The organism is Ruegeria sp. CH8 (genome assembly GCF_056536985.1).
In genome coordinates, this window is the sequence record NZ_JBQFQR010000026.1 from 1 (window position 1) to 57,671 (window position 57,671).

Annotated in this window: 47 protein-coding genes and 5 pseudogenes (1 of these 52 running past the window's edge); 31 read left to right on the forward strand and 21 right to left on the reverse strand. The window is 54.9% G+C overall.

Annotated elements, in window-relative coordinates:
- Positions 1-271 precede the first annotated feature (271 nt).
- The 5 genes from ACR0ER_RS21440 to ACR0ER_RS21460 are packed head-to-tail and all read right to left on the reverse strand — an operon-like array spanning position 272 to position 3,878.
- Positions 272-646 carry a nuclear transport factor 2 family protein gene (locus ACR0ER_RS21440; protein WP_480770675.1) on the reverse strand — a complete coding sequence of 125 codons (375 nt, stop codon included), beginning with the start codon at positions 644-646 and terminating at the stop codon, positions 272-274.
- Positions 643-1,539: an alpha/beta hydrolase gene (locus ACR0ER_RS21445; RefSeq protein ID WP_480770676.1), complete on the reverse strand. Its 897-nt coding sequence runs from the start codon at positions 1,537-1,539 to the stop codon at positions 643-645. The genes ACR0ER_RS21440 and ACR0ER_RS21445 overlap by 4 nt, the downstream gene beginning before the upstream one ends.
- Positions 1,536-2,018 (reverse strand): flavin reductase family protein, encoded by a 483-nt coding sequence (locus ACR0ER_RS21450; protein WP_480770677.1) that lies wholly within the window; start codon positions 2,016-2,018, stop codon positions 1,536-1,538. The genes ACR0ER_RS21445 and ACR0ER_RS21450 overlap by 4 nt, the downstream gene beginning before the upstream one ends.
- A complete protein-coding gene (locus tag ACR0ER_RS21455) occupies positions 2,018-2,695 on the reverse strand; it encodes a glutathione S-transferase family protein (protein ID WP_480770678.1) in 678 nt (225 codons plus the stop codon). Before ACR0ER_RS21455 ends, ACR0ER_RS21450 begins: the two co-directional genes overlap by 1 nt.
- Positions 2,688-3,878: an LLM class flavin-dependent oxidoreductase gene (locus ACR0ER_RS21460; protein ID WP_480770679.1), complete on the reverse strand. Its 1,191-nt coding sequence runs from the start codon at positions 3,876-3,878 to the stop codon at positions 2,688-2,690. The genes ACR0ER_RS21455 and ACR0ER_RS21460 overlap by 8 nt, the downstream gene beginning before the upstream one ends.
- A gap of 114 nt (positions 3,879-3,992) precedes the next feature.
- Between ACR0ER_RS21460 and ACR0ER_RS21465 the strand changes: the two genes are divergently transcribed.
- The 5 genes and pseudogenes from ACR0ER_RS21465 (at position 3,993) to ACR0ER_RS21485 (ending at position 9,969) form a co-directional block, all read left to right on the forward strand.
- Positions 3,993-4,598 carry a helix-turn-helix domain-containing protein gene (locus ACR0ER_RS21465; protein WP_480770680.1) on the forward strand — a complete coding sequence of 202 codons (606 nt, stop codon included), beginning with the start codon at positions 3,993-3,995 and terminating at the stop codon, positions 4,596-4,598.
- Positions 4,599-4,780: 182 nt separating this feature from the next.
- Positions 4,781-5,461: pseudogene (locus ACR0ER_RS21470) on the forward strand (IS6 family transposase).
- 222 nt (positions 5,462-5,683) lie between these two features.
- Entirely contained in the window at positions 5,684-6,703 is a 1,020-nt protein-coding gene (locus tag ACR0ER_RS21475; protein WP_480770681.1) for a putative 2-aminoethylphosphonate ABC transporter substrate-binding protein, read from the forward strand.
- A 132-nt stretch (positions 6,704-6,835) separates the two neighbouring features.
- Positions 6,836-7,951: a putative 2-aminoethylphosphonate ABC transporter ATP-binding protein gene (locus ACR0ER_RS21480; protein ID WP_480770682.1), complete on the forward strand. Its 1,116-nt coding sequence runs from the start codon at positions 6,836-6,838 to the stop codon at positions 7,949-7,951.
- Complete coding sequence (locus ACR0ER_RS21485) at positions 7,948-9,969, forward strand: putative 2-aminoethylphosphonate ABC transporter permease subunit (protein ID WP_480770683.1); 2,022 nt, start codon at positions 7,948-7,950, stop codon at positions 9,967-9,969. Before ACR0ER_RS21480 ends, ACR0ER_RS21485 begins: the two co-directional genes overlap by 4 nt.
- Positions 9,970-10,001: 32 nt before the next feature.
- Here the strand turns inward: ACR0ER_RS21485 and ACR0ER_RS21490 are convergent, their stop codons facing one another.
- The gene (locus ACR0ER_RS21490; protein ID WP_170744499.1) at positions 10,002-10,886 is read right to left on the reverse strand and encodes a LysR substrate-binding domain-containing protein; all 885 of its coding nucleotides are present in this window, start codon (positions 10,884-10,886) and stop codon (positions 10,002-10,004) included.
- 119 nt (positions 10,887-11,005) lie between these two features.
- Here ACR0ER_RS21490 and ACR0ER_RS21495 point away from each other — a divergent pair, with 119 nt between their 5' ends.
- From ACR0ER_RS21495 to ACR0ER_RS21560, 14 genes and pseudogenes are all read left to right on the forward strand, one after another.
- The gene (locus tag ACR0ER_RS21495) at positions 11,006-12,193 is read left to right on the forward strand and encodes a 2-aminoethylphosphonate--pyruvate transaminase (protein ID WP_480770684.1); all 1,188 of its coding nucleotides are present in this window, start codon (positions 11,006-11,008) and stop codon (positions 12,191-12,193) included.
- A 20-nt stretch (positions 12,194-12,213) separates the two neighbouring features.
- Positions 12,214-13,458, forward strand: a complete 1,245-nt coding sequence (gene phnA / locus ACR0ER_RS21500; RefSeq protein ID WP_480770685.1) for a phosphonoacetate hydrolase — start codon at positions 12,214-12,216, stop codon at positions 13,456-13,458.
- 3 nt (positions 13,459-13,461) lie between these two features.
- Complete coding sequence (phnY, locus tag ACR0ER_RS21505; protein WP_480770686.1) at positions 13,462-14,925, forward strand: phosphonoacetaldehyde dehydrogenase; 1,464 nt, start codon at positions 13,462-13,464, stop codon at positions 14,923-14,925.
- 105 nt (positions 14,926-15,030) lie between these two features.
- Positions 15,031-16,383 (forward strand): (R)-1-hydroxy-2-aminoethylphosphonate ammonia-lyase, encoded by a 1,353-nt coding sequence (pbfA, locus tag ACR0ER_RS21510; RefSeq protein WP_480770687.1) that lies wholly within the window; start codon positions 15,031-15,033, stop codon positions 16,381-16,383.
- A gap of 214 nt (positions 16,384-16,597) precedes the next feature.
- The gene (locus tag ACR0ER_RS21515) at positions 16,598-18,262 is read left to right on the forward strand and encodes a Na/Pi cotransporter family protein (protein ID WP_480770688.1); all 1,665 of its coding nucleotides are present in this window, start codon (positions 16,598-16,600) and stop codon (positions 18,260-18,262) included.
- Between the two features lie 680 nt (positions 18,263-18,942).
- Positions 18,943-19,290, forward strand: a pseudogene (locus ACR0ER_RS21520) (IS6 family transposase); the annotation flags it as partial.
- A gap of 607 nt (positions 19,291-19,897) precedes the next feature.
- Positions 19,898-20,980 (forward strand): MHYT domain-containing protein, encoded by a 1,083-nt coding sequence (locus ACR0ER_RS21525; protein ID WP_480770689.1) that lies wholly within the window; start codon positions 19,898-19,900, stop codon positions 20,978-20,980.
- A gap of 138 nt (positions 20,981-21,118) precedes the next feature.
- Positions 21,119-21,952, forward strand: a complete 834-nt coding sequence (locus tag ACR0ER_RS21530; RefSeq protein WP_480770690.1) for an FAD binding domain-containing protein — start codon at positions 21,119-21,121, stop codon at positions 21,950-21,952.
- Between the two features lie 13 nt (positions 21,953-21,965).
- The gene (locus tag ACR0ER_RS21535; protein ID WP_093963851.1) at positions 21,966-22,460 is read left to right on the forward strand and encodes a (2Fe-2S)-binding protein; all 495 of its coding nucleotides are present in this window, start codon (positions 21,966-21,968) and stop codon (positions 22,458-22,460) included.
- The gene (locus tag ACR0ER_RS21540) at positions 22,457-24,874 is read left to right on the forward strand and encodes an aerobic carbon-monoxide dehydrogenase large subunit (RefSeq protein WP_480770691.1); all 2,418 of its coding nucleotides are present in this window, start codon (positions 22,457-22,459) and stop codon (positions 24,872-24,874) included. Before ACR0ER_RS21535 ends, ACR0ER_RS21540 begins: the two co-directional genes overlap by 4 nt.
- 53 nt (positions 24,875-24,927) lie before the next feature.
- Positions 24,928-25,794, forward strand: coding sequence for an AAA family ATPase (locus ACR0ER_RS21545; protein WP_480770692.1), 867 nt, complete (start codon positions 24,928-24,930; stop codon positions 25,792-25,794).
- The gene (locus ACR0ER_RS21550; protein WP_480770693.1) at positions 25,794-26,981 is read left to right on the forward strand and encodes a vWA domain-containing protein; all 1,188 of its coding nucleotides are present in this window, start codon (positions 25,794-25,796) and stop codon (positions 26,979-26,981) included. Before ACR0ER_RS21545 ends, ACR0ER_RS21550 begins: the two co-directional genes overlap by 1 nt.
- A 12-nt stretch (positions 26,982-26,993) precedes the next feature.
- Positions 26,994-27,806, forward strand: coding sequence for an XdhC family protein (locus ACR0ER_RS21555; protein ID WP_480770694.1), 813 nt, complete (start codon positions 26,994-26,996; stop codon positions 27,804-27,806).
- Positions 27,807-27,912: 106 nt separating this feature from the next.
- Positions 27,913-28,365, forward strand: a complete 453-nt coding sequence (locus ACR0ER_RS21560) for an SRPBCC family protein (RefSeq protein WP_480770695.1) — start codon at positions 27,913-27,915, stop codon at positions 28,363-28,365.
- A gap of 289 nt (positions 28,366-28,654) precedes the next feature.
- On the opposite strand, the gene ACR0ER_RS21565 is transcribed toward ACR0ER_RS21560, so the two are convergent.
- The 4 genes from ACR0ER_RS21565 to ACR0ER_RS21580 all read right to left on the reverse strand — a co-directional run bounded on the left by ACR0ER_RS21565 (position 28,655) and on the right by ACR0ER_RS21580 (position 34,127).
- Positions 28,655-30,538: an amidohydrolase family protein gene (locus ACR0ER_RS21565; RefSeq protein ID WP_480770696.1), complete on the reverse strand. Its 1,884-nt coding sequence runs from the start codon at positions 30,536-30,538 to the stop codon at positions 28,655-28,657.
- Positions 30,539-30,610: 72 nt separating this feature from the next.
- Positions 30,611-31,789, reverse strand: a complete 1,179-nt coding sequence (locus ACR0ER_RS21570) for a carbohydrate porin (RefSeq protein WP_480770697.1) — start codon at positions 31,787-31,789, stop codon at positions 30,611-30,613.
- Positions 31,786-32,550 (reverse strand): DUF3299 domain-containing protein, encoded by a 765-nt coding sequence (locus tag ACR0ER_RS21575; protein WP_480770698.1) that lies wholly within the window; start codon positions 32,548-32,550, stop codon positions 31,786-31,788. The genes ACR0ER_RS21570 and ACR0ER_RS21575 overlap by 4 nt, the downstream gene beginning before the upstream one ends.
- Positions 32,551-32,576: 26 nt before the next feature.
- Positions 32,577-34,127, reverse strand: a complete 1,551-nt coding sequence (locus tag ACR0ER_RS21580) for a metal-dependent hydrolase family protein (RefSeq protein ID WP_480770699.1) — start codon at positions 34,125-34,127, stop codon at positions 32,577-32,579.
- On the opposite strand from ACR0ER_RS21580, the gene ACR0ER_RS21585 reads away from it, so the two are divergent.
- The gene (locus ACR0ER_RS21585; RefSeq protein ID WP_480770700.1) at positions 34,117-35,118 is read left to right on the forward strand and encodes a helix-turn-helix domain-containing protein; all 1,002 of its coding nucleotides are present in this window, start codon (positions 34,117-34,119) and stop codon (positions 35,116-35,118) included. The two genes, ACR0ER_RS21580 and ACR0ER_RS21585, sit on opposite strands and share 11 nt — an antisense overlap.
- A 153-nt stretch (positions 35,119-35,271) precedes the next feature.
- On the opposite strand, the pseudogene ACR0ER_RS21590 reads toward ACR0ER_RS21585, so the two are convergent.
- A pseudogene (locus ACR0ER_RS21590) lies at positions 35,272-35,433 on the reverse strand (cytochrome ubiquinol oxidase subunit I); the annotation flags it as partial.
- Between the two features lie 13 nt (positions 35,434-35,446).
- Here ACR0ER_RS21590 and ACR0ER_RS21595 point away from each other — a divergent pair.
- Positions 35,447-35,980 (forward strand): annotated as a pseudogene (locus tag ACR0ER_RS21595) (integrase core domain-containing protein); the annotation flags it as partial.
- A gap of 259 nt (positions 35,981-36,239) precedes the next feature.
- Here ACR0ER_RS21595 and ACR0ER_RS21600 read toward each other — a convergent pair.
- Positions 36,240-36,530 carry a hypothetical protein gene (locus tag ACR0ER_RS21600; protein ID WP_480770701.1) on the reverse strand — a complete coding sequence of 97 codons (291 nt, stop codon included), beginning with the start codon at positions 36,528-36,530 and terminating at the stop codon, positions 36,240-36,242.
- Between the two features lie 152 nt (positions 36,531-36,682).
- Positions 36,683-37,690 carry a helix-turn-helix domain-containing protein gene (locus tag ACR0ER_RS21605; protein ID WP_480770702.1) on the reverse strand — a complete coding sequence of 336 codons (1,008 nt, stop codon included), beginning with the start codon at positions 37,688-37,690 and terminating at the stop codon, positions 36,683-36,685.
- 137 nt (positions 37,691-37,827) lie between these two features.
- Here ACR0ER_RS21605 and ACR0ER_RS21610 point away from each other — a divergent pair, with 137 nt between their 5' ends.
- The 7 genes from ACR0ER_RS21610 to ACR0ER_RS21640 all read left to right on the forward strand — a co-directional run bounded on the left by ACR0ER_RS21610 (position 37,828) and on the right by ACR0ER_RS21640 (position 45,520).
- Positions 37,828-38,025 (forward strand): hypothetical protein, encoded by a 198-nt coding sequence (locus ACR0ER_RS21610; protein ID WP_480770703.1) that lies wholly within the window; start codon positions 37,828-37,830, stop codon positions 38,023-38,025.
- 61 nt (positions 38,026-38,086) lie between these two features.
- Complete coding sequence (locus ACR0ER_RS21615) at positions 38,087-38,467, forward strand: hypothetical protein (protein WP_480770704.1); 381 nt, start codon at positions 38,087-38,089, stop codon at positions 38,465-38,467.
- Positions 38,464-39,681, forward strand: a complete 1,218-nt coding sequence (locus tag ACR0ER_RS21620) for an HlyD family secretion protein (RefSeq protein WP_480770705.1) — start codon at positions 38,464-38,466, stop codon at positions 39,679-39,681. Before ACR0ER_RS21615 ends, ACR0ER_RS21620 begins: the two co-directional genes overlap by 4 nt.
- Positions 39,682-40,059: 378 nt before the next feature.
- Positions 40,060-40,755 carry a hypothetical protein gene (locus tag ACR0ER_RS21625; RefSeq protein WP_480770706.1) on the forward strand — a complete coding sequence of 232 codons (696 nt, stop codon included), beginning with the start codon at positions 40,060-40,062 and terminating at the stop codon, positions 40,753-40,755.
- Positions 40,756-41,045: 290 nt separating this feature from the next.
- A complete protein-coding gene (locus tag ACR0ER_RS21630; RefSeq protein WP_480770707.1) occupies positions 41,046-42,062 on the forward strand; it encodes an AraC family transcriptional regulator in 1,017 nt (338 codons plus the stop codon).
- 99 nt (positions 42,063-42,161) lie between these two features.
- On the forward strand, positions 42,162-43,088 hold the full coding sequence (locus ACR0ER_RS21635; protein WP_480770708.1) for an alpha/beta hydrolase family protein: 927 nt from the start codon (positions 42,162-42,164) through the stop codon (positions 43,086-43,088).
- A gap of 389 nt (positions 43,089-43,477) precedes the next feature.
- A complete protein-coding gene (locus ACR0ER_RS21640; RefSeq protein ID WP_480770709.1) occupies positions 43,478-45,520 on the forward strand; it encodes an amidohydrolase in 2,043 nt (680 codons plus the stop codon).
- 203 nt (positions 45,521-45,723) lie between these two features.
- Here ACR0ER_RS21640 and ACR0ER_RS21645 read toward each other — a convergent pair whose 3' ends face one another.
- Both ACR0ER_RS21645 and ACR0ER_RS21650 read right to left on the reverse strand, forming a co-directional pair.
- Positions 45,724-46,365 carry an alpha/beta family hydrolase gene (locus ACR0ER_RS21645; RefSeq protein WP_480770710.1) on the reverse strand — a complete coding sequence of 214 codons (642 nt, stop codon included), beginning with the start codon at positions 46,363-46,365 and terminating at the stop codon, positions 45,724-45,726.
- A gap of 36 nt (positions 46,366-46,401) precedes the next feature.
- Positions 46,402-47,961 carry an acetolactate synthase large subunit gene (locus ACR0ER_RS21650; protein WP_480770711.1) on the reverse strand — a complete coding sequence of 520 codons (1,560 nt, stop codon included), beginning with the start codon at positions 47,959-47,961 and terminating at the stop codon, positions 46,402-46,404.
- Positions 47,962-48,396: 435 nt separating this feature from the next.
- Here ACR0ER_RS21650 and ACR0ER_RS21655 point away from each other — a divergent pair, with 435 nt between their 5' ends.
- Positions 48,397-48,807 carry a hypothetical protein gene (locus ACR0ER_RS21655; protein ID WP_480770712.1) on the forward strand — a complete coding sequence of 137 codons (411 nt, stop codon included), beginning with the start codon at positions 48,397-48,399 and terminating at the stop codon, positions 48,805-48,807.
- A 460-nt stretch (positions 48,808-49,267) separates the two neighbouring features.
- Here ACR0ER_RS21655 and ACR0ER_RS21660 read toward each other — a convergent pair whose 3' ends face one another.
- The gene (locus ACR0ER_RS21660) at positions 49,268-49,822 is read right to left on the reverse strand and encodes a lysophospholipid acyltransferase family protein (RefSeq protein WP_480770713.1); all 555 of its coding nucleotides are present in this window, start codon (positions 49,820-49,822) and stop codon (positions 49,268-49,270) included.
- Positions 49,823-50,256: 434 nt separating this feature from the next.
- Positions 50,257-52,167 (reverse strand): DUF3604 domain-containing protein, encoded by a 1,911-nt coding sequence (locus ACR0ER_RS21665; RefSeq protein ID WP_480770714.1) that lies wholly within the window; start codon positions 52,165-52,167, stop codon positions 50,257-50,259.
- Between the two features lie 158 nt (positions 52,168-52,325).
- Between ACR0ER_RS21665 and ACR0ER_RS21670 the strand changes: the two genes are divergently transcribed.
- The gene (locus ACR0ER_RS21670; protein ID WP_480770715.1) at positions 52,326-53,033 is read left to right on the forward strand and encodes an IS6 family transposase; all 708 of its coding nucleotides are present in this window, start codon (positions 52,326-52,328) and stop codon (positions 53,031-53,033) included.
- A gap of 273 nt (positions 53,034-53,306) precedes the next feature.
- Here the strand turns inward: ACR0ER_RS21670 and ACR0ER_RS21675 are convergent.
- The 4 genes and pseudogenes from ACR0ER_RS21675 to ACR0ER_RS21690 form a co-directional block, all read right to left on the reverse strand.
- Positions 53,307-53,473 (reverse strand): annotated as a pseudogene (locus ACR0ER_RS21675) (transposase); the annotation flags it as partial.
- Between the two features lie 111 nt (positions 53,474-53,584).
- Entirely contained in the window at positions 53,585-54,262 is a 678-nt protein-coding gene (locus tag ACR0ER_RS21680; protein ID WP_480770716.1) for a hypothetical protein, read from the reverse strand.
- 6 nt (positions 54,263-54,268) lie between these two features.
- A complete protein-coding gene (locus tag ACR0ER_RS21685) occupies positions 54,269-55,669 on the reverse strand; it encodes a selenium-binding protein SBP56-related protein (protein WP_480770717.1) in 1,401 nt (466 codons plus the stop codon).
- Positions 55,670-55,739: 70 nt separating this feature from the next.
- Entirely contained in the window at positions 55,740-56,537 is a 798-nt protein-coding gene (locus ACR0ER_RS21690; protein ID WP_480770718.1) for an IclR family transcriptional regulator, read from the reverse strand.
- 763 nt (positions 56,538-57,300) lie between these two features.
- Here ACR0ER_RS21690 and ACR0ER_RS21695 point away from each other — a divergent pair.
- Positions 57,301-57,671, forward strand: the start of a protein-coding gene (locus ACR0ER_RS21695) for a BCCT family transporter (RefSeq protein ID WP_480770719.1). Its footprint extends 1,285 nt past the window's final position; the window shows 371 of its 1,656 coding nt (coding positions 1-371); the start codon lies at positions 57,301-57,303; its stop codon lies off the right edge, out of view.

Consider the following 57,671-nt stretch of genomic DNA (forward strand, 5'->3'; position numbering starts at 1 on the left):
AAAAGAAGGGCAAAGATGGACGACTTTTACGCCGCCCGCAGCAGGGTCATCCCGCCGCTACCGTGGTCGACTTTCTCACCGCCGTTCTCACATCCTGTCCTTACAGAGACTGGTTCGAATTTGTCTGACAGCACCTTTGCGCGGGCTACGACAGTATCGCCGTTGTTGATTGAAAATAGCGCGAAGCCAGCCTGTGATCGGGTTTGCTCAAGAGACGACGCGGCCCTCCAACAAGCCTTCCGAAGATCTGGCCGCGCCAGGGGTTAAACGATCAACCTGTCCGTTGCTTGTAATAGGTGTCCTTATGGACAATCAGCCCATGACGGTAGGTCAGTATGTCGACGCTCAGAAACTCTTCTTTCGAGCCATCCTTATGCGTCGCGGTGCGGCGGTATTCGCAGTAGGCTTTGTTGCCCGAGATCGAGCAGTCCAGGCTTTCCCAATGCACGCTTTCGACTTTTTCGAACAGCGCAGAAAAAGCACTGCGGATCGTTTCGGCGCCTTCCAGACGCACGCCATATTCGTCCGGGCCGACAGCGTGGTCAAATGTGGCGTCGTCTGCAAAATGCTTCATCACTGCATCGATGTCGTTAGCGTTAAACGCGTCGCCGACAGCGTCGACGAGGGCTCGGGTCAAAGCGGTCATGATTGCGGTCCTTTTCCTTGAAGCATATCGCAAGTGTGTTTGAAGAAGGGGCTTGCCGGGTCGACAAGCACGTTCAGTTCGTCAAAGTGATCGACGTTCGGGACGATGTAGAGGCCGACCTTGCGGTCTGCGGTCCCAAATTTTTCGACATACATCCGTGCCTGCCTGTGGAATTCGTCCGTTTCCGCGCCACCAACGACAACCAGCTGCGGTGCGTTTGTAACCGGGGGATGATTGGTCATCGGGCTTTCGGCTTCGGCCTCTTCCGGGGTCATGCGAATACCTGCATTAAGCGCCTCGGTCAGGCGCACCGGTTCCAGGTAGCTGAGTGGTGACACCGGGATGCCGGACTTGATCATGTCGGCAGGAAGATCCGCACCAAACGCAGGCCAGTTGGTCGCTATCATCATCTGGGTGATATGGCCGCCAGCCGAGTGGCCCATCACGGTGATACGGTCTGGATTGATGCCCAGTTCGCGCGCGTTGCGCCAGATATAGGCGAGGGCTTCGCGGATTTCTTCGGAAATACGGGTGATGGTCACTGATGGGCAAAGGTCATAGCCAAGCACAACTACATTGACCCCCGCCGCGACAAAGGGTGGGGCAATAAAGCTGTAGATCGACTTGTCGCCGCGTTGCCAATAACCGCCATGCACATACACCAACGTCGGCGCGGTCGCATCAGGACAGCGGAAGACATCCAGCTTTTGTTTCTCGCCTTCCCCATAACGGATATCGAGGCTGCAATCGCTGGTGGCACGCGTGGCCTCGCTGTCGCGGCTCCAGCCGGGAATGACGGTGACTTCATAATCCGGTCGTCCGGCCCGCAGATTGTATTGCGCGTCGAATTCGTCGGGGCTGAAACGGGTGTGGTAGGTCAGATAATCACTCATGACGAAACCTCGGGATTGGGGGCCGCGAAGAAAGCACCGCGGCAAAAGACAAGTGGCGGAACCGGCGCGTGGGCATAGCTGATGACGCGGCCCAGAAGGATCTCATGATCGTCTGCGTCGACCCGGCTGTTAACCACGCATTCCAATTGCGCCGAGGCGCCGGGGATCAGCGGAGTCGCGGTTCCGGGCATCCATTCGGTGTCGGTGAACCGGTTTTCGACGTCACTGGCGAAGTGCATCGCAAGGTCTTTCTGTTCGGCCGACTGGATGTTGACCGCGAAATGATCCGATTGCGACAGCGTCGGAAAGACCCGGCCTGATTTCGCAACACAGACCGAGATCACCGGCGGTTCGAGCGAGACCGAAGTGAAGGAATTGGCGGTCAGCCCCCAGGGTTCCCCGTCCGCGTCATAGGTGGCGACGATGGTTACCCCCGTCGGAAAGGTGCCAAGGGCGCGGCGATAGTCCCGGACGTCCACTATAGAACCCCTTCGCTGGCGCAGGCTTTTTCCAGTGCAGCCCATTCATCAGGGTTTGTCCCAAAATGACGCATGACGTGATCGCGGTAGGCAGGGCGCTCCGCCAGTCGCTGGTACCAGGCCTCGACATTCGGCAGCGGCGGGCGGTCGACCTCGACATTGAAATAGCGATAGGCCACGCACCCCAAAGGAACATCCGCCATGGTAAAGCTGTCGCCGCAGACATAGGCCTTATCCGCCAGATGCTGATCCAGAAGGGTCAGGGCCTCGTGCGCTTCGTCGCGCAGCTTGGCGATCTTTTCCGGGTCACGCTTATCAGGTTGAGTGCGCACGGTTGCAAAGAACAGGTAGATCACGGGCCCAAAGGCGCGGCTGGCCGACCACTCCATCCATTGATCCGCTATCGCACGGGTCTGAATGTCGGACGGGTTGAGCGTTCCTGCGCCGTACCGGTCACAGAGATAGCGCACGATGGCGAGGCTTTCCCACAGTGCAAAATCCCCGTCGCGGATCGCTGGGATCATTCTGTTGGGATTGATCTGCGTATACATCTCCGTGTCGAGCTTGCCAAAGCTCCCCCCGGCCAGTTGCAGCGTGTAGTCCAGCCCCAGCTCATTCGCCGTCCAAATCACGGGAATGACGTTCGACGAATAGGGCCGCCCCCATATCTCAAGCATGTTCCAGCATCCTTTTCTGGGCGATGGACTGCGTGCCGAATTTCGGAACAACATGCTCGAACAGACGATGCCAGCTGGCGAGGATATTTTCGTAAGGCACACCAGTATATTGCTGCATGAGCATGAGGTGATCGAGGCCGATGGTTTCCTGCCGTTCCGCAAACCGATCCGCAACAAATTCGGCGTCGCCCACCACGATGATCCCGCGTTTGTTGAGGAAATCGAACCAGTCCATTTCTTCATCCTCGGGCGTCATCTCTTCGCCCACGTCCAGATAGCCGTGCTTGGTCCATTCCCCCTTGGGGCGCGACCCGCCAAGGAATTCGTAATAGGCGTTGATCGGGCCGCGAATGGTGTTTACCGCTTCTTCCATGCTTTCACCAACATAAAAAGCCGTGCAGACACCGACACCTTCGCCAAGCTTCACCTCGCGCCCTTCGCGTTGCGACAGGGCCTGGCGGTAGGGCTCCCAACAGGCCAGCGTCGCCTTGGGTCCAGCCGCCATCGAGATCACACCCCAGCCGCGCTCGCCAGCCAGCTTAAACGTTGGCGGAGCATTAGACATAAGCCAAACCGGCGGATGAGGGTTGGAGTAGGGGCGCGGATGCACATACATCGCTTTGTATTCGCCGTCCTCACTGTGATAACGCGGGTCCAGAGGGTCAAAGAACCGGTTTGTCTCTTTCCAGCCAGGAACCGGGAATTGGTAGAATTCGCCGTGATGGGTGAACACCTCGTTGGTCCAGGCTTTCAGGATGATCTCAAGGTTCTCCTGATACAGCCGCATGACCTTGGCATTGGCGCGCCGGTCCGCATCCTTGTTGAACTGGATGGTCGAGCGTTCGTTGATGCCTTTGGCGACGCCGAAATCAAACCGGCCTTGGGTCATATTGTCCAGCATCGCGGCGTCTTCGGCGACGCGCAGCGGGTGCCAATCGGGCAGGATGATCGGCGCCGTGCCGACCCGCAGTTTCTTGCAATGCGCAGCCACGTGGGTCCCCATCTGGAGCGGGTTGGGCGGCGCATTCATATATCCGTTATGGGCAAAGTGATGCTCGGTGAACCATGCGGTTGTGAAACCCGCCTGCTCTGCCAGCGAACACTGTTCGAGGATCATCTCCAGTGCGCGCGCCCAGGGAATCGTCTCGCCAGGGCTAAAATTGGCAATCAAATCAAAGCGCATAACGTTCTCCCGGCCGGTAGAAGATTAGTTGATTTTTTATCTCATTTTCAACTAAGTTGATTTACGCTCGAAAAGTCAACTAAAATCCTTTATTCTGAAGTCATGAAAAATGACGTGTCCCAGACCCACGCCCAAAGGCTCGGAAGTGAAATTCGCGAAGTGCGCAAAGCGCGTGGGCTGACCCTGCAACACCTGTCCGAGGCGGTGTCATGTTCCAAAGCCTATCTCAGCCGGATTGAGCTTGGGACCGCTAAGGTGTCGGACGACCTGCTTTGCGAAATCAGCGATGCCCTTGCGGTTGACCCGGGCTGGTTCTTTCCCAAGCAGGCAGGAGAAGGCCCGCTGGAACGCAAGCACGTCGTGCGACGTGAAAACCGCAGGGCGCTGTCGGCGATGTATACGCGGTCAACGGATGAATTGGGCTTTGAGGACGAATTGCTGTCCAGCACGTTGTCAGGCCAGTGCTATTTGATCCTGTCACGATTCCGCCCCGGCGCAGGAGAGCCGCCCGAGCCACTGGAAGGGTATTCCTTTGAAGGTGAGCAACACGCCATCGTCCTTAGCGGCGAAGTAGAGCTGCGCCTTGGGGAAGAGGTCATTTCATTGCGTGAAGGAGACAGCTTTTCCTATCCATCCATGATCGCCCACCGCTTTCGCAACAAGACCGAAAAAGAAGCCACAATGGTCTGGGCGATGTCGCCGATACGTATCACGTGGTGATTGCTGTTCTGCTATTGCAGATGCATGAAGTGCTTTTGTGTGTGGTGCGCTGAAAGGTCTTGTCAGAAGAACTTGGGTTGAGCGGGGCAGGGGTGTTGGGATCTGTTGCAAACTTTTGGCTGTTGACGACGTCAGATGCCGCGGGTGAATGACTTTCGGTAAAATCAGTCGAGTGTCAGTTCATGATTTCCTTCAAAGGCGCGCAATATCCGAAGGATGTGATCCTGTTCGCAGTGTTTTTCTATGTCCGATACGGTGTGTCTTACCGGGATCTTGAAAAAATCATGGCCGAGCGCGGTGTTTCAGTGAACCACACCACGCTAAACCGATGAATAACACGGTATTCTGGTGCAATCGCTTAAGCAGCACATCGCCGCAAAGGGCCATGTGATCGTTCGTGGAGAATGGACGAGACTTATATCAAAGTTAAAGGCGCGTAGGTTTACCTCTATCGAGCTGTGGACAAACACGGCAAGACCCTTGATTTCATGCTTTCACGGCGTCGCAACAAACCAGCCGCCACCAAGTTCTTCGCCAGGATGTTGGGGATCAACGGATTGCCGAGGAAGATTGTGATCGACAAGAGCGGTGCCAACACCGCCGGCATAAAGGCCAATAACAAAATGCTCAAAAGCTCTGGCTGCCCGATCCCAAATGAGATGGTGAGGCGGAAATACTTGAACAATATCGTGGAACAGGACCACCGTTTCATCAAGAGACGCACGCGGCCAATGCTGGGGTTCAAGGCCTTTGCTTCAGCGGCGGCAACCCTTGATCGAATAGAAGTGGCGCACATGATCCGCAAGGGTCAAATCACGCTCGAACTCTGCCCATTTAAGCAGTTAGCTGAGCTCACCACCTGACTTACAAGCGATTGCTGAAACAACTCAACGGACTCAAATTTTTGCAACAACACCTTGCCCTGCAGAAAACAGCAATCTCATCCATAGGAAAAAATTATAACGTTGAAGGTATAATCGATTTTTCTTGAAGAGTTAATCTGTCAAACTGTCGGTACCAATCTGAATGAGAACGCCGCACGAGAATGGCGAACCAGTCTAATAAATCGACAACAGAGGATGACAATGAGACACACAACATCACTTCTAACCGCTCTCGCCATCGGCACGCTGACTGCAACGGCAGCGGTATCAGAGACAGAACTGACTGTTTACACAGCCGTCGAGGCTGAAGACCTGGCCCGATATGCCGAGACGTTTAACCAAAGCAACCCTGATATCAAAATTAACTGGGTTCGCGACTCGACAGGGATCATTACCGCCAAATTGTTGGCGGAGCGAGACAACCCACAGGCAGACGTCGTTTGGGGGCTGGCGGCCACGTCGTTGCTGCTGTTGAAATCCGAAGGCATGCTGGAACCCTACGCTCCGGTTGGCGTTGAAGAGCTTGATGTGAAGTTTGTTGACGGTGACAATCCTCCGGCCTGGGTTGGCATGGATGCCTGGGTTGCGTCGGTTTGTTACAATACAGTCGAGGCCGAAAAGGCTGGGCTGACGCCGCCAACGTCATGGAAGGACCTTACCGACCCAATGTACAAGGATCAGGTTATCATGCCGAACCCAAACTCATCGGGCACCGGATTCCTTGATGTTTCAAGCTGGCTGCAGTTGTTTGGCGAAGATGGCGGCTGGGAGTATATGGATGCGCTGCACGAAAACATCGCACGATATACCCATTCGGGTTCGAAGCCCTGCAAACTGGCGGCTGCGGGCGAAATCCCGATCGGTATCTCGTTTGCCTTCCGCGGTGCCAAATCCAAAGCGGACGGCGCCCCGCTTGAAATCATCGTGCCTTCCGAGGGTGTAGGTTGGGACATGGAAGCAACTGCAATTGTTGCCGGCACCGCAAATCTGGAAGCCGCTCAGAAACTAGTTGATTTCTCGGTCTCCAAAGAGGCCAACGAGATGTACAACAGCGGTTATGCGGTCGTGGCCTACCCGGGCATCGCAAAGCCGGTCGAGCACTTCCCAGAGGGTCTTCTGGATGCCATGATCGAAAATGATTTTGAGTTTGCCGCCAACAATCGCGCGGCGATCCTGAAGGAATGGCAGTCTCGCTATGACGGAAAGTCGGAAGCGAAGTAATCCCATTAGCAGGAGGAGCGATCATGCCTCTCCTGCACACCACACTCTTGTTCCCCAAGATACAACCTACTCACCCGGTTCAGACCGGCCAAGTAAGGCCGTACCCGAGGTGCAGATATGAGGACCTCTCCCGTGCTTCAGAAAACACCACCCGGTGAACTGTATCTTAGTATCCAAAACCTGTGGAAAGCCTTCGGCAGCTTTCTCGCACTCAAGGATATTTCGCTGGAAATCAACGAAGGCGAGTTTGTCTGCTTTCTGGGCCCGTCAGGCTGTGGAAAAACAACTTTGCTGCGCGCCATTGCAGGTTTGGACCTGCAAACCAAGGGTACGGTCATGCAGGACGGTATGGACGTGTCCAACTTGCCCCCGTCCGAGCGTGATTTCGGGATTGTATTTCAATCCTATGCGCTGTTTCCCAACCTCACGATTGAAAAGAACATCGCCTTTGGCCTGGAAAACTCAGGCCACAGCAAGTCTGAAATTTCCGCCCGTGTGAACGAGTTGTTGCATCTGGTTGGCCTTCCCGATCAGGGTAAGAAATACCCAGCGCAGCTATCGGGTGGACAGCAGCAAAGGATTGCACTTGCGCGCGCGATCGCGTCCAAGCCCGGCTTGTTGCTGCTGGACGAGCCCCTGTCGGCTCTGGATGCCAAAGTACGTGTACATTTGCGGCACGAAATCAAGGAATTGCAGCGCAAGCTGGGCGTGACCACCGTTATGGTGACCCATGATCAGGAAGAGGCGCTGGCCATGGCTGATCGAATCGTGGTCATGAATCACGGAGTTATCGAGCAGGTGGGTTCTCCCACAGAAATCTACCGGGATCCGGCTAACCTTTTCGTGGCCGATTTTATCGGTGAAATGAACCAGATTAGGTCTCAAGTTACAAAGGGCGGGCGGTTGAGCGTGGGCGAAAAAACCTTTGCCTGCCTAGGTCATCAGTTCAACGACGGAACGTCGGTTGTCGCGGCAATTAGGCCGGAAGATGTAATTCCCCATGAAGCTGGGTATCTTGATACCGGTGGCAATCGAAACTGCATCGATGTCACTCTAGATGAGATGGAATTTCTAGGCTCGTTTTGGCGCTGCCGTTTAAGCAACGAACGGTTTGGGTCATCAGAACTGATTGCTGACTTCTCGATCAATGCCGTGCGTCGCCTGGAACTTGAAGAAGGCCGGACCATGGTGATTGAGCTTCCCGAAAATCGCCTGATGGCATTTGATGTTCCGGAGGTAGAGGCATGAGTACGATCTCTACCAACAGCGATACCCTGCCCCCTGGTCCCAGCATCAAGCCAAAGCTCAGCCGCGATGACATCTTGATGCGCGGCAGCATGATGGTCATCGTGCTCTATCTAATCGTGACCTTGGCGCTGCCGCTTTACACAATGCTCTCCAAGTCATTTTCAACCTATCGGGTGGAGCTGTCCCAATACGAGTTTCAGGTCAGCGATGAAGCAGGCGTTTATGACGGGTCGATCCTGTCTGGAGATGCGCTGAACCAGCAAACCGATGTGTTCGCTGACACCGATCTTGTGACTGGCTCGGATGGGCGTCTCCCGGTGACAGGATTGTTCCCGGAGTTCAGTTTCCGAAGCCCAGTCATGTACCAGATCCGCAACACAAGCGACACTGGGCGCTTTCTGGTCGGATCAACTCTGCAGGACGACACCGACTGGATCGAGCTTGATTCCAACACGTTCCGTCGCGTTCAGCTGCGGCCCGTTCAATCACGGGGTCTGGACAACTTTGTAAACTATTTCTCGACGCCTGCGCTGTTCAATTCGATCAAGAACTCGCTTTGGATATCTGTTGTAAGCACCATTGTAACGGTAACGCTGGCCTTTTGGTTCGCCTATGCGCTCAATCGCAGCTGTATGCGGTTCAAGGGTGTCTTTCGTCTGATAGCGATGGCACCGATCCTTGTCCCCTCGCTTTTGCCGGGTATCGCCTTGGTATACCTGTTCGGCAATCAGGGTATGATCAAGGAGCTGTTGTTCGGGGCTAGCATCTATGGCCCGATCGGTATTGTGATCGGATCGGTCTTTTTCACCTTTCCTCACGCCTTCCTGATTATTTCAACAGCGTTGGCAATCTCGGATGCGCGGCTTTACGAGGCTGCCGCAAGCCTGCGATCGACCCCATGGCGCACATTCTGGACGGTCACCGTTCCGGGTGCTCGCTACGGCCTGATCTCTGCTTCCTTTGTGGTTTTCAATCTGGTGATCACCGATTTTGGCTTGCCCAAAGTCATCGGTGGTCAGTTCAACGTGCTTGCGGTGGATATCTACAAACAGGTGATCGGCCAGCAGAATTTTGAGATGGGCGCGGTTGTATCCGTGGTTCTGGTGATTCCTGCAATCCTAGCCTTTGCCATCGACCGGATGGTCCAGTCCAAACAGGTTGCGCTGCTGTCCGCGCGGTCAGTGCCGTATCAGGCAACCCCTAACCCGAAAGCAGACCGACTGTTCCTGATCTATTGCAGCCTGATCGGCCTTTTCATCGTCGGCCTTTTAGCGGTGTGCCAATTTGCGGCGCTGATCAAGTTCTGGCCCTATGACCTGAGCCTAAGCCTGCGGAACTATCAGTTCGACAAGATGGATGGCGGTGGATGGGGATCGTATTTCAATTCGATCCGGTTGGCCTTGCTGACCGCAGTAATAGGCACCACCGTTGTATTCTTCGGTGCCTATCTGGTTGAAAAATCGCAAGGGTTCCGCACCGGAAGGTCGATCTTTCAGATGTTCGCGATGTTGCCGATGGCAATTCCTGGTATGGTGCTGGGGCTTTCCTACATCTTCTTCTTCAACAACCCTTCAAACCCCTTGAACGGTATCTACGGCACCATGGCAATACTGGTGATCTGTACAGTGACGCACTTTTACACTGTATCGCACCTGACGGCGGTGACCGCGCTGAAACAAATGGACCGCGAATTCGAGTCAGTTTCGGCCTCGCTCAAACAGCCAACGATGAAACTGTTTGCGCGTGTTACGGTTCCAGTCTGTTTGCCAGCAGTTTTGGACATATCCATTTATTTGTTCGTCAATGCAATGACGACTGTGTCAGCGGTCGTGTTCCTCTACTCGCCTAAAACGACGCTCGCGTCTATCGCAGTACTGAACATGGATGATGCCGGGGATATTGCACCGGCTGCGGCGATGGGCATGATGATCTTTTACACCAATGCTGCGGCCCGGATCATTCACCTGATTGCGTCTAAAGGGATATTAAAACGCACTCAGGCCTGGCGCAGTCGCTGACGGCCACTCCTGCTGATACCAAGCCCCGCCAATCAATCGTTGGCGGGGTTTTCTTCCAAGGTACGTTGCGCAAACTCTGTGAAGGCGCGGATGATTTTCACTTCGCGCCTCTGAGACAGCGATATAATGCTCTCGCCCATCTGCAGGTTGATGCCTTTAAGCTTGATTTGTCGGAGACGGTCATCATGACCATATTCCGCCTGCGAGACAAAACCGATACCTGCGCCGGAGGCCACCAGTTCCCGTATCGCCTCGCGTCCTTCCGCTACAATCGCGGGTTTCAATGTTATCCCGTGTTTTTTGGCCTCGTCTTCAAGTTTCTGGCGCGTTTTTGATCCCGTCTCGCGGAAAATTAACGGTAGATTTGACAGCTCTTCTAGAGACAGTGTCGGCTTCGACGCCAAAAGAACACCCTGTGCGGCAAAGGCCACGATCTCTGTGGAACCAAGACTTAAGACATCCATATCCTTGCCGGGAGACAGGCTGCCCACTACGCCAATTTCCGCGTTATAAGCCCTGAGTTCCTCCAGGATCTCTTCGCTATTCCCCGAGCGTACGGTGATCGTGACATTAGGGTTTTTCTTTTGAAAAGGCCCCAGAAAGGCTGTCATGTGGTGTGCAGAGTCGGCGATGATGCGCAACTCTCCATCGACCACGGCCTTGGTCTCGGATAGGTAGTCCTCGATTTGACCTTCGATCTCGAAGTATTGCTTCGTATATCGGTAAAGCTGCTCACCGTCGGGTGTCAAAGTTACACGTTTGCGCTCACGTTGGAACAACAGCAGATCATGATCCTGTTCCAGCTTTCGCACCTGTTCCGAAATTGCCGGCTGCGTCAGAAAAAGAGCCTCTGCAGCACGCGAAAATCCCCCATGCTTGGCTACAAAATGGAAGGCTTTGAGCTGGCTGTGACGCATGGCAGTACTCCGATATCAGATCATAGGCTGCGCTTATAATTAGATTGATATTTGCAATTTCACATATAGCAACACTTGCTGCAATTGTGTTCTTGAGAATACCTTTCTGGAGCTAGGTTATGACACCTTCCAATCCCAAAATCGAACAGCCGCGCCTCGGTGAACCTTACCTTCTGACACCCGGACCTTTGACGACATCTCATGCCGTAAAAGAAGCTATGTTAAAGGATTGGGGCAGTTGGGACGATGACTTTCGCGCCATGACGCAAGAGGTGCGGACAAGCCTGCTGGCGCTATTGGGCGAGGGCGCCGATGATTTTGACTGCGTCCCGATGCAGGGCAGTGGTTCGTTTTCGGTTGAAGCGATGCTTGCATCATTCATTCCGCGCGATGGCAAAGCGCTGGTGCTGGCGAACGGAGCGTATGGCCAGCGTTCGGCGCAAACGCTGGTGTATCTGGGGCGCGATCATGTGGTGCTGGACAAGGGTGATTACCTGCCCCCCCGGGGCAGCGAAGTGGCAGAGATTCTGGCTAAAGATCCTGCGATCACCCATGTAGTAGCGATCCATTGCGAAACCTCCTCGGGCATTCTGAATCCCGTCGAGGAGATTTCCGAAGCGACCTATGCCGCCGGGCGCAAGCTTCTGATTGACTCGATGTCAGCTTTCGGTGCGATCGAGTTAAAGCCAAGCGAGGTCAGGTATGAGGCGATGGTGTCCTCGGCCAACAAATGCATCGAAGGCGTGCCCGGATTCGGTTTTATCGTCGCCCGAAAATCCGAGCTTGAGGCTGCGGAGGGCAACAGCCACTCGCTGAGCCTGGACGTGCACGCGCAATGGGTGCATATGAACAAGACAGGTCAGTGGCGGTTCACCCCTCCGACCCATGTGGTGGCGGCGTTCATCGAGGCACTCAGGGCGCATTCCGCCGAAGGAGGCGTTCTGGGCCGTGGCGAGCGCTATACCCGCAACCGTGATGTCATGGTCGCCGGAATGCGCGAACTGGGCTTTGAAACACTGCTCGACAATCGCTGGCTCAGCCCAATTATCGTCACCTTTTTCTGCCCGGCGGACGAGAATTTCGTATTCGATCAGTTCTACACCCTTATGAAATCCAAGGGTTTCATCATCTACCCAGGTAAGCTGACGGTGGTCGACAGTTTTCGCGTCGGATGTATCGGTCAAATGGATGAACACGTCATGCGCAAAGTTGTAAACGCAGCAAAAGAATCACTGGAGGAGATGGGTGTCACAAGCGCTGCCCCCCCCCTCCGGGCATTGGAAGAACGCGCCAAACTGGCAGCTTAACTATCAAGGAACAAAATAAGATGACCATCCAAACACCAGTTGAAGCAAACGAACGCGTCTATCCGACGCCGAAAGTACCCGCAATCGCCATCTGCCTTGATGGATGTGAGCCGGAGTACCTGGAAGTCGCAATAGCCAAGGGTCTGATGCCCAACCTTAAGCGGATGCGCGAGACCGGTACCGACCGGTTGGCCCATTCCGTGATCCCCTCCTTCACCAATCCCAATAACCTGTCGATTGCCACCGGCCGCCCACCCATCGTGCATGGTATCTGCGGCAACTATCTGATCGACCCCGACAGCGGCGAAGAGGTCATGATGAACGACGTGCGTTTCCTGCGCGCGCCGACCATTTTCTCGCAATTCTACGATGCTGGTTTCCGCGTCGCTATGGTTACCGCCAAGGACAAGCTGCGCGCCTTGCTCGGTGCCGGGTTAAAATTTGACGAAGGTCGAGCCGTTGCCTTTTCTTCGGAACGCTCAGGCGAGACGACTTTAGCCGAACACGGGATCGAAAATGCAAGCAAATGGCTGGGCATGGGCGTCCCTGAGGTCTATTCGGCCGAATTGTCTGAGTTTGTATTCGCCGCTGGCGTCAAGCTATTGAAAGAGTTCAAGCCCGACGTGATGTATCTTTCGACTACGGACTATATTCAGCACAAGTTCGCCCCCGAACAGCAGGGTGCGCTTGATTTCTATGCCATGTTTGACCGGTATTTGGGCGAGCTTGACGAGCTGGGTGCCGCCATCGTTGTGACCGCCGATCATGGCATGAAGCCAAAACACCTGGCTGATGGTTCCCCCGCTGTTATCTACGCACAGGATCTGATGGACAAATGGCTTGGTAAGGACGCGGCGCGCGTCATCCTACCGATTACCGACCCGTACGTGGTGCATCACGGTGCGTTGGGCTCGTTCGCGACGGCCTATCTGCCCGAGGGCGCAGATCAGAACGACATCATTGCAAAACTCAGGGCAACCGAGGGAATAACCCATGTACTGACCAAGGCCGAAGCCATTGCGCAATTCGAGCTGCCGGGCGACCGGATTGGCGACATCGTGATGGTTTCTGGTGAGAATATCTGCATTGGCACATCCGAGCACCGCCATGATCTAGCGGCCCTGAAAGAACCGCTGCGCAGCCATGGCGGTTTGACTGAACAAGAGGTTCCGTTCATCGTAAACCGTGTCATTGACCTGCCGAACCAGCCGGTTTTGCGCAACTTCGACGCCTTTTTCTACGCAACCACAGCGGCGGCACAGTAAGTCATGAAAGATCAAGCCATGTCGAACATCGAAATACGAAACGAAGGGATGCGGATCGGTGGTAAAGTTGTCTTCACTGACGAAACCGTTCCGGTACTCTATCCCTATACCAATGAGGTGGTGGGTCATGTCCCGGCCGGAACCGCTGAACATGCACGCAAGGCCTTCGAGATTGCGGCAAACTACAAGCCGAAACTCACCCGGTACGAACGCAGCCAGATCCTGCAACGTGCCGGTGAACTGATCGGCGAAAAGCGCGAGTATCTGACCAAGTGGTTGACGCTGGAATTGGGCATATGTCATCAGCACGCAATCTATGAGACCAAGCGCGCGCAGGACGTCTATCAGTTTGCCGCCGCCGAGGCGCTGAAAGACGACGGCGAGATTTTCTCGTGCGATCTGACCCACAACGGCAAGGAACGGAAGATTTTCACCAAGCGTGAACCGGTCAAAGCCATCAGCGCGATCACCCCATTCAACCACCCGCTGAACATGGTCAGCCACAAGATCGCCCCCGCGATTGCGACCAATAACTGCATGGTCTGCAAACCGACCGAACTAACGCCGCTTACCGCTCTGACACTGGCTGACATTCTGTATGAGGCGGGATTGCCTCCTGAGATGTTCCAGGTTGTCACCGGCTGGCCCGGTGACATCGGTGATGAAATGATCACCAATGAAAACATCGATATCATCACATTCACCGGCGGTGTACCGGTCGGCAAGATGATTGCCGAAAAGGGCGTCTATAAGCGCCAGGCGCTGGAACTTGGCGGCAACGATCCTCTGATTGTGCTTAACGACCTCAGCGACGCCGATCTGGACAAGGCGGCCACGATTGCAGTTGCAGGCGCCACTGGCAATTCCGGCCAGCGCTGCACAGCGGTCAAGCGCATATTGGTGCAGGAAAGCGTCGCGGACAAGTTTGTGCCGCTGGTGCTGGAGAAAGCCAAAAAAATCAAGTTTGGCGATCCGCAGGACCCCGAGACCGAGCTGGGTTGCGTAATCCATGCCGAGGCCGCCGAGCTGTTCGAAAAACGCGTCTACATGGCCGAGGAAGAGGGTGCGGAAATCCTCTACCACCCCGGACGTCAGGGCGCTTTGCTGCCGCCCATCGTGGTCGACAAGGTGCCCCACAACAGCGAGCTGGTGATGGAAGAGACCTTTGGTCCAATCGTCCCAATCGTGCGTGTGCCCGACAATGACGCCGAAGTCATGGCGATCTCGAACAGCACCGAGTTCGGCCTGTCCTCGGGCGTGTGCACCAACGACCTGAACCGCGCGATTGCCTATATCAACGGGCTGGACGTCGGTACCTGCAACATCTGGGAACAGCCGGGTTACCGGATCGAAATGTCCCCTTTTGGGGGCATCAAGGACAGCGGCAACGGCGTCAAGGAAGGTGTTATCGAAGCGATGAAATTCTTCACCAACGTCAAAACCTACTCGTTGCCCTGGCCGGGCTGAAATTCCTGCTCTTCCCGTTAGCGGAAAGAGCTTCAGAAATCCTCCCCGGAACTAGCGGACCTTTCGGGGTCCGCACCTTTTAATAAGCGACAACGAGGAGCGGCAATGCCACAGATTGTCCATACAGAAGGGGAATCGAACACCTCTGAAGCCCGTAAGGCCTGGCTGAAGAAGTCCATCGGGCCCAAATCATCGCCACTGCTAAAACGCGATGCGGGTGTGTTTCTGCATCAATCCTTGTCCAGCCCCTGCGTCAGCACGATTGCCAAGGCAGAAGGGATTTGGATAGAGGACTTGGATGGCCGACGCTACATGGACTTCCACGGAAATTCGGTCCATCACATCGGTTATGGCCATCCCCGGCTGGTTCAAGCGATCAAGGATCAGCTGGACGAACTGCCATTTGCCCCGCGCCGCTTTACCAATGACGCTGCGGTGGAACTGGCCGAAAAATTGGTCGCTATCACTCCCGATGATCTGGGCAAGATACTATTCACCACCGGCGGCTCGGACGCCAATGAAGTCGCGCTCAAGATCGCCCGCGCCGCTACGGGCCGCTTCAAGACGCTCAGCTTCTGGGACGCCTTCCATGGAGCGGGTTTTGGTGCAGCGAGCGTTGGTGGCGAGGCCACTTTCCGCAGCTATATTGCCGGTCCGCTTTTGCCAGGGACCGAGCATGTGGCGCCATTCCACCCCACCCGCTGCCCTTATGGGCACACAACGCTTGAGGCCAGCGCCGAAGCCTGTGCCAACATGATCGACTATGTGCTAGAACGCGAAGGCGACATCTGTGCCGTGGTGGCCGAGGCGATGCGTGCTGTGCCCATCGTGCCGCCGCCAGGTTTCTGGAAGCGGGTGCGCGATATCTGCGACCGCCATGGCGCGTTGCTGATCCTGGATGAGATTCCGACCGGGTTGGGCAAGACCGGGCAGATGTTCTCGTTCCAGCATGACGAGATCGTTCCCGATATTGTCACTATCGGCAAGTCACTGGGCGGAGGTATCCTCCCCATCGCTGCCTGTATCGCCCGCAATAAACTGGATGTTTGCGGTGATTTTGCTATCGGGCATTACACGCACGAAAAGAACCCTGTCACCGCTTGCGCCGCATTAACTACGCTGCAGATTATCGAGGATGAGGGATTGGTCGAGCGTGCGTCAGAATTGGGCGAACACGCAATAGGCCGCCTGATGGACGCATTGCAAAATGTTCCTATCGTTGGCGACATCCGGGGCCGTGGCCTTATGTTCGGAATCGAGATCGTCGAAGACCGTGTTACCAAGATACCGGGAAATATCCGCGCGGAACGGATCTATTATGCCTGTCTCGAAGCCGGGCTGAGCTACAAGATCAGCCAGGGAAGCGTTCTGACGCTGTCGCCGCCGCTGACAATTTCGAAAGGTGAACTAGACCGGGCAATCGATATCGTAGTTGCAGCGATTGAAAACGAGGTCTGACCGGTCGGTCCCCATACGCCGCGCAGAACTTTGGCGCGGGGGAGCACCTTCGAAACCGATCAGAACCTGACGCGGATGACACGGCGCGGACGCTCATCGCGAAGTTGATTGAACCCGACGTCTCTAGCGCCGTGGTCAAAAAAGTAAAAGCTACTTGCAGATTACCGCGCAAGAACTGCGGTGAATTGAGCCTATAGTGAAGTCGGAGTGAAGTATGGCGATTGTCACCTTCCTGATCAGCCTGGCCGGGGCCACCATGCTGCTGCTGTACGCGGTCCGCATGGTGCGTACCGGGATAGAGCGCAGCTACGGCGCGTCGTTCCAGCGGGTGATGACGCAGCAACGCAGTTATGTGAAAGCTTCGCTGGTGGGCGTGGTGATGGCGATGGTGCTACAAAGCTCGGCCGCGGTAGCTCTGTTAAGCTCGGGTTTTGCTGCCAGCGGATTACTGAGCTTTCCGGCTGGGCTGGCCATTGTGCTGGGTGGCGATCTGGGCTCGGCACTGATTATTCAAATCCTTTCGTTCAAACTGGACTGGCTTGTTCCGTTGCTGCTGGCCGTTGGCGGCTATCTGTTCGTCAAGACCGAGGCAAAAAAAGCCCGACAGCTGGGGCGCATCTTGATGGGTGTTGCCTTTATCCTGATCTCGCTCAGGTTTCTGCGCGAAGCGATGGACCCGATTCGCGACAGCGCATTTCTACCCGCCGTAGCCGACTATTTGGCCCGCGACTATATTACCGCCTTCCTTGTCGGCGGTGCGTTGGCCTTTGTCATGCATTCTTCGGTCGCGGCCATCCTTATGTGCGTGACGCTTGTGCAGATTGGCGCAATCCCGTTTGCCGCCGGTATGTCATTGGTCTTTGGCGCGAATTTCGGCTCAGCCTTCATTCCGGTCTGGCTGACGCGAGGGATGCCCGTGACCGCCCGGCGTATACCCTATGCCAATCTGGCGCTACGGGGCAGTTGGGCATTAGTGACATTGTTTGCGGCTAACTTCGCCTTGCGGACGGGGCTGTTGGGCGACCCGCAAGGGGGCCAGATGCTGGTTAACGTACATCTTGCGTTTAACCTGTCGCTTCTGGTTCTGGCTCTTCCGTTTTGCGGACACGTGGAGGGCTTGTTCGAAAGGCTCTTGCCCGACCAAAAGAAAGAAAATGAACCCCGACCTGCGCGCCTGACCAGTGCGCTGGACATGGAAAATGTAGCTAACCCGAGTCAGGCCATGCCGAGCCTCAAGCGTGAGCTTCTGCGGATGAGTGACTTTCTCGAAACCATGTTCCGTCCTGTCCTGGAACTGTATCGCAGCGGAGACAAGGAACAGATCCGCTCGGTTCAGGCTGTTGACGAGGACGTAAACAGATGCCTTTCGGATATTCGCGCCTTTGTCGCTGCGATGCCCTCAGAGCTATATAGAAAGCGGGATGCAAAAACCGCGCGCGATTTAATGGAATTTGCGATCCGGCTTGAAACGGCAGGGGATGTTGTCGCCAAACGCCTGACAGTTTTGGCTGGCGAAATGCGCGCAAAGGGATCAAGTTTTTCACAGGAAGGCTGGTCGGAACTTGTTCAAATGCACGAGGGTATTCTGGCCAATATGAAACTGGCATCGAATGTGCTGATTTCCGACGATCTGGAAAGCGCACGGCTTCTCAGCCTTGAAAAAACCGAAATCAAACGCGTGGAGCGGGACAGCCGTAAGCGGCACTTGCGCCGACTGCAGCACGGCACAACGGAAAGCTTCGAGACCAGCGACATTCATCTGGAGACTTTACGTGCATTCCGGGAATTCAACAGCCACATCGCTTCGATCGCCTACCCAGTCCTGTACCGGAATGGTCAGTTGCTTGAGACACGGTTAATCACCGAGATTGCTGACTAACGAGTTGCCGAATGGAGTACTGTATAAGGTTCTGTCGCAAATTTCTTTGAGAGTTGCATAGACGAAACTGGAGAGGCGAATATCCCAGTTGGATAAACTGCTGAAACGGACAGAGGCCGGCGTGAATTGACCGGTTGTGTCGCAAACTTATTGAACGACCGGGGCTGGCGCTTTGCTAGATGCAGCTATCATGCAATCTCAGCGAACATCCAACGTCGGGAGCGCAATCGCGAAAGGGTCAGACGGCGATAGAACAGAAAACAAAGTTCAAGGCCGATAACCGGCCTCGCACCGCCCGGCGAAACTTCGGTCATTGGGCCCGAAAGGGCGGAAAGCAGACATTAGCCGCACCGTTCATTGGGGTCCGCAGAATGGAGCTAAGCAGACGTTGATTAAGCTCTGAGACGGCATATGAGGCGCGCCAAGCGTGATGTCTGTGACAAAAGGACTTGCTCCAAACATTTCCAAACCAAACTTTCTGCAATGTTGTTAGCCAAAAAAGTTATGATGGGGCTTCACGTGGTTTAGCGGTATTTGGGGGATCGTATTTTGAGCCTCGTCTATCCATGGGTATTTCTGGTCACGCTTGCGCAGGTGTGTTTAGCCTTCGGAATCACTGTGCAGGTCTTGTCAGAAGAACATTGCTTGAGCGGGGCAGGGCGGTTGCGTGGCTTTTGCTCATACCCAGACCTGCCTTTTTCAAATACTTTAAAACCAGTCCCGAGATCATCCGCCTTGCGGTGATGCTTTACGTTCGGTTCCCGCTATCGCTTCGAAATGTAGAAGACCTGTTGCATGAGCGTGGCATCGAAGTCAGCCACGAGACAGTGCAGCATTGCTGGAACCGTTTCGGCCCGATGTTCGCATCGGAAATCCGGAGAACATGGTTCCAACAGTTGCGGGCATACTCAAAATCGAAATGGCATGTGGATGAAGTCTTCGCAAAGGTGAACGGCAAGCGGCATTATCTGTGGCGTGCAGTAGATCATGAAACGGACTTCGCGAACCATCTTCTGCGTGAAAAGAGAAAATTGGAAACTGACGCGCAGCCGATTTGTCAGCACCATGCTTCAACAAGGAAATTCCCCTATCTGATGGCAGGCTGATGCACCGCCTGGGATCTGGACAAAACGGCAGGTGCGACGGGTCACAAGGCGATATAGTGATCAGAAGATGGACAGTGTAATCGCGAAGTGTTCAAACGCGTTCGCGCCTATTTGGCCACGTAACCTTCGGGCCAAATGGATCTTTGCTCCAGTCTGGCCCGTACTCTACATAGTGCTCGCCTGGATAGGTCGGTAGCAGTAGGAGGCAAGCAAAATGTCTTTAGCGGTGAAGCTTGTTTGGACGCAACTTGAATGGAATGTCCAGTAAATGCCACCTTTCATGTCTAGATCCGCAACCACTTTTACTAAGAGCGATTCCTGTCTAGCCAGGACACCCTCGTGCAGACGCGTTCAGCCGCTGCTGCCGAATGGCGCGAACTCGGTGCCGGACACAGGACAGCTTTGCTAGCCTCGCTGAGACCGCTTCAATTCCTCAGCGCGTGATGCTGCAGTCCGGTCAGAGTAGATTGTGCCGGGAATTTCAGTTTGCTAACGTCAGACACGCGCTGGGGAGGGCGGATACACCTTTATGCTGGACTATTCGCACAACGCCTGGCTTGTGGCGGCCTCTTTGGCCGTGGCGCTGATGGCCGGATTCACCGGCCTTTATCTGACGCATGGCGCGTCCCGCCTGGATAGCCAACGCCGCAAGTTTGTCGTTGCTCTGGCTGCGGTAATTCTGGGCGGCGGTATCTGGTCGATGCATTTCGTTGCCATGCTGGGCCTGCAGCTGCCGATACTGTTTTACTACGACGCTCTGATCACTCTGATCTCTGCGCTTGTAGCGATCCTAATGGTTGGGCTGGCGCTGCTGTTACTGCATTTCCGTCCGCGTACGCCTCAGACGATGATCGGATCGGGGGTGATCGTGGGGCTGGGTATCGTGGTGATGCACTACATTGGCATGGCCGGAATGCAGCTATGCCGCCCCGTGTACAGTGTTTTGGACGTGGCTCTGGCGACTTTGGCGTCGGTGATCCTGTCGGTCGCGGCCATTTGGGTTGCTTACGGTAACCGTACGCAACGCAATATTCTATTGGGCACTGTTTGCTTTGGGTTGGCCGTGTTTACTATGCATTTTGTGGCTACCGGTCTGACCGACTTTGTGGCAATCGACACCGCCGGCGGTGCGGGGCCCGCGCTGGACAATCAGGTTCTGGCCATGGGAGTCACAGTTTCTGTTTTCTTGATCTGCGGAGCTTTTCTGCTGACCGGGATCTCGTTCATCGAACCGAAGGAAAAGCTGGTACCCGAACGCACGCTGGAACCCGCAACCCTGCGCGCCGGAGTTCCGTTCGAGCGTGAAGGCCAGACATATTTCACGGAACCCGCCAGCATTGCCGCCATCCGGGCCGAGGGGCATTATACTGTTCTCTATATGGGGGCTGAAAAACTATTCTGTCCTTGGTCGATCACCGAGGCTGAAAACCGCCTGAAACCGGACGGTTTTTTGCGCGCCCATCGCAGCTATTTGGTGAACCCCAAACACGTCTCTAGCTTTGAACGTCACAAGGACAACGGTACCTGCTATTTTGACGGGGTCGACGCGCTGACCAAAGTGCCTGTCAGCCGGTCCCGCCTGACGGAAATTCGCGAGGCTTTAGGCCTCTGATCGCAGTTCGTGCAGCCTATTCGCATTTCGTGAATCAAGCCGCGCGACCTGTTCCCGATCTCTGGAAGCCTTAAGTCACACATTCTTTCCTTACTTCAGGTCCCCCAAGGCATAACGCTCGGACCCAGGGAGGAAAAAATGATACCAGCCGGTTTTGAGTATCACCGGCCAGGCGATATCGCCTCGGCCATCGGCATTCTGCAAGAACATGGAGACGAGGCGCGCGTGATCGCAGGCGGGCACAGCCTGATCCCGATGATGAAGCTGCGTATGGCTGAGATGGGCCATCTGGTCGACTTGCAGGCGATAGACGAATTGAAGGGCGTCGAGATTGGGACTGACACAGTGTCCTTGGGTGCGATGGTCACTCAACACGAACTTATCACGCATGACGGGTTGGCCACCACCATTCCGTTGATCCGCGAAGCTGCTATGCAGATCGCTGATCCGCAGGTGCGCTATATGGGTACAGTCGGTGGCAATGTGGCTAATGGCGATCCGGGCAATGATATGCCGGGGCTGATGCAATGCCTGAACGCGACGTTTGAGTTGTCCGGTCCCGATGGTAATCGCAACGTTGCGGCGCGTGATTTCTATGAGGCCGCTTACTTCACCGCCCGCGAAGATGAGGAAATCCTGACGCGTATCTCGATTCCGGTCCCCGGATCCGGCGTAGGGCAGGCTTACGAAAAGCAAAAACGTAAGATAGGCGACTACGCGACCGCCGCCGCCGCAGTGATGGTTGGAAATGGCATGGCGTCAGTTGCGATGACCAATCTGGCCGACACACCCGTCTGGTCCGAAAGTGCGAGCAGTGCTTTGGCGGGTGGTGATGTCGAAGGCTGCGTGTCGGCAATGCTCGACGCGATCGACCCAGTGGCTGACAACCGCGGCCCCGTCGAATTCAAAAAACACGTGGCCGCCGTGATGCTGCGCCGCGCCATCGAACGCGCGCAAAGCCGCGCGGGCTGAGGGAGGAACACTCATGTCGAAGATGCACGTAAAACTCACCGTGAACGGCAAGCAGGTCGAAGGTCTGGCCGAGCCGCGCACGCTGTTGATCCACTTCCTGCGGGAAGATCTTAAAATTACCGGTCCTCATATTGGGTGCGAGACCAGCCATTGCGGCGCCTGTACCGTGGATATCGACGGTAAATCCGTCAAATCCTGCACAACTTTCGTAGCGCAAGTAAACGGAGCTGATATCACCACCGTCGAGGGGTTGACCAATGACGATGGCAGTCTCGGTGTGTTGCAAGAGATGTTCCGCGAGCATCACGGGCTGCAGTGCGGCTTCTGCACGCCGGGCATGATCACCCGCGCGCATCGCCTGCTGCAGGAAAACCCGAATCCGACAGAGGAAGAAATCCGCTTTGGCATGGCCGGAAACCTTTGCCGCTGTACCGGGTATCAGAACATCGTCAAGGCGATCTCAGCCTCGGCTGACATGCTCAATGCTCAGAAGGAGGCCGCGGAATGAACGATCAAACCATGACCCCCGAAGAACGCGCCGCCAATCTCAAAGGGATGGGAAGCTCGCGCAAACGCGTCGAGGATGTGCGCTTTACCCAAGGCAAGGGCAACTATGTCGACGACATAAAGCTGGACGGGATGCTGTTCGGCGCATTCGTCCGGTCGCCTTACGCACATGCCCGTGTCGTCAGTGTGAACAAAGAAGCCGCACTGGCCGTGCCCGGTGTTGTTGCCGTGTTGACAGCCGAAGATCTGGCTCCGCTGGGTCTGCATTGGATGCCGACGCTGGCCGGTGACAAGCAAATGGTGCTGGCTGATGGCAAGGTTCTGTTTCAGGGCCAGGAAGTCGCCTATGTCGTCGCCGAAAATCGATACATCGCAGCGGATGCGGCTGAGATGGTCGAGGTTGAGTACGAGGAACTGCCCGTCCTGACCGACCCGTTCGAAGCGCTGAAATCGGACGTTGTCCTGCGTGAAGACCTTGCGGGTCAGACCGAGGGCGCACACGGGCCGCGCAAGCATCACAACCACATCTTCACGTGGGAACAGGGCGACAAGGATGCAACCGAGACCGTTCTGGGTGAGGCCGATGTCGTGGCAGAAGAAATGGTCTATTACCATCGGACCCACCCATGTCCGCTGGAGACCTGTGGCTGTGTGGCTTCGATGGACAAAGTGACCGGTAAGCTTACGCTTTATGGGACCTTCCAGGCCCCGCACGCGATCCGAACCGTTGTGTCGCTAATCTCTGGTCTCGCCGAGCACAATATCCGGGTGATCAGCCCTGATATCGGTGGCGGCTTCGGTAACAAAGTTGGTGCTTATGCGGGCTATGTTTGCTCGGTTGTAGCCTCGATTGTCACCGGCCAACCGGTGAAATGGGTTGAGAACCGGATGGAAAACCTGATGTCCACCGCCTTTGCCCGCGACTACTGGATGCAGGGCAAGATCGCTGCGACCAAGGATGGCAAGATCACCGGACTCTGGTGCCATACCACAGCAGATCATGGTGGATTTGACGCCTGTGCCGACCCGACGAAGTTCCCGGCCGGTTTCATGAACATTTGCACCGGGTCGTATGATATCCCCACCGCTTATCTGGCTGTGGATGGTGTTTACACCAACAAGGCACCGGGCGGTGTCGCCTATAGGTGCTCGTTCAGGGTGACCGAGGCTGCGTATTTCATCGAGCGGATGATCGAGGTTCTGGCCATCAAGCTGAACATGGACGCGGCCGAGCTACGCCGGATCAACTTTATCCGCAAGGATCAGTTCCCATATCAGTCTGCGCTGGGATGGGAATATGACTCGGGCGACTATCACACTGCGTGGGATAAGGCGTTGAAGGCCGTGGACTATTACGGTCTGCGGGGAGAGCAGGCGCAGCGGATCGAGGACTTCAAAGCCGGAAAGACCCGTAAACTGCTGGGAATCGGCCTGACGCATTTCACCGAAATCGTCGGGGCTGGGCCGGTCAAGAACTGCGATATCCTAGGGTTGGGAATGTTCGACTCGTGCGAAATCCGGATTCACCCAACCGGTTCCGCCATCGCACGGCTGGGGACGATCAGCCAAGGTCAGGGCCATGCTACGACTTTTGCCCAGATCATTGCTAGCGAGATCGGCCTGCCTGCCGATGACATCACGCTGGAAGAAGGTGACACTGATACCGCGCCTTATGGGCTTGGCACCTACGGGTCTCGGTCGACACCCGTTGCCGGCGCGGCAACGGCGATGGCTGCACGCAAAATCCGCGCCAAGGCGCAGATGATCGCAGCTTACTTGCTTGAAGTCCACGACGACGACGTCGAATGGGACGTTGATCGGTTCTCGGTCAAAGGCGCGCCTGAGCGGTTCAAGACCATGAAGGAAATCGCCTTTGCTGCCTACAATCAGGCGATACCAGGATTGGAACCCGGTCTTGAGGCTGTAAGCTACTATGATCCGCCGAACATGACCTATCCGTTCGGGGCCTATATCTGTGTCATGGAGATCGACGTGGATACTGGCGAATGGGACGTCCGGCAGTTCTATGCGTTGGACGACTGCGGTACCCGGATCAACCCGATGATCATCGAAGGGCAGGTCCATGGCGGCGTGACCGAGGCGCTGGCCATCGCGATGGGTCAGGAAATCGCCTATGATGAGATGGGCAACGTGAAGACTGGCACTCTGATGGACTTCTTCCTGCCCACGGCATGGGAGACGCCCAACTACACCACTGATCACACGGTGACACCATCTCCGCATCACCCGATCGGTGCCAAGGGCGTGGGCGAGAGCCCGAATGTCGGCGGCGTGCCTGCATTCTCGAACGCAGTGCATGATGCATTCCGCCCATTTGGCCTTGTCCAGAGCCATATGCCGCATGACCACTGGCGTATCTGGAAGATCTCCAACGGTTTGGGAATGCACGGCTAACAGGAAAAGCCGCCGCGCTTAAATACGGCGCGGCTGCAATCCAGGAGAATTGCATGAGCTTGCAGGACATACAGCAAGGCTTGGCTGAGGTGGGCTATGTTGCCGACGACCGTTTGGCGATGGCACTGCATCTGGCGCAGACGCTTGGGCGTCCGTTGCTGTTGGAAGGGCCAGCAGGGGTCGGAAAAACCGAGGTCGCAAAGGCGTTGGCGGCACAGCGCGCGGCGCGGTTGATCCGGTTGCAATGCTACGAAGGGCTGGATGCCAGCCACGCGATATATGAATGGAATTACCAGCGCCAGTTGCTGGCTATTCGTGCAAGCGAGGCACAGGGTGGCACCAGCGAGGCCCAGCTATTTACTGATGACTATCTGCTGAAGCGACCTTTACTGGAAGCAATCAGCGAAGAAGAACCGCCTGTTCTGCTGATCGATGAAATCGACCGCGCGGATGAGGAGTTTGAGGCCTATCTACTGGAAATCTTATCCGACTTTCAGATCACCATCCCTGAACTCGGTACCATCAAAGCGCGTTCGCGGCCTACCGTGATCCTGACGGCGAATGGGACTCGGGACCTGTCGGACGCGCTGCGGCGTCGGTGCCTGTATAGTTTCCTCGACTACCCGTCGCGTGAAACGGAAATGGCGATCCTGAAAGCCCGCATGCCCGAAGTCGAAGGGCTGTTGGCGCGCCAGATTATTGGCGTTGCGCAGGCATTGCGCAAAGAGGATTTGGAAAAGACCCCGGGCATCGCCGAGATGCTGGACTGGGCGGCGGCCCTGTCGGGGCTGGGTGTCAACGACATGGCGCAATCCCGTGAAGAAGTTCAGGCGACCCTTGTCTGCCTTCTGAAAACCGCAGCCGACTATGACGCTGCCCCGCCCGAAGTGATGGATCGCTTGATCGGAAAGGTGGCGTGATGCAGGTCACCCGGTTCCCCGCTCGCGCATCTGGTTTGTCGGATCGCATGTCCGGTTTCATCGCACATCTGCGCATGAACGGAATGCGCGTCGGGCCTGCTGAGACGGGGGACGCAATGGCTGCGCTGGCGGCGGTTGAGGCGACGGATGTGAGCCAAGCCCAGCAGGCACTTTGCGTGTTGCTGGCGGGCGACGCCGACGATTGGCGGCGGTTCGATGACCTGTTCGAAGCCTATTGGTTCAATACCGGCAAGCAACGCACCGGAACCGCCCAAACGGCCCATTTGCGGGTTCAATCCGCCAAGCCGATGATCTGGCAGCAAGAGAGCCAGGATGCTCAGGAAACCGAGACCGGTACGGATCAGGCCGCCGCACCTGATTCCGGCGACGGGGAGGCCGTGGGGAGAGACGGGAAGCTGATTGCAACCCGTACGGCCAACCTGTCGCGCCGGGACTTGCGCGAGCTGATGGATGAAGACGCTCTTAGGCAAGCGGAACAGGCCGCAACCGCCATCGCGCGTGCAATCCGCGACCGGCGTTCGCGCAGGCGGAAACAAGCGTTACGTGGACCGGCTCTGGATATGCGCCGGATACAACGCGCCTGCCTCGCAAGAGGTGGAGAGCCCATGGATCTGTATCGCCGTGCTCGCCCACCGCGCCCGATGCGGATCGTAGCTTTGTGTGACGTAAGCGGTTCGATGACGGTCTATTCGCGGGTTTTTCTGGCATTCCTCAAAGGTCTGATTGGCAGTGGAACAGAGGCGGATGCCTATCTCTTTCACACCCGTCTGATGCGCGTGACTGATGCACTGCGCGATCATGACACGCTGCGCGCGGCTGGACGGTTATCACTCATGGCCGAAGGGTTTGGCGGTGGGACCGACATCTCGGGAAGCCTTGAGAGGTTTCTGAACGGATACGGTGCCCGCGCATTGAACGGGCGGACGATCGTATTGATCCTCTCGGACGGCTATTGCAGTGCGTCGCCTGAGGCCCTGGGAGATGCTCTGGCTCGGATTCGGCGCAAGGCGCGGCGGGTTGTTTGGCTGAATCCTCTTAAAGGATGGAAAGACTATCAGCCCATTGCCGCCGCTATGCAGGCTGCGGAGCCGTATCTGGATGCGCACCTACCGGCCAACACGCTCAACGCGCTGGCGGCGTTGGAACCCGAATTCCGAAAACTGTGAAAGGACACGTTGATGGCAGGTTTCGACATTTTCGACACGATTGAGGAGTTGCGTCAAAAGGGCGACGCCTTTTGCGTGGCAACGGTCCTTCGAACTGCCGACGCAACCTCGGCCAAGGCAGGTGGCAAGGCCGTAATCACGCGGGACGGTCGTATATTGGGGCATCTGGGCGGAGCGTGTGTGCAGCGCGTCGTACGCGCATCGGCGCAGGAGGCACTTGCGTGTGGTACTCCGAAAATGATCCGCGTGAAACCTTCGGACAAGGTAGTTTCGATGACAGACCCGGATGGTGTTGAGACCTTCAAAAGCGGTTGTCCTTCGGGCGGAACGGTCGATTTGCTGATCGAACCCTATCAGCACGCCCCGCGCCTGATCATATTCGGAGAGTCTCCGATTGCACATGCGCTTGCCGCGCACGCGGCGCTGATCGGGTTGCGTGTTTGCTTGCCTGAAGGTTCAGAAAGCTCGGTGGATTTCATCGGTTTTGATCCGAATGACCTAAGCGCATTGGGGGTTGAACCACGCGATTTCGCGGTAGTTGCCTCACAGGGGAAGGACGATGGTGCAGCGCTGAAATCTGCACTTGAATCACCAGCGCGGCGCGTTTCGATGGTCGCGAGCCACCGCAAGGCCAAGGTTTTGTGCGAGAGGTTGGAAGCGCAGGGAATGACCGCCGAGCAGACCAGTCGGCTCAAGTCACCGGCCGGTCTGGATATACATGCGATCGACCCGCACGAAATCGCCCTGTCGATCCTCGCCGAGATCATCCTTTGGCGGAATTCAGACAAATCCGAGGAGACGTCGCATGATGAAAAAATGGCGTAAATGGTTGCAGTCCTTTCGGACTGTGAAGCCGGAACAGACCCCGGAAGAGGCGACCGAAGCCGCACTTCGCGTTTTCCCAAGATGCTGTTGAGTAAAGGACTCTCAAATGGAACTAAATGACGAAATCCGAATCTCTGCTCCGCGTGACGTCGTGTACCGAGCGCTAAATGATCCGGATGTGTTGCGTGAGTGCATTCCCGGTTGTGAGGAATTGATCCAGCATTCTCCCGAGCACTTGGAGGCCAAAGTTGTGCTCAAAATCGGCCCCGTCAAGGCTCGGTTCAGCGGCGAAGTGACGTTGGATAACTCCAAAGCTCCGGATGAGTTTTCCCTGACTGGTGAAGGAAAAGGAGGCGCTGCGGGCTTTGCCAAAGGGGGTGCGGATGTCAATCTTAGCACGGAGGGCGAGGAAACGGTTTTATCCTATACTGCCAAGGTCACAATCGGCGGAAAAATAGCGCAATTGGGCAGCCGTTTGATTTCAGGGACTGCAAAAAAACTTTCAGCCAAGTTTTTCGACAGGTTTGGGGAAATCGTGGCCGAGCAACACGTCGGCTAGGGTCAGGACTTCGATAACGGGGCCTTCCCAGTCAAACGGTTTGGCGCAAAATTTTTTGATCCGCCGAAGCGGTGTTGTCAGGCCTGTACTTGCCCGCCATGCTATGGGAGTCGATCATGGATACTTTAAACCAAAGCGGAGCCGTTCCTCACAACTTGCAAATGATTGACAGGGTCCTGTCAGAAGAACTTGGCTTGAGGCGAGCAGGGTGCTCTCGTAGCCTTCGCGCATGATTAAACAATCGCCATTCAAGTATTTCAAAACCAGCCCCGAGATTAGTCTCTGCGAGTTAGTTTGCTCTGCGTTGTTCCGACTGATTAAGTCTAGAACCTCCCGTTTTGGACATCATGGCCTTCGCATAGTCGCGTTTTGCTGTCGCAGGGTCCTCGAAGCGAGCATGCACGACGCAAAAGAACAGGGCACCGTCATCTAGACCGTTGTGAGGCGTAAACCAATCTAAGGGGTCGGTCGGTTCTACCGATGCAGTCTGATTGGTTGGTGGAGCGGTAGGTGCGACATTCGCTTCACTATTTGTGATGTCATCGAGCAGTGTTGGACGGGCAGTGCCAGTATCCGGCGTGAGAATACCCATGATCTGCTCGCGACCGGCCGGAACGAAACGCCCGCTCTTCTCGACTGGAAACCGGATCGACTGTCCTGCATAAACATCTCGCTGCACTTCGCTGTTCCTGACAACAATCGTGCCGTTAACAAGCACATACGGAATGCCTTCTGACGGAAGACCTTGCTGACCGAGAGTATAGTTCGCCTTTTCGGTCACAGTCTCCGGATCAAAAATAGTGATGTCCGCGACCATGCCTTCTTGCATTCGCCCACGCACCTGCATTGCTCGCAAGCCTGTGTCACCTAATCGCTTAGCGTGGATGTAACTTAGCTGGGTGAGTGTGAGCATAAGAGGTACATTCGCTTCGCGAGCCAGTCTCAAGACAAGCGCGTGGCTGCCTGCTGACCGGGGATGCCCAGCGTAGTTTTCATAGGGAGCATCCCAACTCATCAAGTTGCCCTCGATGTCTAGCCCGGCCATACCGTCGCCCGAGATGCCATAGCCCGCGATGGTGATCCAATCATTCAGCCATTGCTCCCTTGGCGGGCTGAAAACAATTGCCGTCCGTCCCGGTTCATTCTCGGCGAAGTTCAAAAACTCGTCTTTTGTCACGAAACGGTCGAGCTGGGGATCAAAGATGGTGTCCTCGTATTTGTACCCCATCGAACCTTCCCAGTTTTCGGGGGCGATGATCGAGGCTCCGTAGTTTCCCGATCCGGCAGTCCAAGGATAGTAGCTGGACCAGACGTTGTAGCCTTGGTCGCGGGCCATCTGGAGCTTTTCCTGATTTTCCCACCATCCATAATCATTGTCATGATGTATGTGCAGCGGTGCACCAAGCACCATCGCATTGACCAAGATTTCATTTACACCCGTCTGTGTTTCTGTCGGTGTTGAAGCACTAGGATGAAATCGGTGATGGACAGAGGTCAATCTACTGTAACGCGCCGCAGCCCGTTGCGCTTCGAACATCTCGTAGGTCGTAATACCCTCGCGGGCATAGCCGATGGTCGATCCGACGCCGAGGGCTCCAAGACGTAGTCCCTCATCAAGCTGGGCAGTGATTTCGTTCATCTGCTCACGGTTGCTTGGAACAGAAGACCACCCCTCGACGCCGTCCTCCACGGATTGTGCCCTCAATGCGAAAAAGTTCCGGAAGTCTATGTCCCCACCTTCCAGCACAAGGCCGTCATGAACCCGCATCCGTGCGAATTCTTGTCCAACGACCGTGCCATAGTTTGCCTGCGTCGCGCCTTGGCGCGCAGCATACCATTCCTCGATATTCGCGGCCCCAACCTCAAAATCCATCTGAGTCGTGACGCCATCCCGAAGGTTGACCTTGATGCCCCAAGGGTCAAGCCCGTGCTGCTCGAGATCGATAAACCCGGGCGCAACAACGTGCCCTGTGGCGTCGATGGACTCGTCACCGTCAATTGCTTCGTCAGTAATCGCAGTGATCCAACCGTTGCTTATTCCTACGTTTGCGATCTGATCGAACCCGGTTTCCGGGTCCATCACCCGACCATTGAGAATGACAATGTCGTACGTTTGCGCGACGCAGAAAGTGGAACACACAGACAAAGTGCCAGCCAGAAACAGGGTACGCATGGATAAATCCTTTCTTTGGTCAGCAATTCGGAATGTTTTGACATCTTATTGACGTCTGCTTTGGGCTCCACATCAGAAAACGATCCGGGTTCTGAGGCCGAACAGCGTAATGCTATCCTGCGTGGGGTTCAGCAGTGGGTTCGATATGTACTGCAGCGACGGTGTGATCTGCAGTCCGGGTGAGATTGAAAAACGGTAGAATGCTTCGAGGGTGAACTGATCACCGTCTATGCCTCTTGCCTCGGCCCAATTCAGGCCCAGCCCGGCCAAATCAGTATTGCGACCATAGTAACCCAGACCGGCAGAAACCGACCGATCATAAAGCGCAGCTGTCCCCTTTGACGCTCCAGCCCGAAAGAAGGGCATCCACTTATTGTCAACAAACCACGCGGCTGAAAACGCGGCGCCGTAGTCTTCTGGACGGCTACCATCGTCAGCCGCATCCGCATGCCAGAGGGTCAGATGGATATTGTCAAAATAGATGCGATCAAAGCCGGAAGTGTACCCAAGTTCGAGTGATTTGAAGAGATTGCCGTCGCTGAACACATCAAAATTTGGATCAGACGGGTCGGCATTTGCGTCTGAGAGGCTCGCAACAGCGTAAAAGTTTTCGCTCAGCTTTACCCCACCGGCAATACCAAGGCCTTGGTTGGGCGTGTTAATTGTCGGGTTGGTATTAAAAGACAGGTTTTGGAAACCACTGTAGGGGCTTACCAACCCATAGATATCCACAAAGTCTGTTACATCAATCTGCCCGACTTGCAGCGTCCACGAACCGTTCTCGGCCCTTTGGGTCCAGAACAGGTTGGTCAGCAGCAGACCATTATCGTTGAAGGCCGTTCCCGTGATTGAAAGGGCTCCGCCATCCAGACCGAGAAACTGCGGAGCAATGTCCGTGTAACTGTGCCGGTCTTCGACCTTGAATGTCAGGGAACCCCGTTCAGTCGCCTGCCAACTGCCGTAGAAGCGCGCAATTCCGCTGGCCGCTTCGCCGGTTCCCAGATCAGCATTCGTGGTTTGGCCCAGTGCCAGGTAGTCAATATTGAACCGAAACCCACCCTCAGCCAGTTGGTCTTTCCACTGAAACCAACCCGGTGCGACATTGCGTGGAAAATCGGAACGATATTGCGGATCAGTTAGACCATCTCCGGGCTCTAAATCCGCTTCGACAGAAGAAGGCCCAGACAGACCTTGAGCCGACGCTGCGCCAGTGAAGGCAATGCTCAATGCGGCAACGAGAAGTCTTATCATTCGGACGCCTTTGCACCGCCGGTCTTGCGATTTCCCGCCGCCCGGATGCGATCGGCGGCACGCAGCTTCCATTCCAGCCTGTTTGCCTCGGTTTCCAGAGTTTCGACACGTTCCGTCTCGAGCTGGAAAGTCGCATTCATAGGCATGAGGCCGTCCACAACCATCATGTTCTGAACAGAAGGATCGATAGTCAGCGTGCCCGTCAGACGAACGGGTTCGTGGAAATAGCTGGGCGCCCAATCGCTGTTCAACCGCACGCGAACCATCTGGTTGGGCGGAGGTGGAGGCATGTGGCTGCACATCCCTCTTTCTGGCACCAGATACGCCACAGGTCGACCGTCCGGATCACTCGGAGCAGGTATGGCGAAGCCCGCGAGTGTGATTGTTTGGCCGTCGAATTGCGGATTTCCGTTCGTTCCAGCCTTTCTTCGACGTTCCATTACGACCTCTCGCTGATCGAGTAGCCAGTCGACATCAATTCCATCAACTGCCAAGGCATCCTCAGTTTCGGTCAAAAGCGCTTGCCATTTTTGCCTCTCTTCTTCGCTGCCACTGTCCTGCTGCAGCCTGCCGCGTAGTCGTACGACGTACAGGATATCGTCGAATTGTTCGGGGCTGAGATCACGGTAGGGGTCTTCGAAGACCTGCGCGGATGGGTCTGGAAGGTCTGTCCAGTCCAACGCGGTGTCGGGCGTCGCCAGCGCGGTATGCCCACACCAAACCAACCCTGCGAGTATTACCGAGCGGAACCAATGTTGCATGAATAATCTCCGGCAATCTAGGCGGGTCAATCCAGTGTGTTTTTGTAGATGACACCGTCCTTCATGATCAGGCGGATCGTATCTGGACTTTCAGGCCTCGGGTCGGCACCGAACCATTGATCACCTGTGCCGACAACCGAGAAGTCTTCAAGTGGGTTACCGTCGATTAGTAGGATATCCGCATAGGCTCCTTCCTCGATAACGCCTAGCTTACCCTCGGGATAGGGGTTCATGAACGGTCCGGACAAAGCAGCGATTTCGCCACCAGTAGAAGTCATTGCGACCAACGAGGCGTGAGAACCAAAGAACTCATTATTGAGGTGCTTTTCGTAAGCAATTTGAATATTGCAGGCGGCTACAGACCCTACGCAATCCGTGTGAAACCCTCTTTTAGCTGGGCACTCATTCATGTTTTTTATGTAGTTGCCAAAAGCCTGCGTAGCTGACTGTGCCTTTCGTAAGCTGGCTGGTACATCTCGAATGGCAGGAATATCGAAGAGATTTGGGTCAAATGCGGTGAGATTGGTTGTGATATATGCTCCTTTCTCGCCCATCAGCGCCGATATTTCACAATCAAACATGAACCCGTGTTCAATTGATCGGACACCAGCATTCAGCGCCGCCATAATCGTTTCCTTTCGGTAGGAATGGGCCATGACGTAGCTTTCGTATTCGTTGGCAACCTGAACGGCTGCTTCCAGTTCTGCCGTCGATCCAGCCAACAACTGCCACGGGTCAAACGCTGAAACTACACCGCCTGATTGCATGTACTTCAGTTGGGTTGCTCCCATCCGGAAGTTGTTTCGAGCAAACTTGTACATGTCAGAGACACTGTCGACTTCTTGGGCCATGTTCAGACGGCTGAAGTTTGAAGACTGGCCGACAGGCGCCGTAAAGTTGGCAAAATCAGCATGGCCACCACGCGTACCAAGGAAAGCAGCCGCAGGATAAAAACGCGGTCCGGCGATGGTCCCAGAGTCTATTGCGCGACGAAGACCTCCGTTAGCTCCGCCTGCATCTCTTACGGTAGTAAAACCTTGCAATAAGTACATCTCAGCCATTTGAGTGCCGTGAATCGCAAGGTCTTCCCAAGTGCTGTTAGCTTCCATTGCGGGTAATGTGGGCCCAGGCAGCATTAGGTGCGCATGATTTTCAATGAAGCCGGGGGTTAGTGCCCGTCCCTCCCCGTCAATGACTGTAGCATTGGGGGCATCGATCGCATCGGTTGATACGGACTTAATCAGGTTTCCCTCGACCAATACGCTGGCATTCTCGATACGCTGTTCACTTACGCCATCGAAGATATGCACGTTAGTAAACAGCGTTTGGGGTTCTTCTTGATCCTGAGCCTGCGCGGACGCTGAAAAAGAAAGACCCGCAGCGAAAATTACCGTCGAGCAAAGCGACATTCGTAGACCGGACATAAGTACTCCCTTCATATTCATGTTTCGCCAACTGTAGTCCGGAAAGTTTTGCCTCGGTTGCCACTTTTGAATTAGGATGTTCGAATGTGATGAAAAAAAATGGCCACTGCTCACAGCAATTGATCCTGAAAGGGTAACGAGATTGCCGTTCAACTCTACCTCTCAAGAGCATAGCGAAGGGTTCATTCGCCTCGCGTTAGCGGCTCCTTTTCTGCAGTATCTCACCGACCGTGGGATCAACCCGCAACCGGCTTTGGATCAGGTCGGCTTGAAGTCCGAACTGTTGTCTGACCCTTTTGTCTATGTCCACTCAGAGTTGGTCTACGGTCTGCTAAATGCCTTCTCAGACTTGTCAGGGGACCGATACCTTGGCCTGAATGTAGGCGAGACTTTTGACCTGCAGGAATGGCCTCCGTTCGCTCAGGCCCTGCAATCAACAAACTCGCTGTTCGAGTTTTTTACCCGCTTTGTTGGGCTTGTACCGCAGGAGTCCAATTCCGTGCGGCACAGCCTAGTCATTGAAGCAGACAAAGCGACCTATCGTATCGAGAGACAACAGGAACCCGCTGTCCCACCCATTCAAGTGACCGGTTTTGGTGCCGCAATTTATGTACGCCTCTTGCAGACCGTCGTCGGAGATGCCTGGGAGGCTTCCCGTGTGCGTTGGGAAAGCCGATTTATTACTGGTCTGCCTGTCGACTACAAAGGGATCGAAGTCGGCCTTGGGACCGACCCCGGAATGCAAATTAGTTTTCCGGTGGAATGGTTGTTTCTGAACCATGCCTCTGAGGGCTCTGCCAAACCCTTTGCCTCGGCTCGACAGACTGAAGAAGTCACCGTGGTGGCCGCTTTACGATCCGTTCTGCGCGACAAGCTGGATGATACCGAACTGGGACCAGAGATGGTGGCCGGATTGCTGGGGATACAGCCGGAACGGTTTCTGAAAGCGCTTCAACAACAAGGCACGACGTTGCCCCGCGAGATCAAACGGCTACGTATCGATGTCGCCAAAGAACACCTCAAAGAAGACAAGATGACAATTGCGGAGATTGGTCTAATGCTCGGCTATTCTGACAAGTCCCATTTCACTCGCTTTTTCCGAGGTCAAACCGGAATGACACCGACTAAGTTCCGAAGCAAGTAAAGGTGGTCAAGCCAAAGGAGTGCCTAGAAGATGAGGCACTCATGGGATCAATCTGGAGAAGCCGTAGTGCGATGTTGAGCAGAATTGTCAACGAATTTAGTGGGTTGGATGCCGCCGTCGATACTACCTCTGCAACTGGATTTTTGGTTATGTATTCAGGTCATGTTTCAGGATCAGCGACGAGAGTTTCGGAATCGCAATAGCGTAGTCCAGGCGCTTTTCATACTCGATTGGAAGGCCAAACAGGATCAGCGGGGCACCTGCGGGATGGCTATCGAAGTGACCCTCCATCGCCATCTTTTTTTGCGGTTGATATCTGGGGTCATAGGACACGTTTTATGTCGGAACGCTCAAAGGCGTCGGGCGGGTTTACCAGCAGACCTATGTCGACACCTATTGCAAGGTGGCGCATGCCAGGCTCTCCACCACCAAGACACCGATCACCGCTGCCGACCTGCTCAATGACCGGGTGCTGCCATTCCATGACGAGCACGACCTGCCGGTGCTGCGGATCATGACAGATCGCGGGACGGAATATTGCGGGCGTGTCGACAAACACGATTTCCAGCCCTTCCTTGCGATCAACGATATCGACCACACCAAAACCGAGGTGAAATCACCGCAGACCAATGGCATCTGCGAACGGTATCACAAGACGGTGTTGCAGTAGTTTTATCAGGTCGCTTTCCGCAAGAAGCTCTACGACAGCATCGAAGCTTTGCAGGCCGATCTGGACGAATGGCTGCACCACTACAACCAAGGGCGCACTCATCAGCGCAAAATGTGTTGCGGCAGAACGCCGTTCCAGACCATGATCGAGGGCAAAGAAATCTGGAAGGGAAAGTTCCTGAACCAAACTTGACCTTACAGACACCGCCGGAAAAACGGCCAACTGTCAGATCACATCGGAACTGCTAAATTTGAAGGCCCACAACAAAGCTGCCACCCGGCTCGTTTAAGAGTTGGATGGCAGCCTATCAGAAACTGTGCGAGTTCTGTGCGGGGTGGTCAGTCAAGTTGCGTCTGGATGCTAACAGCGCATGTCCAAGGGACCCTATGCTGACCAATCAGGTGTGTTCGGCTGTATTTTCTCCTTTTTCTTTTGTGATGACGGTCGAGTTTCAGTCGTTCCGGTGTTTGTGGTCATCTTTGAAGTCGTCGCGGCGCTCTTGTGCTTCTTCCTGCGCGTCTTCAAAATTGTCTTTCTGAATCGCACCGCCTACGGCACCAACTGCGGCACCGGCGGCAGCGCCTCCTACGATGTTTTCGCCGGCAATGCCGGCGACAGTGGCGCCGACAACTGCGCCCTTGATCGCTTTGTCGGTGACGTAGTCGGCATGAGCTGTGGCTGCCATCGTGATAAGAAGCGCTCCGGAAATCGGCGCGAAAAAGAGTTTCTTCGAGGTCTTCATAGGGTTCATCCTTGTTCTGGGTCAGCAACCACCGCGGCTGCTGTGTGCCATTGAACTAGGTGACCCGATGGCCTGCTTTCTTTTGGAGACCGGACAAGGTTTTGTGGATCTTGGACATCTTACGGCCCCGCGCGCGGCAGGTGCCGGTGAACTTAGCGGCCAGCTTTACGGAACCTGGCGGGCGTTTCACCTGTCCAACGCTTGAACGCCACTGAAAAGGCGGCCTGATCCGCAAATCCAAGCATGAAGGCAACGCGGGCAACACCCTCACCACTACGAAGCATCCGCTTGGACAGGTCGCATAGCACCCCTTCTAAGAGTGCTTTAAAGCTTGTTCCTTCGGCCGACAGGTGTCTGGTCATAGTGCGCCGCGTAAGTCCAAGCTCTCCGGCTATATCGTCGCCGTTTGGAATCGGTCCGGGAAGACGCTCCCCGAGCATGTCCACAATGCGGTCGGACAAGCTTCGGACTGCATCAGGCTGAGCCTTTAGTTGCTCTTCCCCGTGCCTACGTAAATGCCCCAACAAAGTGGAATCTGCCGTTGGTATCTGAAAACTCATGCCGTTTGTGGGCAGATCCAAGGCGTATCCCGACTTGAAGCCTACGACTTCACATCCCGCCAAATCGGCCAGCCGTCGGCAGTGCTCGACATCGTCTGTTTCCAACTCGATAGAGATCGGGGCAAGCCCGCCAGAGGTGATTTGTTGAACTCTCTTATAGAGGCCGAATATCAGCATTTCGCGATGACGAGGATATTGATGCGCCGGGATTACATTGCTCTCCAGAGTGATCTTTGGCTCGTCGGGCGCCCCCACCACGTCCAGACGCAGGTCAGGGTCTTGCATTGCGTAAAAACGCTGCGTCAGCGCCAGCGCGTCTTCGATCGTTTCGGCTGCCCGCACGATGTAAGCCAAAAGCGTTCCGGGACCTTGCGCCGAAAGCCCAACGCGCGCGGCAAAAGTTTTGTCTTCCAAAACCCGGCAGGCGGTTTCAACTGCGCCCGCCTCATGTAGCAGCTCGACAGTTGCGTCGGGGCTGTCGCCGATATCAGAGGGTGCCCCCGCCATTTCCAGGACTTCAGGAAACGGAATGCGCGCGCCTGGTTCTTGTGAATAACGCAGCCCGACGTTTTGCAGTCTGTAAGCGCTGATGCGTGGCACTTTCGCGTCCTCCCCTGAATGGCACGCAACTCCCTGCAGTCACAGCAATTGTCCAGAAGACAATAACAAATGTCCAGAACCCTCAGGATCGCAGGCGCGATGACGTTTAGGTCCGGGTCATCAGAAAGGAAACGACCATGATCTACTTCGCAAGGTACTACCGCGTTCTTAAGGCAATCCAAAACTCCGCCAAACAGGAGTGGTCCGGTGGGAACATCCACGGTCTGCACACTTCGGCGCTTGGCGAAAAAACACCGAACGGACGTCGCTGGGATCCCCCCTACGTCCCGCAGAAACAGCCCTCAGAATCTTCACAAAAATCGACCGAGAACTGACGTCCACCAGACACCTGAAGTCTTCACACGCAGCATGGCTGTAAACAAAAGGACCTGAAACATGAAACCACCCGCGTTCCTGATGGCGCCAATACTTGGCCTCATCTCAACTCCTGCCTTCGCCGCTGACGGTGATCCGAGATGGTGGGTAGCGCCCAATCAGACCGACACCTATGCCTGGGTTGGCCTGGTTGTTCTCTTCCTGGCGATCCTACTGGTCGTGCACCTCTACGCGCGCTTTGAACGCTATACCGAGCGCAAATCAATTGGCACTCCGCTGCGCACGACCATTCCGATGATGCTTACCGTAGCCTTGGCGTATGAACTGATGCCTGCGCTCAGCCACTTTAGCATTCTGCTGCCAGCCGCCCTGATCCTGACCGCGATCGCCCGCGACTTCATGTTGTGGTGGCGTCCTTCGAAAGAGGAGTTGGTAAAATGATTGAGCTGCTCGTCACATCTTTTCCGTTTGTCCTGCGCGTGATTTATTTGAAATGGCGCGGGCTACCAATCACCCTGTACAACGTTCACCGGGCGCTGTTCATGTGGTTCGTCTTGGCCCTGATCGTGTTCTTTGCTGTATTCTACTACTACCCCAAGTCCTACACTGGCCTTGTGCCCTTCAGAACCGTTCCGGTCGTCGCAGAGAACGGCGGAACAGTGACCGATATCTACGTTAAGGGCGGTGACCATGTAGAACCCGGCGATCCACTGTTTGCCGTCGAGAATACGTCTGAACAAGCCGCTGTAGACTTTGCGACGCGCAAAGTTGAGGAGATTGAAAGCGCAAAACTAGCAGCTGAGTTGCAAGTCCAGACTGCGCAAGCCGTGCTGGATGCCGCCATAACCGCTCGAGAGCAAGCCGAGCTGGTACTAATGGATCACGAGGCACTTCAAGCGAAAGGCTCTGCGGCCTTTCAAGTGAGCCAGCTGGAACGTGCTCAGGCAACCTTGAGCACCCGAGAAGCAGAGGTTGAAGCTGCAGAGACGCAGCTTGGCGTGGCACAAGTCCAGGCGAATGCCGTTTTACCTGCCCAGCTCGCATCGGCGCGGGCGTCTTTGAAGCAGGCTCAGGTGGAACTGTCAAAGACGCTGACGCTCAGCTCTGTCGACGGTGTGGTGGAACAAGTCACCCTGAATATCGGATCGCGCGCAGCACAAGCCGCAATGAGCCCCGCTATGCTAATCGTACCCGATCGGAAAGATGTTGAGCGAGGACGTATCGTTGCTGGTTTCTCGCAGGTTTCACGCACCGAATTATACGAAGGAATGGCGGCGGAAGTGGCATGCGAAAGCAACTTCAACATCTCGATGCGCAATACCGTTCTTCCGGCAAGGATCGTACGTATTCAAGAGTCAATTTCTTCTGGTCAGCTGGCACCCAGCGGTCGCTTGATCGAGCCTAGTGAAAAGGCGAAACGGGGTCAGATCGTCGTCCATCTTGACCTCGTGCACCCAGAGCACCGCGATCTTCTGGTGCCAGGTAGCGGCTGCATCGTCCAATCCTACACCACCAGTTTTGAAGGTGATATGGAAGGAACACTTGTCGCCCACGGGATACAGGCAATGGGTATCATCAAGGCGGTCGGTCTGCGGGTCAAAGCTTGGTTCGGTCTGACTTCGGGTATCGGTTTGATCGGCGGAGGACACGCCTGATTTCCAAGTCCAATCATTCTCAACAATCGCGGCTCCCAATATGTGTTGGGAGCCGTTTTTACAATTTGCGGGCAAATCGCAAAACATGAGCACTGCGTTGTCGTTTTCTACTGTGCGAGGAAAAGCCGGTAGGTCTACTCAGGCCAGTCCTTTGCAGAAGTATACGATCCCTAATATTAGCCTGGAATGCCAGGTTCGTCCCGCTGAGCAGACGATGAATGGTCCGTTGTGTTAACCTTGTAGGTCACTGCATCCACGGACCGCAAAGGCCGCTTTGAGCCCAAAGTAACAATCAGAACCCAAAGGTTATCCAAGTTGCGAGGAGCATCCGATAGTCTATAGATGCACACTGAGAGACTGGTTTCGATTGGAGCGAAAATGGCCTTAAAAGGTGTGAGAGCCAGGGTATCAATAAGGGTAGCAATTTCCTGCTTTCTTTTTCTGATAGCGTTACCCGTTGCTTCGAAAGAAAGCTTCGATCCACAGGGTTATTTTGTAAACCCAGATGAAGCCGATATGTCAGATTTGGCAAACCATTGGTGGCAGTGGTTTTACAGTATTCCGAAGATACAGAACCCGAAACTTGATCTCACCGGATTACACTGTGCTGCTATGCAATCAGGAGAAGTCTGGTTTCTTGCCGATGCCGAACCCGGTGAACTAATTGAACGGAAGTGTCAGGTACCTATTGGGAGAAGCCTTTTCTTTACAGTTATAAACAACATCGGTTGGACGCCTCCCGGGGTTGAACAGAGTTGTGACGAGGTCAAAGAGGGAGTGGATTTTGAGCCCGTTTCGAGTGACTTTATCGAAGTCAAACTGAACGGGACGCCGTTTCCGAATCCCGAATTGCATCTTATCGGATCGTCAGACTGCTTCGACCTTTTTGCCCGAATTCCCAGTGAGTACAATCCGCCGAGGTACTATCCATCTGCAACTGATGGCTATTGGTTTATGCTTAAACCTCTTCCGGTCGGCACCTACGACTTGTCAATTTCAGCGATTTCAAAATGGGACGGCGGCCAAAAAACTCTTCAGGACGTGCGTTATCTGATCGAGGTTATTCCAGAATAGGTTTTAACAGCGACAGGAAACCTGAAAGTCAGCTTTGTCCGCCATGCCGGAATTGCAAAGTCCCGTGACGAACGTCTGCTTTGCGTTGCCATCAGCCAACCCCGCGCACCGCAGAGAATGACCACTTCGAGCCCCAAAATACCAGATACTGCGCCTTGGTCGAATGACCGCTTGGGTCGTAGCAGCGCGAGGTGCTTGTTGGCGTGTTCTGCGACTGGTTTGGCAGGTGCGGCTATAAACTTCTGCGTTGTCATAGTCTATATTTTGTTCCGACACCGAGGACTACGCAGATGCCAACGCCCGACAGAATAAAGACGCCCGACACTTTCTGGAAAGCTCTAGAAAGCCTGTCGATCAGCCGCGCAGCTCTTTTGCGAGACGCAAAGCTACCGCCGAGCGTATTCTCACCTGAGGGGCGCATGACTACGAAGCAACTGTTTGCATTGTGGGATGCCCTCCAAGCCCTCGGCGGTGACGACATCGGCCTCGCATTGACGGAGTCGATGCACGAAGCAACCTTGCCGCCGTCCTTTCTTGTCGCGTTCCACGCCAAGAATGTTGGGGAGGCTTTGCACCGTGTCGCGCGGTTCAAAGCGCTGTGCGCTCCTGAAGAGTTTCGAGTGAGGGTCGAGGACGACGGGTGTGCTGTGACAACCGCTTGGACCTATGCCAAGCAGACGGAACCTGACGCACTCACAGATGCGACGTTCACGTTTCTGGTGAACATGGTCCGGGCGGGAACTGAACAAGCAATATCGCCTAAAGGCATCGAGCTACGTCGGAGCCGAAGCGAACGACTAGAGACCTGGTTCGATTGCCCCATTGCGTGGAACGCTCCGAACGCCCGAATTACCTTCAACCAAGCAGACTTGGAGATACCCTTCACCAGCTACAACAGCGAGCTTCTTGAGATGCTGGACGTGGCACTCGATGCTGATTTGAACAAGGCCGAGAACACCACATCACTGACCGATCAAGTCCGTTGGCACCTGCGGCGTGCTCTGGCCGCCGGTCGCCCGGAACTACGCAGCATCGCGCGTGACATGGCCATCAGTGAACGCTCCTTGCAGCGCCATCTAAGGGGCGAAGGGCACAGCTTTAAGTCGCTGTTATCAAACACGCGACATCAACTGGCGTGCGAGTACCTCTACGAGCCCGATTTCGACATCAGCGAGATCGCATACCTTCTCGGATACGAGGACCAGGGGTCATTCTATCGAGCCTTCCAAAAGTGGGAACACCAAACCCCGGCAGAATGGCGTTCCCGCCATCCAGACGGCCCGGACAAGGCGTCAATCCACACCTAGCGTCCGTTTCTCTCAAACGACCTTCACTATGAACTGCTTCCAACGGGCTCGGACGACCGGCCCCGAACAATCAAACACGCCAATTAAAGGAGAACAGAAGTGACTGCTCAACCAACCCCAGACCAACTTGCGACGCTCAAAGCGGTGGCCCGCGGCTATGTGTCCATTGACGGCGAGCGCGCACCTATATTGGAGACGCCCAAGGACTACGGGATGGAATATGAAGATGTCACTTTCACTGCCGATGACGGCATCAAACTGGCGGCTTGGTTTATCCCGGCTGAAGGCTCTAACAAGCTTATAATTTGCAATCATCCGGCCACCCTCAATCGCTATGGTTTTCCGGGCCATATGAAGCCCTGGAGCGATTTTCAGAATGTCGAAGTGAAGTTCGGCAAAGTGCACAAGGCATTGCGCGACGCGGGCTACAACGTCCTAACCTACGATCTTCGAAACCATGGTGAAAGCGACTCCGCCCCGGACAACGCCTGGGGTCAGGGCTTTGCAGATGAATACAAAGACGTCTTGGCGGCATTCGACTACGTCAAATCTCAGAACAAGCTAAAGGACATGAAAGTGGGTCTTTTCAACCCATGTGCCGGTGGTGGTGCTGCGATACGCGCCATGTCCGAGCGCCCTGAATACTTCGAGGACGTGAAAGCGTTCGTTTGCGCTCAGCCCGCGTCGATCAACATCATGTCCAAGGTAGCCCTAGATGGCATAGGTCTGGGGGAGTTCTACGACACGTTTGTGCGAGAAGTCGAAAACGTCAGGGGACTGAACCTGAATGAGATGACGCCTCATCTGTTCGCCAAGAACATCAAGATGCCGACCTACATTGTGCAGAACAAAAACGATGTCTGGACGGTCCCGGAAGACGTGCAGACCACCTTTGACCTGCTGCCGAACCCGGACAAGAAGCTGCATTGGATCGAAGACGGCGATACCCGCCGCTTTATCGGCTACAATTTCTTCGGTGAACATCCCGAAACGATGATTGAATTCTTCGACAAGCATATGAGTTAAAATTCACCTTGAGGAAGGTGCGGCCTGCCGTTCCTTCCTCGAAGATAGTCTCGCCAACTTCTAAGCGGTCATTCATGCGAAAGACCCGAATGTTTGCTTTGTCCGCATATCGGAAATTGCAAAGCCTGGCTAAGAAGGTCCGCTATGGGCTGCCATCAGACATTCCGCAAACCGCAGAGAACGACAACTTAAGCCCAGAGCGGACTAGGATGCGACTGCTGCAACTGTGCTTTGCACCCATTGGCAGGCCTTGCGGGACGATTGTCTTGGCGAAGTTGATCTCATGTCAAACACGGCTTCTTTGCTTTGTGCGACGATTTGTTCTTAGTGGCTTATTGGCCTCGTGTTAGTTTTTCATTGGGCGAACAATAGGCAGCTAGGAGCGTGGAATGCTAAAGACCCATCTTACCCGCCGCGGGATGCTTACCTTGCTCGTTGGCGCTTCGTCGTCTGCCATCGCTAGCGCAACCTCCGCTGACACGGCGTTCTCGTTGCAGGACCTTGGAGAGCAGCTTGAAGCTCTACCTGAGATTACCCTCTACACCGCTCGCCGCGTGATTACGATGGAGGGCAATGAGCAAAATATTGACGCGGTGGCTGTTGTTGGTGATCGCGTTTTGGCAGCCGGATCGCGCGACGAAATTGTCGACCGGATTGGCCGGCAACCCTTCCGCGTCGACGAGACCTTTGCCGACAAGGTCGTGATCGCCGGACTTATTGACCAGCACGTCCATCCTTTTCTTGCCGGTCTCACCCTGACGGCAGAGATCATTGCGATTGAGGACTGGAACCTTCCGACGGGTCTGACGCCGGCAGCGCGGTCGGAGGAAGAGTACCGAGAGCGTCTGGTGGCTGCTGAGGCTGCTTTGGAGGATGCCGAGACGCCGCTTCTCACTTGGGGTTACCATCACTTTTTTCACGGCGACGTAAGACGTCAGCAATTGGATGAAGTCAGCACAACGCGCCCTATTATCATCGTCCATCGGTCCGCCCATGAGTTTATCTTTAATACAGCAGCTATGGATCTGCTCGGAATTGACGAGGCCTTTGTTGATAACCTTCAGGGCCTTGCCGCAGAGCAATCAAGTTTCGAAGAAGGCCATTTCTTTGAAGCTGGCATGTTCGCAGTCTTGCCAACCGTCGCTCCGATCCTGGCGACACCAGAACGCTTGATCGATGGGTTGCGGCTGGCACGTGAGTATATGCATCGCGCAGGCGTAACGGTGGGGTGCGAGCCTGGGGGTGTCTTGTCGCAGCCGCTTCAAGACGCCACGAACTCAGTGTTCTCAGGCTCGGATGTACCGGTCCGTATGTACTTCATAGGCGACGGCAAATCGCTGCACGAGTTGTACTTTAACGAAGGCAGGATGATCAAAGAAACGGAGAACCTGCTGACGTGGGGAGAGGGCAAAACGAGCTTCCTTCCGCGGCAAGTTAAACTCTTTGCGGATGGGGCAATCTATAGCCTGCTTATGCAGGTGTCCGAGCCCTACATGGGCGGCGACTTTCACGGTGAGTGGATCATGGAACCCGATGTTTTCAACTCAGCGTTCGACGCCTATTGGGAAGCCGGTTACCAAATTCACGTCCATCAAACAGGCGATCTGGCTGTAGACATGGTTCTCGATGCAGTCGAGCGGAACATGCGCCGCATGCCGCGCGCGGATCATCGGACCACACTCGTGCATTTCGGCTATTCGCGCGAAGATCAGGCTGACCGGATCGCTGAGCTTGGCTGCAACGTCAGCGGCAATCCATACTACGTGACGGCGCTATCGGATCGCTATGGTGATATCGGCCTCGGATCCGAACGCGCCGACGACATCGTGCCGCTTGGCCCGATCAAGGCAAATGGCACCCCGATTTCATTCCATTCTGATGTCCCAATGGCACCAGGCGAACCCCTGTACCTTGTGTGGGCGGGCGTGAACAGAACAACTGTGTCAGGTCGCGTCGCGGGTCCTGATCATCGTCTTTCCGTTGAGGAGGCACTGCGGGCCGTCACCATCGATGCCGCGCAATCCATTCGGCTGGAGGGAGAGATCGGCTCCATCGCGCCAGGCAAATTGGCAAACTTCACGATCCTTGAGGAAGACCCGTTCGAAGTCGATCCTGACGCGATCAAAGACATCGGCATCTGGGGGACGGTCCTGGAAGGTGATATCTTCCCGATAACGGACGACTTCAGCCTCGACCGCGCGTCGCTTTTCCCACCAAAGGGCGCAATTCAGCACGTGCGCGCACCGCTCTACGCGCTGGCCGATGTCCCACGCGTTGCACAACGCGGCGTTCAATCAGGTTGTTCTTGCTGTGCCTCACCGGCCAGCGGCGCCTGCACGCCTTCTGTCGCAGGCCAAGTCTCGACCGCTAGTTGCTGCGGAACGAATGCTGTCGGTTGGGCCGTCGTGTCGGAATGGGCGACAAAGGTTTGATTACTCAAACCGGGCACTGGAATGCGTGTGTCCGTTGCGTCCCGCACACCGGACCTAGAAACGCCGCGGATGCAATGTCCGCTATGGCGAGGAATGCTGCATGCGCTATTGCAACCTTTTGCTAAATTCGCGTTGCTGTCTGCAGGGCCGTTTTAAACCCTGTAACACGACAATCCCGGAGCAGGTGGCGCCAAACAGCAGCCCTAAAAGTTTATCCTGTCAATCCAAGCCGAAACCGCTGCGCCCATCGCGTTAATGTGGTCAGCGTGGGTATAACCTGAAACCCGTTTGCGTGGCTTTAAGTCATGATCTCCATCTTCGAACCATTTAATTTGGATTGCAGATGATAGATTGTACGATCCGACTTCAGCCTTCTTGCCAAACTGGTCCCGCGTTCCCTGACAAATCAGGGTTGGCGTTCGTAGGTTTTGCAGATGCTCGGTACGCAGCTTCTCGGGTTTGCCAATCGGATGGAACGGATAGCCCACACATAGCAAACCAGCGACGCGTTCCGCTTCAAATAGCTCATCCGCAATCATACTGGCCACGCGCCCACCCATTGACTTTCCACCAATGATCAGCCGGCCATCAACTTTCAGCTCTTCGATTGCAGAGAGAAATTCAGAGTTTAGTTTGTCTGCGCGGGGAGGGGGTTTGCGCCTACCTTCGGTTCGACGCTGCGCCATGTAGGCGAATTCAAATCGAACGATCCTGAGGTTTTGCGCAGCCAGCCCTTCTGCAATCATCGTCATGCCAGGGGCATCCATCGGGGCACCTGCGCCATGGGCAAGCAGAATAGTTGCGCTTGCTGCTTTGGGGCCGAGTTCAACGAAGTCGGTGGGCATAGTCTCATCTGCTCTTAAGGTTTTGCGTCAGAATACTCATGCTGGCGGGGGACACACAACTTCGATCAGAGAAGGCCCGTCGCAGGAGAGACCGGCGGAGAGCGCCTTTGCAAAGCTGTCCATGTCATTTGCACGCGTCCCAGGAACACCGTGGCCTTTCGCCAGAGATACCCAGTCTAGTGTCGGGTTCTCCACGTCAAACATTGCCTGAGCATTCTGACCATAGCTCGCTACTCCGACGTTTGTAAGTTCATTGCGCAGAATTTGATAACCGCGGTTTGCAAATACGATCACCGTGACGTCGAGATTTTCCCGCGCCATGGTCCACAGTGATTGTAGCGTGTACATGGCCGAACCATCCCCAGTCAGTGCAATGACTTTTCGGTCCGGGCAGGCGGTGGCCGCGCCTGTTGCGCAAGGCAAACACAACCCAATCGCGCCGCCGGTGCCAGCGAGCAGATCATGCGGTCGGGCGGTGGCTGTAGGTGGAATGACGTGAAAACCGGACGTCACGGATTCATTGCAGATGATCGCGTTTTCCGGAATCAGCGCGGCCAACGCCAAACCAACTTTTTCAAGGGTCAACTGCCCGCTGGGAATGTCAGGCAGATCGAGCGGATGGGTTTCTGCCACCGTTTTGCTTGTAACCCCGACCGCGTCGGCGAGCGCTCGCAGCGTCCACGCGATATCATCTGTGGGCATACACAAGTCCGTAATGGGGCAATACGGAGGTTCGGGCACGCTCGGTTTCCCGGGATAGGCAAAAAAGGCGACTGGCCTATCTGTGCCAAGCAGAGTGATCGAAGACGTTGCTTCAAGCTGAGAGATCTTGGGCGATATCGGATAGACCAGTTGGTCTAGCTTTGCTGTTCCTGCGCCTTTGGAAATGCGCGGTATCAGAGTATCGGCCAACAACCGGCATCCCGTCGCGGTGGAAATTTTTCCAGCCAATTCACGCTGCGGTCCAAACAGGGCTGATCCGCCAATCATCAGCGCGGCGTTCGGCGTCACAAGACGGGCTGCCGCGGCTTCTATGTCGCCTATTGACGGTCGATGGAGGCTTTCTCTGGTGTCCAAACGTTTTGTCGCTGTGTTTGCTTCGTTCCAAGCTGTGTCGGCAGGCAGGACAAGGGTCGCGATCTGGCCGTTTCGCGCGCGGGCTTCTTGAACCGCTACCGCTCCATCCGTAGCTACGTCGGTGGCATTGGAGGATACTCGCGTCCAATGACTGACTGCTTGGCTGATACCGAGGATGTCTCCCTTCAAAGGGCTTTCGTAGCGCAGATGGTGCGTTGCATGATCGCCCACAATGTTAACGATCCCGGACCCTGCTTTTCGGGCATTGTGCAGATTGGCAAATGCGTTGCCAAAGCCTGGTGCAAGATGCAGCAGCGTACCCGCAACATCACGTTTCATGCGAAAATATCCGTCTGCCGCACCCGTCGTTCCTCCTTCGAACAGGCAAAGAATGCAATTCATCTCCGGGTGTTCATCCAAGGCAGCGACAAAGTGCATTTCAGAGGTGCCGGGATTTGCGAAGACTGTATCCACGCCATTGTTCAAAAGGGTTTTTACGAGTGATTGAGCGCCGTTCATTTTTTCCTTAACCTGATTTCAAGCGGTCATTTGATTGCAATGCTCGCACGAAAAGGCCTTCTTTCTAAACCTATTTTCCTCTCAATCTCGACCTTGTGGCACGCAATGGACCGTACGGTCGAAGTCGGGCTGCAAGAAACCATGGGCGGGTCTTGTCAGAAGAACTTGGGTTGAGGCGGGCAGGGGCTTTGTTAGCTTCTACTCATGAAAAGACGATCGCCGTTCACGTATTTCAAAACCAGCCCCAAAATCATCCGCAGAGCGGGTGCATACTAAGCCAACACGGCAGGAGATTCGCCGAAGCCACCTTACTGCCATGCATCGAGCGACAGACGTATCCTTCCAAGTCCTCGTGCTCCGCCCGTGCGAGTGATGATCAATGACCCCAATCTATAAATTCTTCTTTGTAGGGGTCATTATGCTCAAGGGGTTATCATGGCGGTTGATATAAACTTGCTCGAAGCTGCCCGTCTGGATGCCGCATTCAATCTGGCGACACAAGTTTTTACCGAAGCCAGCACTCTCCACCGCGCTTTGAAGATTGGGTTGAATGAGTATCGGGAACACCTTCGCCATCCCTTCGAAATGATGGTGAGCGAAGGCCTGTCTATCGCTGCGACAGACAATCACTCAGGTGAACTTGTTTGTTGTCTTATCGTGACGGACTTTTCCAACCAACTTGTCGAAAAAGCTAACCCATCTCAGAAGTTCGCACCTTTGTCTGCCCTTACCAAAGATCTATGCCGCCAATACCAGCGCAAGCGGCTGATCTCTGTCGCGGATGCCATTCTAGTTGATATGGCAGCAGTCTCGAAAGAGGCAGGCGGTGGAGGCATATACAAGTAGATGCGGACCGCAGCCCATGGTTTAGCCCGAAGTAGAGGGTTTAAGCTGGTAATTGGAGAACTGTCATCCGCCGCAACTCAGCACGTTGTACTGGAACGGCTTGGACACAGAAAAATGGCAGAAACCAATTTTGCAGAATTTCAATACGGTAATGAGCGCCCCTTTCACACAATCCAAAAACCGCCAAGTATCATTCTGTCTGAAGGAGACCTTTAAAGGTTCAGGATTAAGCGTACTGCGCTTAACCTTTGAAAGATAGAACGGCTAGACCTAAGCGCGAATATATAGGCTTAATCTTCTCATATTAGTTGTTTGGTGAGGCAATTGGGTTGAACTGCACCTGGCGTCTCCTTTGTCCGCAAAACAGAAATTCGTCGCGATTTAACGAACGACGGAATCGAGCCCAGAGCGGACATTCGTCTCGCTGTTGGAATCGCAGGAGCAACGAAGGACCATATTCCTAGCGACACGATCCGGCATCGAAAACGGCCATCATGGCGCTTCGCAGGCGAGCGACATCTTCGTCCACTGAAGCGGAATGATCGCATTTAAATGACGGCAATACCTCGACCCGGATCGTTCCGCTTTTGGGCAAGTGTTTGCCGCGCGGCATGAGTCTGTCGGATGCGTGAATTACGATGGGCCGTATTGTTCGGCCGGTAGTGCGCGCGACTATTACAGCTCCCGCCTTGAACTTGCCGAGGCTTTCTGAGTCAATGCGCGTGCCCTCTGGGAAAAGCACAACAGAACGGCGCGCGGGCATGGCGTGAACGGCAGAAGTGAGTGTTTCGATCGCCACAGGGCCACTTTTCCGGTCGATCTCCACCAGCCCTGCACCCTTGAACCTGTGGCGTAGAAGAACCGCGTCGCAAAGTTCCTTTTTAGCGGCGAAGGTGATCCACTTGGCGTCGGGCATCACGTCCATCAGAGCGAAACCATCCAGATGGCTGCGGTGGTTGATCACGATGATGCTGTTGGTGTCGGCGGCCAGCGCGGCCCTGTCGGCTTGTGTCATCTCTGTTCGGATGCTCAGCAGCCACAGAAGTCGCGAACAGGCACGTTTGACTAGCGGCCAGTACCAGCCGCGAAGACCTCGCCGTTTACCGCAAAGCAAGGGCGCAAAGGCGATGTACAGGAAATAGACGGGACCTAGCAGGAACAACGCGGCGCGTTTTATGACCCGCAGGTGAGCCGGTTCTGTGGCCGCAAGCGCGACCGTTTACTTTAGAGGCTTGAGTGACATAGGTTCCCGTTGGTTGTGCTGACTGCCGGGAGAGGTTCACGAGGTTTCTCCGTTTGGCATTTGCTGCCTGCCCCCTCGGCGCACGGCCCGACAAGCACCCTGCCTCTATGCGGCAATGGCGAGGGCACATCAACAGAAAGCCTGACGTTGGCGATTGGCATCATTAGCTGGTTTGAGCCCATACCGGACCGACACCGTAAATCGAACTACTCTTGTGGCGAGTACCAAATCGGAGAAGTGTAGGCGCGTTCCTGAGTTGTTAATTGGACACCGTCCGGTATGTCTATTCCGAACTTCACTGCATCATATGCTGTCCAGCGAGGGGTCGGAATTTCTATAACCCGGGCATAATAAAATGCGCTTTCCGAAGGATCGAAATCCGGGTCTTCCCACACGGTTCCCAGCTCAGAGGCTCCAATTGTGTTGGTCCAAGATGGGATCGAGAGGTCGACAGTGCTTCCTATTGATGGCAACTTCGCTTCCGCATCTGGTTCGCGAGAACCAGACCAAGCCACGTCGTAGACTTTTTCCCGTTGCTCTCCATCTGCATCTAGCCAGCCCTTTATGATCTGGATTCGATCCAGGTTTGCTCCCATCGGATCACGAAGCGCATATACCAGAAAGGAAGGTGCGCCTTCACCAGGGTCAAGATCACCACCCATCGGCACACCTTTGGTGTATCCCACAAGCGCCAAGTCGCGCCGTAAGGCATCTTCTTCGGTAAAAGAATATCCTCCGAACATACGGACGCGCATTCTGGGCCCTGTTGTTGCATAGGTTTCACGCCGATGCATCGCATCCCAAATGGCTTCTCGGGAATTCTCCTGCGCCCATACAGCTGTCAAACCGCCAGTAATGTATTGCGACGAAAGCAGCGCAATAGTCCCGTCAGCATAGTTCTTGCTGACATGTTGGCTGCGCTCTTCGCTGGGCTCGTAACCGGTGAACTTCCCAAAAAAATTGTCGTTATCTGGTGCTGTCAAACCTGTGTGTGTGTCACTAGCCCCACCCAGGCCAAACTTGAAAGGGTTTACTCCCAAAGCCTTTTCCAAAGATAGGCCTCGAAGTAACCCGGATCGAGCGTATTCACCGGGCAACATTTCTAGCTCTTTCGGAACCGAAGCATCCAGATTGCCGTAATCCCATGTTTCGAAGTCAGCAAATTCATCGTCAGGTGATAGGAACGGGTGGGCTTCACCATCTCCCTTAATCTGAGTTGGTTCGTATAGTCTTTCCCATTTGTTTCGCGCTTCTGCGTATGCGGGATCTAACGGCACCCCATCCGCGAAGTCATCGACTAACGGGAACATCCAGCCGTTAGACAAGTTACCATTATGTGGAATAGCAAGAACACGCCCGCCTGTCGTTTGCTTATAGTTCTCCAACCACTTCCAAAGATCACGCGGGTTAGGTGAGCCCACAGGTGGCGTTGTTGTATAAGGCAGTATCTGTCTTGTGAGCTCAGGGCCGTCGCGAAAGATCACATTTCGGTGCAAATTGTTCCCTGCAACAAGTGATGTCCATTCATAGGCGATAAAGGTGCTGAACACGCCTGGATCATTGTACTCTTCCGCGGCATCGATAATGTCGTCCCAAACACGGGCATACGCGGGGTTGCCCGGTTGATAGTTCAGCGCAGGGGAAACCTGTCCTTGAGCAAACGTCGCTGTAAGCTCGAGCGCAGCCGCTAGAGCGGCTTCTCCACCCTTATTGAATTCTTCATGGAAATATCTGCCTTGCTCATCTGCCAAGATGTTGGGAGCACCTCCGATGATGTCGGTGATAGCACCCATCGCATCCGAGTGATCTGTAATCATGAAGAAATCGAGAGGCATCGACAACTTTACAGGTTGCCCCGTGTTCGACACAACTTCTTCGCCACGCGCGAACCGATAGGCATCACGCGGCATAAGTCGCGTACCGCCTCCACCAGCATCCCCGGAAAGACCAGTATGAACGTGGGTGTCACCGAAATAGACTTGAGTTGGATAAGCGCGTTCGGCGTAAGGTGAATAGGGCCGACCGGAAGGACCGGAAAGGCCTGATGGATTTATTGCATCCTGAGCTAGGATTGGGCTCCCCAGAATGAGAGCTGCTGGTAAAACATAGCGAAACAATTTTTCCTCCTTAATTGAAGGCACCATAGCACAACTCTTCTCCGGAATTTTTCCGAGTTAGTTCGAAGGTTTGCTAAGTAGGCAGAGTGGTTATTCGCGATGTTATTGTCAGAAGAACTTTGGTTGAGCCGGTTAGGGGTGTTGCGTAGCTTTTGCCCATGACCAGACCTGCCTCTTTCAAATACTTCAAAACCAGTCCCGAGATCATCCGCCTTGCGGTGTTGCTGTACATCCGTTTCCCGCTCTCGCTTCGGAATGTCGAAGATCTGTTGCACGAGCGGGGCATCGACGTGAGCCACGAAACTGTCCGATATTGGTGGAACAGGTTTGTCCCTATGTTTGCATCAGAGATCCGAAGGAAACGGGTTCAGCAATTCCGAGCCTTTTCAAAATCGAAGTGGTACGTTGACGAGGTTTTCGTGAAGGTGAATGGCAAGCGGCATTATCTTTGGCGGGCCGTTGATCATGAAGGCGAGGTGCTGGAAGCAGTCGTCACCAAACGGCGAAACAAGCAGGCTGCACTGAAATTCCTCAGGAAATTGATGAAGCGCCATGGCTGTTTAGAAAAGATCGTGACGGATCGCTTCGCGTCCTACAAGGCTGCGCTCAGAGAACTGGGTGCACTCGAAAAACAACAGACGGGCAGGTGGCTCAACAATCGCGTCGAGAATTCGCACCTGCCGTTTCGACGACGCGAAAGCGCCATGCAGCGTTTCAGGCGCATGCGAAGTTTACAGAAATTCGCCGCCGTCCATTCCTCCGTCTACAACCACTTCAACCAGGAAAGATCTCTCACCAGCCGAGACACATTCAAGCTGACGCGCACCGCCGCTCTTACCGAGTGGCGTCAACTTTGCTCCAGATAGGTTCACGGTTTGCGCAGCAGACTGAGGCTGGTTCGAATTCGTCTGACAGCACCCATTGGGAAGACTGTGCCTCATTTTCTGTTCTTTTCCGGTGTCCTTACTGTAACATACACATCGGAGACATGTGCCTTGGCACCGCCTTGGTTTGAGATTCTGAACTGATTTGTTGCTTTTCTCTTAGACACTTCGAAGATAGCGCAACGAAACAGGAGGGTGGCGCTAAGAACGCCAACACTTCAATAGAACGTGCACGCAGCCTGTTGGAGGCTGCTCAGGGCCATGCTCTCGCGGTGCATCGGACCAGCTCAAACCATTGCGGTGAATGAAGATAATCCCGCTCAGCGCTCTCTTGTCATCGACCCGTGGCCTGCCATGCGACCGTGGGAATTTGGGGAAAGCTTGGCCATCTGCTCGTCGGACAGCCAGAAAAGGTTGCTCATGTCACCGCTCCGTTTTCCGAGCCGTGAAACATCTCGCGGCTTGAAAATCAATGCATCCTGACCCTAGCTTGCCGCAGAACCGTGGATTTGACACTGTTGTTTGTGGTTGAATCAATGCCCCGAATAGGCCGACCAGATGCCGAACATCCCCACAAGGATCAGGCTGACTGCCCATGCGGTATCGAGGTTGAACCAGCTGCGCGAGATAAATTTCAACCCCAGCCAGTGATACGCGATCACCGCACTCAATGACCCGGCCGCGGTCATGGCGAGTGTGTGGACAGTGGCAACAGTAAGCGCTGTCAGGATATCGTTGCTCATCAGGGTCTGGGCGGCGGCGTGACCGGATGCGGCGACGTTGCCCGGTTCAAGTAAACCGCAAATGCCCAGATAAATTGGTGCCAACATTAGCCCGGCACCATGCGCCATCGCTGCCAGAAACGACCAGAGAGCCAATCTTGCGGGATGTATGCGAGCCAGGATTTTGGGATGTTTGCGATTGATCAGCAGATATACGCCCATCGTGACTACGATCAGACCGGCTCCAAACCGGATTTCGGTTTCACGCTCGACCAGAAATATCATCAGCGAGAACGGCAGCAGAATACCGATCATCGCCAGGAAATGCCCAAGAGCCAGCATTCCCAGTGCTTTGGCCATTGCCCAGGGCCTGCGTTCCATCAATGCGGCGGAAACAGCAAGGGGCCAGCCCATGCCGGGGTTGATGCCGTGATAAAAGCCCGAAAAAATGACGGCCCACCAAAGGGCCGCCAGCGACACGTCCTCCATCAGTGCCTACACAGAGGGGTAGCAGAAACTGTCAGTCGAGCAGTCACCCCCCTCCAGACGAATCTGGTGGGCGCGCGTGCCTTCTGGGAAGTTGACGTAGAAATCCGGGTCCAGCTCAAAGCTTCCATCGTCGCCCACATTGGCCATCACCATCTGGCCGCCTTCCTGATGCGGATAGAACTGATTGTCCCACGTGGAATAGAGCGAGTTGGTCCAGAAGACGCGTTTGCCATCGCGGCTGATCTCGACCATCTGCGGGCCATAGACGAAATCCTTGCCGTTAGGGTGCTTGGTCTCGCGTGCGATACCGCCCAGCTCGACCTTGCCATTCAGAACCGGATTCAGCGGGTCCGACACGTCATATTGATGCATCTCGCCCAGACCCCAACAGGCCACGTAAAGGTATTTGTCGTCTAGGCTCAGGTCGATATCGGTGACCAGAGGCGGCACGGCACTGAACCCTTTCAGTAGTTCGGGCAGATTTTCTGGGTCTTCGGGGCGCGGGTCGATGGTAATGGTCTTTTTTGACTGCCATTTGCCATCATCATCGCGCCACCAAGTAAAGATCGCGCCCTGCAGATTGGTGGTGTCAACGACCACGCCGCAGAACCCGTAGGATTTTGTCGGATCATGGGCCGGACGAATTTCCAGTGCCATCTGATAGTTCTCGCCGAAATCTATCGTCTGGATGTTCTTGCGCGCGCGCAGGTCCCAGAAGTGGATCGAATGGCCGTATTTGTTGCTCAGCAGGTCTTCGGGCACGACGCCGTTTTCGAACTGTGGGGGCAAGCCCCATTCGGAGCTGACCATGTAGTCCTGGGGCAGATTCCACCAGAAGTCATAGTGTTTGTCCTGCTTGCCGCGATCCATCTCATAGCGCCCGATTATCTCGAAGCTTTCGCAATCCATGATGAAGATGCCCGGAGGTCCGTCAGTTCCGTCCGGTCCGGCGCCGCCAAGGGTCGAGACATAGATGCCTTCGGGACCGCAATGGATGGTATGCGGGCGAGAATATCCGGTCTTTGCAAAGACCTCCTCGGGTTCAATGATTTTGTGGATTTTTGCTTCTAGCGGTGATTTGACGTCAAAGATGTAGATCCGGCTGGAGCGGATACCCGGAACGATCAGGTAACGTCGTTCCAGAAAGGCGTGACCCGATAGGGGGGACAAGGATGAAGAGCAAGCGTTCCAGCCGAAATGGTGAAACTCATCACCTGTGGTTGGGGTCATGACGGTGTGGACAATCTGTCCGTAAGTATCTGATCCAGCACGCAGGTCGATCACGGCTAAACCATCATGTTGATCGGCACTTTTTCCGAGCATAATAGTGAAGGCAAAATTCTCGACCGGCGCTTCCATGGCCAGTTTTGGCGACGCGTGAAACGTCGGATCTGGTCGTAAGTTCATTTTAGTCCTCCCTTTGGTTTTTACCCCTCCTCCTTGGGGTGCGCCTGCAAGCGTTGCATTGGTGTCTCCTCTACACCTTCCCAACGTTGCAGAGTTGAATGGCGCCGCTGATTTTGGTCGCCAGGTCTTTCAATTGAGTGCCAATTTCTCGCCTATAGTCATTGCCAAAACGTCTGACCGGACCGACGGCTCCGACGCTAAACGAGACACCAATTTTTCCTACCGCAACGGGGGCCGCGACGCTGGAGATGCCGATATCGATTTCCTGATCGCAATCGGCAAAGCCCTGTTTTTGGATCAGGTCGAACTCAGCCACCAAATCCTCGCGCGTGGTTTTGGTATGATCTGTGAACTCCTTGAGCGTACCATTCAGGATCGTTTCCTGAAAGCCCGGCTCGGCGAAGGCAGCGATGGCCTTCGAGCATGAACACGCGTGCAAAGGGCGCTCGCCGAGGCCGGGGTGAACAAAAGCGCGCCCCGGATCTTCAGGTGTCTCGACATGTATGATCTCGATCTTGCTGTCGCGAAACCGCGCAAGAAACGTTGTTTCGTTGAATGTGGTCGCGGCGGACCGAAGAAGCGGGGCCGAAACACGGCGGACATCAATGTCTGAATTGCCGTGCAAGGCTATCCGGATCAGGCGGTCTCCGATTACGTATTTTCCGTCATTGTTTGGATCCTCGATTAGGCCTTGTTCCAGAAGGGTTTGGAACAGCCTGTAGCAGGTCGGTTTAGGTATGCCACTGGCAGTCTGCACTTCACCTGCCGAAACGGGGCGTCCGACGACAGCAATGATTTCAAGCAGGTGTATCAGGCGCTGCAGGTGCATCTGGAAGAAATCCTTCCACGATTTGAGACTGGCTCTCATTCAACGAGAATCATTCGCCAAAAATCAAGATATTTTTGTTGGCGCTGTATTTATGCCCGCTTCAACACCGTTTCGTCGTTAGGACCGCCGTCTTGGACTATCTGAGGAGATCAATAGCATGCAGCGCATGTTGAGACACGAGGCGGGGGTCTGTGGATAGGTGGGTAAAGACATTGGAAAATATGATGAAAAATTTGTCAAATGCGATTCCTGCGACCCTGCGGTTGCACGGCCAATATTGAACCATAGTTTGGATTTGCTCCGGCTAACGGGTAAGTTGCTTCATTGAAAAATTCAATCAAGGTTTCAGATTTTTCCGCATGCTGAAAAGGAAATTAACAGATTATATTGGCGAAAATTGAGATGCTGGAGTTTGGGAGGCCCTGCTTGTCTAGGAATGCAAAAAAATCAATGTATGGTACGGGCCGGCTATCTCTGACTTAGCTTCAGCCATAAATGCGTAGAGCAACTCGGGCTTAAGCTGCAAACCGCATCGGAGAGGTTAATAATAGCGGACCTGATAGTCTTCAATCGCGTGTTGCGTTCATAGCGTGGCAACCGGGCGCCACTCGCTATCTAAAGTGCTAATTGGGCCATGAAACAGCCAGGTAACCCACCTGAAGGAAGTAACCGAAGGTTCTGAAGGCCTCACCCCTTTTTCAAACGACCTGAAACAACGGCAGCTGGCACGAAAGCGTTCTGGCTTCCCATCACCTTTGCTGTGTGAAGGCACATGCAATCGTTTAGACTGGAGGAGAAATACATGTCTAAAGAACCCCCAATGATGGATCTGCCCATCAAGGTTTCGGAGGGCGGATTCTATGACGGCTTTAGCAAAGACGTTACGATCGCTTCGAAGATCCTTGTTGGCGCACTGATTTTCTGGGCAATCGCATTTCCCGAAAACGCGTCGTCCGTGCTAGGTGCGATGAACAGCTTCCTGCTGGCCAATTTCGCGTCCTGGTACACCTGGGTAGTCGCCTTCTTCATCATCGTCTGCGTGGTTCTGGCGCTGATCCCGTCGACTGGTCGGTTGAAGTTAGGTCTGCCGGACGACAAGCCCGAGTTCTCGAGCTTTTCGTGGTTCTCGATGATGTTCGGAGCCGGGATCGGCATCGGGATGCTGACATTTGC

Bases quoted from the DNA above. Each gene is read 5' to 3' on its own strand.
- ACR0ER_RS21560 (WP_480770695.1), top strand. From the start codon at position 27,913: ATGGAACTAAATGACGAAATCCGAATCTCTGCTCCGCGTGACGTCGTG.
- ACR0ER_RS21645 (WP_480770710.1), bottom strand. From the start codon at position 46,365: ATGCCCACCGACTTCGTTGAACTCGGCCCCAAAGCAGCAAGCGCAACT.
- ACR0ER_RS21455 (WP_480770678.1), bottom strand. From the start codon at position 2,695: ATGCTTGAGATATGGGGGCGGCCCTATTCGTCGAACGTCATTCCCGTG.
- ACR0ER_RS21680 (WP_480770716.1), bottom strand. From the start codon at position 54,262: ATGGAGGACGTGTCGCTGGCGGCCCTTTGGTGGGCCGTCATTTTTTCG.
- ACR0ER_RS21600 (WP_480770701.1), bottom strand. From the start codon at position 36,530: ATGAAGACCTCGAAGAAACTCTTTTTCGCGCCGATTTCCGGAGCGCTT.
- ACR0ER_RS21660 (WP_480770713.1), bottom strand. From the start codon at position 49,822: ATGACACAAGCCGACAGGGCCGCGCTGGCCGCCGACACCAACAGCATC.
- ACR0ER_RS21440 (WP_480770675.1), bottom strand. From the start codon at position 646: ATGACCGCTTTGACCCGAGCCCTCGTCGACGCTGTCGGCGACGCGTTT.
- ACR0ER_RS21690 (WP_480770718.1), bottom strand. From the start codon at position 56,537: ATGAGAGCCAGTCTCAAATCGTGGAAGGATTTCTTCCAGATGCACCTG.
- pbfA (WP_480770687.1), top strand. From the start codon at position 15,031: ATGCCACAGATTGTCCATACAGAAGGGGAATCGAACACCTCTGAAGCC.
- ACR0ER_RS21620 (WP_480770705.1), top strand. From the start codon at position 38,464: ATGATTGAGCTGCTCGTCACATCTTTTCCGTTTGTCCTGCGCGTGATT.
- ACR0ER_RS21655 (WP_480770712.1), top strand. From the start codon at position 48,397: ATGGCGGTTGATATAAACTTGCTCGAAGCTGCCCGTCTGGATGCCGCA.
- ACR0ER_RS21570 (WP_480770697.1), bottom strand. From the start codon at position 31,789: ATGATAAGACTTCTCGTTGCCGCATTGAGCATTGCCTTCACTGGCGCA.
- ACR0ER_RS21610 (WP_480770703.1), top strand. From the start codon at position 37,828: ATGATCTACTTCGCAAGGTACTACCGCGTTCTTAAGGCAATCCAAAAC.
- ACR0ER_RS21640 (WP_480770709.1), top strand. From the start codon at position 43,478: ATGCTAAAGACCCATCTTACCCGCCGCGGGATGCTTACCTTGCTCGTT.
- ACR0ER_RS21650 (WP_480770711.1), bottom strand. From the start codon at position 47,961: ATGAACGGCGCTCAATCACTCGTAAAAACCCTTTTGAACAATGGCGTG.
- ACR0ER_RS21575 (WP_480770698.1), bottom strand. From the start codon at position 32,550: ATGCAACATTGGTTCCGCTCGGTAATACTCGCAGGGTTGGTTTGGTGT.
- phnY (WP_480770686.1), top strand. From the start codon at position 13,462: ATGAAAGATCAAGCCATGTCGAACATCGAAATACGAAACGAAGGGATG.
- ACR0ER_RS21490 (WP_170744499.1), bottom strand. From the start codon at position 10,886: ATGCGTCACAGCCAGCTCAAAGCCTTCCATTTTGTAGCCAAGCATGGG.
- ACR0ER_RS21445 (WP_480770676.1), bottom strand. From the start codon at position 1,539: ATGAGTGATTATCTGACCTACCACACCCGTTTCAGCCCCGACGAATTC.
- ACR0ER_RS21535 (WP_093963851.1), top strand. From the start codon at position 21,966: ATGTCGAAGATGCACGTAAAACTCACCGTGAACGGCAAGCAGGTCGAA.
- ACR0ER_RS21475 (WP_480770681.1), top strand. From the start codon at position 5,684: ATGAGACACACAACATCACTTCTAACCGCTCTCGCCATCGGCACGCTG.
- ACR0ER_RS21685 (WP_480770717.1), bottom strand. From the start codon at position 55,669: ATGAACTTACGACCAGATCCGACGTTTCACGCGTCGCCAAAACTGGCC.
- ACR0ER_RS21630 (WP_480770707.1), top strand. From the start codon at position 41,046: ATGCCAACGCCCGACAGAATAAAGACGCCCGACACTTTCTGGAAAGCT.
- phnA (WP_480770685.1), top strand. From the start codon at position 12,214: ATGACCATCCAAACACCAGTTGAAGCAAACGAACGCGTCTATCCGACG.
- ACR0ER_RS21625 (WP_480770706.1), top strand. From the start codon at position 40,060: ATGGCCTTAAAAGGTGTGAGAGCCAGGGTATCAATAAGGGTAGCAATT.
- ACR0ER_RS21555 (WP_480770694.1), top strand. From the start codon at position 26,994: ATGGCAGGTTTCGACATTTTCGACACGATTGAGGAGTTGCGTCAAAAG.
- ACR0ER_RS21545 (WP_480770692.1), top strand. From the start codon at position 24,928: ATGAGCTTGCAGGACATACAGCAAGGCTTGGCTGAGGTGGGCTATGTT.
- ACR0ER_RS21530 (WP_480770690.1), top strand. From the start codon at position 21,119: ATGATACCAGCCGGTTTTGAGTATCACCGGCCAGGCGATATCGCCTCG.
- ACR0ER_RS21525 (WP_480770689.1), top strand. From the start codon at position 19,898: ATGCTGGACTATTCGCACAACGCCTGGCTTGTGGCGGCCTCTTTGGCC.
- ACR0ER_RS21495 (WP_480770684.1), top strand. From the start codon at position 11,006: ATGACACCTTCCAATCCCAAAATCGAACAGCCGCGCCTCGGTGAACCT.
- ACR0ER_RS21565 (WP_480770696.1), bottom strand. From the start codon at position 30,538: ATGCGTACCCTGTTTCTGGCTGGCACTTTGTCTGTGTGTTCCACTTTC.
- ACR0ER_RS21670 (WP_480770715.1), top strand. From the start codon at position 52,326: ATGACCAGACCTGCCTCTTTCAAATACTTCAAAACCAGTCCCGAGATC.
- ACR0ER_RS21515 (WP_480770688.1), top strand. From the start codon at position 16,598: ATGGCGATTGTCACCTTCCTGATCAGCCTGGCCGGGGCCACCATGCTG.
- ACR0ER_RS21615 (WP_480770704.1), top strand. From the start codon at position 38,087: ATGAAACCACCCGCGTTCCTGATGGCGCCAATACTTGGCCTCATCTCA.
- ACR0ER_RS21550 (WP_480770693.1), top strand. From the start codon at position 25,794: ATGCAGGTCACCCGGTTCCCCGCTCGCGCATCTGGTTTGTCGGATCGC.
- ACR0ER_RS21540 (WP_480770691.1), top strand. From the start codon at position 22,457: ATGAACGATCAAACCATGACCCCCGAAGAACGCGCCGCCAATCTCAAA.
- ACR0ER_RS21460 (WP_480770679.1), bottom strand. From the start codon at position 3,878: ATGCGCTTTGATTTGATTGCCAATTTTAGCCCTGGCGAGACGATTCCC.
- ACR0ER_RS21485 (WP_480770683.1), top strand. From the start codon at position 7,948: ATGAGTACGATCTCTACCAACAGCGATACCCTGCCCCCTGGTCCCAGC.